Consider the following 55,350-nt stretch of genomic DNA (forward strand, 5'->3'; position numbering starts at 1 on the left):
GTTTGGAAACGGCCGCTTCCTGCTGCGACAGCTAGCGGGGGCAAGAGCGGAAATGGCCCTGGCGGTGAACGCCTACAACCTCAAAAGAGCGATCAATGTGCTGGGTGTACGCCGAATGATGGAGTTGATGGGCTGAAAAGCCTTTTTTTCTGTTACCTGCACAAAAGCAAACGCCCCGAACAAGTCGGGGCGTTTGCTTAGGCCGCCTTCAGCGTGTTTTCACACAGTCTGCGTAGCGGGTTTTCTGTTGAAGCGGGCTGCGGTCAGTCGTCGCGGCTCATGATGCCGAAGATCTGCAACAAGCTGATGAACAGGTTGTAGATCGATACATACAGGCTGATGGTCGCCATGATGTAGTTACGCTCGCCGCCGTGAATGATGGCACTGGTCTGGAACAGGATGCAGACAGACGAGAACAGTACGAAACCTGCGCTGATCGCCAGTTGCAGGCCGCTGATCTGGAAGAAGAAACTGGCCAGCGTTGCGCCCAGCAACACGAAGAACCCAGCGGTGATGAAACCACCGAGGAAGCTCATGTCCTTGCGGGTGATAAGCACGTAAGCCGACAGACCACCGAACACCAGTGCAGTCATCGCGAACGCCGAGCTGACCACTTCAGCGCCGCCCTGCATACCCAAGTAACGGTTGAGGATCGGGCCGAGCAGGAAACCCATGAAACCGGTGAGCGCAAACGCGGACACCAGGCCCCAAGCGGAATCACGGAGTTTGTTGGTGAGGAAGAACAGCCCGTAGAAGCCGATCAGCACCACGAAAATGTTCGGGTAGCCAACGCGCATCTGCTGGGCAACGAAAGCCATCACACCGCTGAATGCGAGGGTGAGAGCCAGTAGGCCATAAGTGTTGCGCAGGACGCGGCTAACCTCTAGCTGCTCAGCCTGCACGCTGTTATTAACTGCGTAATCCTGTTCGCGCATGGCGACACTCCTGTTGGTTTGAAACGTTCAGTCGCAAAGATCATAACAGACGCTCTGTAACAAGCCATGCAGAGAGTTTGACAGTGTGTTTCATTCAGGTATTATGGCGCCCGCAACGCAACGGAGGTGTGGCCGAGTGGTTTAAGGCAACGGTCTTGAAAACCGTCGACTGTAACAGGTCCATGAGTTCGAATCCCATCGCCTCCGCCATCTTATGTACGACAAAGCCCTGATTATTCAGGGCTTTGTCGTTTCTGGGGTTTGAGACTTCTGCTTCGACCTACCCGGATCGTTTCCGCATCGTTTCTGCCATTTGCGCAACCCTGCCTTTCGGACTCCACTGGCCCAGTCATTCCAACGGGTCGTACCTGAGTAATGTCTTGGGCTCCAGATACGCGCTCATCCCCCACCTGCCCATTTCGCGCCCAAGCCCTGATTGCTTGAATCCACCGAAGGGGGCACGCGGTTCGTGGGCCAAGGTGTTGATGAGCACGCGTCCCGAATCGATCTGACGGGCGACGTTCATACAACGTTCGGAGCTTTTTCCCAGCACCAGGGCACTCAGCCCATAGTTCGAATCGTTGGCGATGCTGATCGCATCAGCGTCATCCTCGTAGGGAATGATCGTCAGCACGGGGCCGAAGATTTCCTCACGTGCGATGCACATCCGATTGTTGGCATCAGTGAAGATCGTGGGCTTCACGAACCATCCGGCATGCAAGCCTTCCGGGCGACCTTCGCCACCTGCCAACAACCTCGCGCCTTCTTCCTGGCCAGTGCGGATATAGCGCTGCACCCGCTCCCATTGTTTCAGGCTCACCATCGGGCCTATGTCGGTGTTGGCGTTTCGCGGATCAGCCGATTGAATCTGTGAGACACCCTCCTTCGCAATCCGCTCGAACTCTGCCAACCGGCTGCGTGGCACGAGGATGCGAGTGCCCGCGATACAAGCCTGGCCGCTGTTGAGAAATCCGGCCTGCATTACTAACGGCATCACTGCGTGGAAATCCGCATCGTCAAGCACCACGGTGGGCGACTTGCCGCCAAGTTCGAGCGTCACACGCTTCATGGTGTCAGCACCGGTTTTTACCAGATGTCGCCCGATAGCGGACGACCCCGTGAACGAGATCTTGGCAACATCGGGATGACGGGCGATTTCCTCACCTACTACATCGCCTCGCCCGTTGACGATATTGAATACACCCGGTGGCAGCCCCGCTTCGTGCAACGCACTGACCACGACCTGCGTCTGTAACGCGCTCATCTCGCTTGGCTTGATGACGGCAGTGCAGCCTGCTGCCAGCGCGGTGGCCAGCTTGTTGCAGATGAAACCCGCATTGCTGTTCCAGGGCGTGATCAGACCGGCAACGCCCACGGGCGTCAGAATGACCCTGGCCATGCCGACCTGCTCCTCAAAATCGAACGCCTCCAGTGCATCGATTGCTTGCGCGATCACATCGGCCGGGTAAGTCGCCATCGAGCGCGCGCGATTCGCAGGTGCGCCGTATTCCACGAGGATGGCTTCCAGCAGTTCTTCCTCCTTTGCCGCCACGGCCTGGTGCATGCGTTGCAATACCGAAATGCGTACTTCCCGGCTTGTACGAGCCCACGCCGGGAACGCCGCCTTGGCTGCTGCGATGGCACGCTGTGCGTCCAATGCATCGCCCAACCGAACCTGACCAATGACTTCCTCGGTGCTCGGGTTATGAAGGTCGAACCATTCCTGGCCGTGTGGCGTAACGAACTCGCCGTTGATGTAGATGTGTTCAATGCGCTGCATGATGACTCCTCGCTCAAAATGACTCGCCTGAATCGAGCCATTGTGATGAAGTCTATGAAGGGTTCATTAATCCGATAAGCCATCCTTTGGCATATGAACCATCCTTATATTCAGGACAATCCATGCACAGATCAGGAATGACCGAGCTGGAAGTCGTACTGGCCGTTTCGCGCCGCAGCAGTTTTCGCGGCGCTGCACAGGAATTGGGCATGTCCACTACCGCCGTGAGCAGCGCGGTGGCTGGTCTGGAAGCACGCCTGAAGGTACGTCTGTTCAATCGCTCGACGCGCAGTGTTGCCCTCACGGACATCGGCCAACGCTATGTGGCACGCATCGCACCTGCGTTGGCACAGATCAAAAGTGCCGGCGAAGAGGCCAGCGTCGGCCCCGATGAACCCAGCGGCACATTGCGCATCAATGCACCGCATGGCGCGGCCTACTTGTTGCTGGAGCCGTTATTGAAGCAGTACGCGCAGCGCTATCCCGAAGTACGCATCGACATCGTCAGCGAATCAAGCATGGTCGACATCATCGCCGGTGGCTTCGACGCCGGGATTCGCCTGGCAGAGTCTGTGCCGCAAGACATGATTGCCGTGGCACTGTCGGGTGACGTCCGGATGCTCGTGGTAGCAACGCCCGAGTACCTCGAACGCCACGGCGTGCCCGAGCATCCGCGAGATCTACTCACCCACCGGAGTATCGGTATGCGCATGGCCCATGGTGGCCTCTACCAGTGGGAGTTGGAGCGCGATGGCCAGAAAGTACAGATGGATCTGCCAGTGTGCTTCGCCTCCAACGAAATGCTGGCAATCAAACAGGCCGTGTTATTGAGCCTTGGCATTGGTTTCATTTCCGAGTGGTTCATCCAGGACGAACTGGCAAGCGACGCCCTGGTGCCGGTATTGATCCCGTGGTGCCCGTCGTTTGGTGGGTTTAGGCTCTACTACTCGGGCCATCGCTTCGTGCCGGCGCGACTGCGCGCGTTAATTGAACTCGCGCAGGAGTTGCGGCCCACTCTGAATTCGCGAGTATTTTGAGCCGATGACCACAGGTCTAATTGATGCCAACCTTCAGGATGTACTTGTGGTTTTTGAAGAAGTACCCAACGTAGATTTAAGCGTCATGTGTGAACAACTACAGACCGCTAGACGCGAGCTATTGAATCAACTGGCTATCTTCGTGGCTCGACTGTTTGTTGCTGCCAGGTGGTTCCTGGAAGTCGGCGCTACGCGATTTTCGCCAGTCGTCGCCGGACAACTGTGCAATCCGCTCACGGGTCAGGCTTGCGGTCAGTAGGCCAGATTGTAAAGTCAAGTAGGCAATCACTCCAACCTGCGCCGTTGCACAATAGGCAGGATTTGATCCTCGATATCGCGCATCAAGGCTGAATACGGCGGTTGAAGGGAGGCGATACCCACGCATCAATGTGGAACTGGTGACTGACGATGGGTTGAGCGACATCATCGACAAAGGGTTCGATGCAGGCGTGCACTTCGGCGAAATCCTCGCTGGTGACATGGTCGCTGTCCCGGTGGGCTCACCCCAGGCGATTTGTCACAGTTGCTGCCTCCGGTTATCTCGTGGGGCGCGGGACACCGGAAACGCCACAGAGGCTGCTTGAACACGCTTGCATTGGCAGACGCTTTCCCAGCGGCAAACTGTACAAATGGGAATGTCTTGCCGAAGGCCTGCCCATGCGCCTGGCCGTGACGGGGCCGTTGATACTGGAAGATGACACCATGATGATCCAGGCCGCGAAGGACGGTACCGGGATCGCGTACGTGTATGACGAGATGGCAAGGGAGTACATAGCGCAGGGGCAACGGGTGGAAATTCTTGAAGACTGGAAAGCCCTGCCAAGCAGGTTTTTTATCCAGTATTCCAACCGGCATCACGTACCGCCGGCGCTACAGGCGCTCATCGAGTTTGTACGTGAAACGCAGCATCAATGACAAACTGAAGGCGGTACACTTGCTCGCCGTCTAAAAGCGTAGGGTTGTGAAGACGGCGTTCTGATCAAGCGTTATCGACAGGCCGTTTTTGGCCGTTTGCTGCCTATCATAAGGCGCAGCAACCGACCCGAAGCAGCCTTGATGTCTGTTTATTGTCGCCATTCGTTATTGGCATTCATGGAGGATTCTGACTGATGGCACGTGTGGGTTTGATACTGACACCCGGTTTTGCGGACTGGGAATATGCTTTCATTGCTGGAACTGCGTCACCGTTTTACGGGATCGACGTCAGGTTTTTCGCTCCTGCTACGGGGCAGTTCCGCTCGCAGGGCGGATTGGCTGTAACGGTTGATAGCAGTTTGCAGCAATGTCTGGACTGGAAACCGGACGTTGTTGTCATCGTTGGAGGAACGATCTGGGAGCGTGCAGAAGCACCGGATATTCGAGACTTTCTTCATGCCAGTCGCTCAAGTGGGGCGACAATTGCAGGTATCTGTGGGGGAACACTGGCACTTGCCAGGGCCGGGCTTCTCGACACGGTTCCTCATACCTCGAACAGCGCTGACTTCTTACAACAGAATGCCGTAGGTTATGAAGGGCGCACGCTTTATCGAAACAGTCCGGTCGCTGTGGTTGCAGACCGCATCATAACTGCTCCAGGCCCTGCACCCATTAGCTTCACCTGCGCAGTGTTCGAAGGGGCCGGGCTATCTTCAGAGATCATTTCTCAGTTCAGGTCAATGTTGGCAGCGGAACATGCGTGATCGCGTCGCCCCGGCGCTGACTGGACGCCGCTCAAGTTAGCTTCACTAGGCCGACCCGGTCTAATCCTTGTTCCGCCGACGGGTCACCAATGGGATTACGAGCGATATGAAGGCGATAACTGGAACGGATTGCAAGTGTTCGGTAACCTTCCGGCGAGCGCACCCAAGCAGTTAGTAATCAACCAGATCTAGTGTCACTAGACTTCCCTAATTCATTTCTCTGGCAGGCTTCATCAACACGGCGCCCTCATGGTTCGTCGTCCCAATAATTAAGCGTAGTCCCGGGCCGCTGCACAGCGGTGAACGCGCGCGCCCCATTGATTGTGACCATCGCCTGATATTTGCCGGAGTCCGGGTATTGGCAGACTTCGGGGGTTTCTCGGGTGCCAATGGACAGGTACTTCAGCGGCGCATCCGAGGTGTTGATGATCTGATGCGGATACTCGGGGCCAGCCGGAATGAAGATGACGTCGCCGCTTCGGATCGGCAACATTTCACCCGCCACGCGCAGGGTGCCAAACCCTTCCAGGATGACGAACATCTCTTCCTGAGCATAATGAAAGTGGTAGGGGCAAGAACGCTTGCCTGGCGCGACGATGTCCACCGACGCACCGAGTTTCTGCGCGACGGTGTCAGTGCCGAGGCGCGCGCCATGGCTCTCGTAAAGAGGGTCGCGGCGCTCGTATTGCAGCGGCACATCATTGAAATTGCGAATCATGCGCGCAGTTAAAGCACAGGCGTCATTGCTCATTACTCACTCCCGAAAGTATCTGTCCGGGCATCCAGCCTCGCGTAGCTAACCGAGTTGCCATTTATGCGGCAGCAGCTCTTCAATTTCACATGCCCGATGCGTAAGCGTACACCGAAGTCACGATGCATGACTCAGGTCGATATCTGAAAGACGTTCTCACGCGTCTGCCGACGCAGCGGGCGAGTGATATTTCCGACCTGTTGCCGCCCGGGTTGATGCCCATCTGGCTGTGCAACCTCTGACTGGTCACCGTATCAAGATTCGCCTAGTCGCCCAAACTAACGGTATTACTGTTGGCGCGGACATAATAATTATCAAATTCACCGCTTTCGACAAATACGAAACCATGGCGAATATAAAAGCGATTTGAAGCGCTTTCTTTGAGAGCGCCAACCTTAATAGGGCGTCCGATCTCATCCGCCTCTCTGAAAATCTGAGTGAGAACTTCGGTGCCTATCCCTGCTCCTTGGGCGCTGGGTATCACATACAAATGGTCAAGCAGAAGCTCGCTCTGATGGTCTTTGAGAACAACAAAACCGACCATATCACCTGATACTTCTATGCGGCGCGTGCTGCTAGCGTCGAAACCACTATGAAACCGTTCGCGCGCGCGATCAGGATCAAATCGCCCAAGCCGCTCTAGGCTTTCGCGCATGGCCTCAATCCGAATGGCTACCAGATCTTCTAGATCGCAGTTTGAAGCACGGCGTAAAACGACAGCAAATTTTTGATCAGGGGAAGTTGACATAACAAGCGCTCTAGGCATGGCCGGTGACTCATTATAGAGAGCGTGAGTCGCATAACCAGTCCTGCAAAACAGAAACAAATATCTTCTAAGCCACTGAAAGATAAGGATTAATCTTCGAACTTGAAAACCGTCGACGGTAACAGTTCCATGCGTTCGAACCCCTTCGCCTCAGCCATCTTTATACGACAAAGCCCTGATTATTCAGGGTTTTGCCGTTTCTGGGATTCGCAACTGTCACGCCGGTCTTTCTTGATCGTTTGCGCACCTATTCAGTCATTTCCGCAGCCCTGCACTCCAACACCACCTCGTCCCGCTCAAATAAAATAGCTCCAGACAAAATAGTGACTCGCGCATAGAGCCGGTCAAGCGTTGGATATGGACGGGGCGTCAGGATTGAGGATTTCCACGAGAAAGTCGATAAACACATTGATGCGGCTCGATCCACGATGATTGGGCAAATACAACGCGTTGATGCAACTGCTGGCACTGCCTGGATTGACCTCGTAATGCTCCAGCAATCGTGTCAGCCGACCGGCGGCCACGTCGTCGCGCACCAGCCAGTCAGCCAGCAGCGTCACCCCGCCTGCGCCAATGGCGGCTTCGCGCAGGATGTCGGCGTTGTTGCTCTGCAGACGCCCGTGGACGCTGAGTTGAATGGCTTCGTCATCCCCCAGAAACGTCCAGTGATGATGCGTACCGCCGTAATCAAATCGCAGGCATTGGTGCACGAGCAAATCGCGCGGATGACTCAGCGCTGCGCTACGCCTCAGGTAATCCGGACTGGCCACCACCCAACGCTGAAACTGCCCCACGCGCTTGCTGACAATGTCGTCACTGACCACCGATGAGCCCAAGCGCACCGACACGTCAATCTGCTCGCTCAGCAGATCGCTGACTTTGTCACTCAGCGACAGACTGATTTCCAGCCCCGGATGCCGCTCGAGCAAGCGGTTCAGGTGCGGCGCGATGAGGCGTCGGCCGAACTCCACCGGCACGCTGATTCGCAGTCGTCCTTGCACTTCGCTGCCACGGTCAGCGACCACCGCGTCGGCCTCTTCGATAGCATCGAGAATCGCCACGGCTTTTTCGAAATAGGTTTGGCCGGCGATGGTCACGCTGGTGTTGCGCGTGGTGCGATTGAGCAGGCTTGCGCCTAGCTCGTTTTCCAGCCCCGCCACCTGCCGTGTCACTGAAGACGTCGACACTCCGAGTTTGCGTGCTGCCGAGGAGTAGCCTCCACAGCGCACCGTTTCAACAAACATCTTCAGTGCCAGCAACTTGTCCATAAGCGGGGTCCGGTCGAGAAGGAACGGCGATGATTGTGCATCACCGTTCGCCAATCGTCTTGTATCACCGTGCTTCTGGGCACCCGTCGCCTGTTCAGCCATTGCCCTTTCGACCCAGGAACAGCGCCAGCGCCAATGCCGGAAGAATCGCCATTGCGACGGCCGACAGGTTCCAGCCGAAATGCTCATAGAGTGGGCTGGCAACCAGTGATCCCAAAGCCCCGCCGACAAAAATGCTGGTCATGTACACCGCATTCAGGCGTGCGCGACTGTGCGGATCGATGGCATAGACTTCGCGCTGACCCAGCACCATGTTCAGTTGCACGGCAAAATCCAGTAGCACCGCACACACGACCAACCAGACATACCCACTACCAGGCAGCGCGGCGATCAGCAGCGAAACCGGTGCCAGCAGCAGCGCCACCAATGTTGCGCGACGGCCATGTCCGGCATCGGCCAGGCGTCCGGCAATTGGCGCCGCCACTGCCCCGACCGCCCCGACCAGAGCAAAAATCGCCACATGCACTTGCGTGAAGCCGTGATGACGCATCAACTCAATCGGCGCCAGCGTCCAGAACAGGCTAAAACTGGCGAACAGCAAGCCTTGATACAACGAGCGTTGACGCAGCACCGGATGACGCCGAGCCAGCGCGAACACCGAACCGATCAACGCGACATAAGTCGCTTTGTGGGTGGGTACGCGACGTGGCAAGGCAACGGCGGTAATAAGGGCGATGATCGCCATCAGTGTCGCCGCGCTGTAAAACACCCCACGCCAGCCACACACTTCAACCAACAGGCTCGACAGTGGTCGCGACAACAGAATCCCCAGCAGCAGGCCGCTCATGATGTTGCCGACCACACGGCCCCGCGTGGCCTCAGGCGCCAGGTGCGCCGCCAGTGGCACGAGGATTTGCACGGCGACCGAGGTGAGACCGATCAGCAAGGAAAACACCAAGAACATCGAGGGCGAATGGGTCAGCCCGGCGCACAACAACGTGACACTCGCCGCCAGTGTGAAGCCCACCACCAGACGCCGGTTTTCCATCAAGTCGGCCAGCGGCACCAGCAACAACAGGCCCAAGGCATAACCAAATTGCGTAAGCGAAACGATCAGACTGGCATTGGCGTTGGACAGGCCGATTTGCGGCGCGATCAATTCGACGATGGGCTGCGCGTAATAAAGGTTGGCCACGACCGCGCCACAGCAGAACGCCAGGAACGCGACCATCAGGCCGGAAAGTGAAGCTGGCTGCTCGGCCTTGGCGGCTGCGGCGGGATTGCCCGTGAGCATGATGACACCTCGTTGAGTTGGGGAAAGTTGAGCCAAGGCTACGGTCACGCTGACACTCTGAGAATCCGCCTTGCGGGCAACGCAGTGATGCGTCGTGCGCAACGGCGCGGGTGTTGCTCTTGGCGCAACATGCTGATGTGGCGCCCGGCGATTGCCCCGATTGAACACCCCAAAACGTTCGATGCCGCGCAGTTGCAGCGCGGTGCGCGAGTCGTCGAGGCCGGCGACTATGCGATCTGCCATACCCGCCCGTACGGTGAATACCTGGCCGGTTGGCTGCCGTTGGTGACGCCATTTGGTACCTTGTTCAGCACCAACATCACCCCGGATGCGCAGACAGGCATCGGTCAATGGCCATTGCCGGCATTCGAACGGGCGATGCGTGAGGGCATTGCCCGCGATGGTCACTTTCTGTATCCGGCGTTCCCTTACGTGCATTACCGGCGCATGAGCGATGCCGTCGCAAGCGAAACCGGCCGGCGCTGGCTGAATCTGCTGCTGAGCCGTTCGGCACAACCTTCATGAGTCTCTCCAGCGGGCATCCACGATTGACGAGGGGGCTGTTGCGTTGCACGCAAAACAGCGTAGCGCCCGACACGGATTATCACCCCCGGCGTGCCCGGTTAAGTTAGCTCCACTGCGTGCGGAACCTCGCGTCTGCCGCACTTATATCCAATGAATGAAGCTGGAGCCTCCCATGACCCGCCACTTGTTCCAACCCGTCGCACTGGGCCCCTATACGCTTGCGCATCGTGTAGCGATGGCACCGTTGACGCGTTCGCGCGCCGGCCAGCCGGGCGATGCCCCGACCGCCATGAATGCCGAGTATTACCGTCAACGCGCGAGCGCCGCGCTCATCATCACTGAAGCCACGCAGATCTCGCGGCAAGGTCAGGGTTATGCCTGGACACCGGGCATCTACACCCATGATCAAGTCCGGGCCTGGCGCGAAGTCAGCACGGCGGTGCATGACGCCAGCGGCTTGATCTTCATGCAACTGTGGCACGTCGGGCGGGTTTCGCACCCAAGCTTCCAACCCGACGCCGGTCTGCCGGTCGCGCCCAGCGCCTTACCAGTGCCCGGCAAAACTTTTATCGTCGATCAAAAGGGTAACGGTATCTGGAGCGACGTGCCTCTGCCGCGCGCCCTGGAAACCTCGGAAATCGCCGGCATCATCACCGACTATCGCCGGGCGGCGCGCAACGCGCTGGATGCCGGCATGGACGGCGTGGAAATCCATGCCGGAAATGGTTATCTGCTCGATCAATTCCTTAACAGCAACAGTAACCAGCGCGAAGACGATTACGGCGGCAGCGTTGAAAATCGCGCACGCTTTCTGCTGGAGGTGGTAGCGGCGGTCGCTGAAGAAGTAGGTGCTGAACGGGTCGGTGTGCGTCTGACGCCGATGGGACGATTCATGGGCATGGGCGATGACACACCCGAGACTACGTTCGGTCATCTCGTCGAGATGCTCAACCAATGGAATCTGGCCTACCTGCATCTGGTGGAGCCTGCGATGGTCGGGACGGTCAAGGACGAAAACTTCGACCCGCGCTGGGACGCGATCATCGCCCAGCTTCGCCAAGCCTGGAAAGGCGTTCTGATTCTGGCCGGCGGGTATGACGCCGAGTCCGCCGAGCGAGCACTGATCTCAGGTCGCGCCGACATCATCGCGTTCGGTAGACCTTTTCTGGCCAACCCTGACCTGCCGCGACGGATTCACGACGGCTTACCGCTCAACACCCCGGACCCGAGCAGCTTTTTTGGTGGTGATCAGCGCGGCTACATCGACTATCCGTTTTACGCCTGAGATGAAGACGCCGGCCGGTACGCGCGGCGACTCGAGCAGATTGGCGCCCTCCTCGCTTGCTTGCACTTGCAACGTAACGCCCTTCGCCTTGCTGTAGCTCTGTTCAGGCGTCCGAGTGGGAGGAATTTGCCCGTTCAGTCGACACGCCAATGCCTGCCATGGACTCTCGAGGCTTGAGAGACCATGCCGAAATTATCTTGCATGGCGTCGCGTTTGATGTGCGCACCTCCCAAACGGCTCAGCAACAGCTTGAGAACCCCCTGTTGCAGCGCAAGAATCGGCAGCGAAGCGCCACGCATTGACGCGCCTGATGGTCGGGTCAACTGTTTAGGTTCGTTTAGAGCACTGGTCAGTCTGAAGCCACAGCATTCAATTCGCCGCCCTTTCACGCGGCCACGCTCTCATTTCATGAGCAAGGCTGAGCTCTGCGCGAACTTCATCGATGAGTGCAGTTATTGCCTGGTTTCCTGTCAGACACGTGATGGAAATGCCTGTGACCATCAACTCTATCCGCCCCGATAGAGGGTCATAGATCTGCGCCTGAAGATAACCCTGCGGCTCAATCTGACATTTGCATGAAAGCGGCAAAAAAGCCGATTCGATGATGTGGCGCAGTTCAAGGTTTGACAGCATGTCGACCCCTTTGAGCAGGAGCCAGCCAAGGCACTCGCGCTTTACTGGATTGATTGTGGTGCCATCACCCATAACACCTGGCGCAGCAATGACATGATCAGCGTACGCCTTCGTGCTCGACACGTTATACCCTTTAGCAATCGAACCCTTTTATCTCGCTTCCATAGCACGCACTTGCCGAGGATGCCGCAATGCCGAAGAAACAGCCGGTCGTTCAAGAGGCCGCAACAGCCGCAGACATCGAGCGCGCCATCCAGGCGTTGAACAAAATGGCCGAACGCCTCTGGGGGGACAGTCGAGAAGCGGAGGCCAAAGCCCTTCTCGACGCGCTTGATGCGTTAAACAGGGCACTCGACAGAATCAGGATTGGAGAAAGTCGCAGGGTGGTCACACTCCATTGAACCGCTCACGCTATTGTCCAGCGACGCCAGTAGCCATGTCCTGAGGGCCACTATTTTCTCCGAATCAGCCGTTTCATGAGGCGCCACCAGATAGAACCCCAGATCATCTTTCAAGCGCAGAGCAAATGGCGACACCAGTCGCCCTGCTCGCAGATCATCGGCGACATAGGTCGAACGACCCATGCATACGCCTTGCCCGTCCACAGCGGCCTGCACCGCCATCATCGCCAGATCAAACGTCAACCTTGGCCCTTCTGCCAGTTGCGCTGGCTGACCGGCGGCACTGAGCCAGGTGTTCCAGTCTCCGGCGGTCATGCCACTGACTTGCAGCATCGTGTGGTTCGCAAGATCGGCGGGTGTGCTCAAGGCCTTCGCCCCGCGAGGCAATGCGGGACTGCATACCGGGAATATTTCATCAGACATCAAGAAGTCGGCGCGCAAACCCTTCCAGTCGCCCCGACCATAACGAATCGCTGCGTCAATGCCGCCCTTGCGAAAATCTACCAGATCGGTGGAGGCACTGACCCGCACATCAATATGGGGATACGCCTGCTGAAACGACGGCAGACGTGGCAATAACCACTTCGACGCCACCGATACCAAGGTACTGATGGTCAACACACTGTTGTTGCGCGATGCCAGTAATTGTTCGGTCGAATAGCGCAGCCCTTGGAATGCCGAGCGGATACCGGGCAAATAAGCCTGGCCATGCTCAGTGAGTGCCAAACCGTCTTTGAGGCGCAGAAACAAAGACACACCCAACGCCTCCTCGAGCCGGCGAATCTGATGACTGATGGCGGTTTGCGTGACGTTAAGCTCTTCGGCTGCCTTAGTGAAACTCATGTGTCTAGCGGCGGATTCGAAGGTTTTCAAGCCGTTGAGAGAGGGAAGCCTGGCAAACATATGAAGCTCAATGACCATGAGATTTTGTCATACGCTAACACTCGAAATGACCTTTGCGAAGCCTGAGACGAGGAGTGATCCTGACGCCTTCTTTCAGCCAGGAAGCGCCATGAAACTGTATTTCGCGCCCATGACCTGCTCTCTCTCCCCGCACATTGTGCTGCGGGAATTGGGCTTGCCGTTCGAACTGATTCGCGTCAATAACCAGAGCAAATGCACCGGCGACGGGCGCGACTTTCGCAAGATCAACCCCAAGGGGTACGTTGCAGCGCTGGAACTGGATAACGGCGAGGTACTAACGGAGGGGCCGGCAATTCTTCAATATCTGGCGGATCAGGCGCCGGACCACGCAATGGCTGCGGCCAACGGCACCTGGGAGCGCTCGCGGTTGCAGGAACATCTGAACTTCATCAGCGCCGAAATCCATGGTGGCAGCGCCCCGCTGTTCAGTGCTGAGTTCCCGGAAGCGATCAAAACCGTTTTCAAGCAAAAGCTCGTCAAACGTCTGGATTACCTGAGCCGCAGCCTTTCGGAACAGGACTATCTGATGGGCACGTTCACGGTTGCCGATGCCTATCTGTTCACCGTGCTCACATGGCTACCAACCTTCAATATCGACATAGAAAACTGGCCGGCCCTCGCCAGTTATAGTCGCCGTGTCGCTGCACGACCCAGTGTCCTGTCAGCCATCGCGGCAGAGGCGGCGACGCTGCCTGTGTGATCCGGATTGTCAGTTCGTTTTCTCTGAAGGGGCCATGTCCGGAGGGAATCTGTAAACTGCCGCGATATTCACTCGCTCAGACAAGGACCCCCATGGCCAACCAAAACATCACCTTCACTCCCGATCCGGACGCCGACTCCATTTCCTCCGACGTCGCGACGTTCGGTGGGATCATGGTCTCCACCCAAATTCCGACCCGCGCCGATGGCAGCCTGGAACTGGGTGGCATTACCGAGCAAAGCGAATGCACACTGCAAGCGCTGAAAGTTGCCCTGGAACGTGCCGGCAGTTCAATGGATCGGGTCATGCACCTGACCATCTACCTCACCGACATGGCTGATCGCGCTGCGTTCAACCAGGTTTACCAGCGCTTTTTCGCCAAGCCGTGGCCAGTGCGTGCCGCAGTCGGCGTCGCCTCGCTGGCGGTTGAGGGCATGCGCGTAGAAGTGACTGCCATGGCGGCCCAGGCTTGAGCTCCGCTCCTTTCAGGTCATCAGCCGCCGACTCATAGAAGCTTAAAATCCGAGCCAAGCCTCTGAAGGCTGGCTCGCGTCTTTTTCAGGATCGTTTCCGGGCTTCGAGTGGTCCTGTTGCGACAAGCGATAACTTTCCTTCCTTCACGCTGTATTTTTTTACTTGGCCGTCGACCTCAAGCTCAAAGTCGAAGTGGAAACTGGCGGTTATCGAACTGTTCGCGTCATTTCTCTGAAAGTTAATTTTTCCCGCCTTGGCATAGATGATATGCGGGGTGATCGTGATGAGCCCTTGAACACTACTACCCCGCCCCCCTATGTCGTGTTCTCCATCCGGCAACTCGTTATCAATAACGAACGACATTATTTCGAAAATATTGCTTTCTTCTTTTCGATGGTGCGCGATCAGACTAAAGGTCTCGGCGGAACCGAAGTACAAAGCTCTGCCTTCTTCGGTCGCCTGAAATATCGGCCCGTCAAGTTGCGGATGGACGGGAACAATCACTGCTTTGTAGTAGGTTTCTGGCGCGCGGGTCTTTCGGTTCAAATTATTTTTGTTGATGCCTAAATAACGAAAATAATCTTTATCGCTCATGACAACATGTCCTTTTCGTAATGAATGTTTGGCGAATGACTTCATTACTATTTCGAACTTCCTTCTGCACAACAACTGACAACTCTGACAGTTGCGCGAATCCGCGAAACGTGGCTAGCGCGATTTGCAGACCATCGGTACATAGGTGCCGACATGTCGTTTCACGGGTAGAATGCGCGCCTAACCGTGACAGCCTGACTAAAAAAACTATGTCCTTGCCAAAGCATCATCTGGAATTGCTCAGCCCTGCCCGCGATGTGGCCATCGCCCGTGAGGCGATCCTGCACGGCGCCGACGCCGTGTACATCGGCGGCCCGAGCTTCGGCGCGCGCCACAACGCCTGCAACGAAGTCAGCGAGATCGCCGAACTGGTGGAATTCGCCCGCAAATATCACGCGCGCATCTTCACCACCATCAACACGATCCTGCACGACAATGAACTGGAACCAGCACGCAAGCTGATCCATCAGCTATACGACGCCGGCGTCGATGCGCTGATCGTTCAGGATCTGGGCGTGATGGAGCTGGACATTCCGCCGATCGAACTGCACGCCTCGACCCAAACCGACATCCGCACGCTGGAACGGGCAAAGTTCCTCGATCAGGCCGGCTTCTCGCAACTGGTACTGGCCCGCGAGCTGAACCTGCAAGAAATCCGCGCAATCGCCGACGAAACCGACGCTGCGATCGAGTTCTTCATTCATGGTGCGCTGTGCGTGGCGTTCTCCGGCCAATGCAACATTTCCCACGCGCAGACAGGCCGCAGCGCCAACCGTGGCGACTGCTCCCAGGCCTGCCGCTTGCCGTACACCCTCAAAGATGAAAAGGGTGGCGTGATTGCCTACGAAAAACACCTGCTGTCGATGAAAGACAACAACCAGAGCGCCAACATCCGCGCCCTGGTCGAAGCCGGTGTGCGTTCGTTCAAGATCGAAGGTCGTTACAAAGACATGGGCTACGTGAAGAACATCACCGCCTATTACCGCCAGCGCCTCGACGACGTACTCGAAGATCGCCCGGACCTGGCCCGTGCCTCCAGCGGCCGCACCGCGCACTTTTTCCTGCCTGACCCGGAAAAAACCTTCCACCGTGGCAGCACCGACTACTTCGTCACCGATCGCAAGATCGACATCGGCGCTTTCGACTCGCCGACCTTCACCGGTCTGCCGGTGGGCATCGTCGAAAAAGTTGCCAAGCGTGACATGCAGGTCGTGACTCACGAGCCGCTGTCCAACGGTGATGGCTTGAACGTACTGGTGAAGCGCGAAGTAGTCGGTTTCCGCGCCAACATCGCCGAAGCCAAAGGCGAGTTCGAAGAAGACGGCGAGAAGCGCTACCGCTACCGCGTCGAGCCGAACGAAATGCCCGAAGGGCTGTTCAAGCTGCGCCCGAACCACCCGTTGAATCGCAACCTCGATCACAACTGGCAACAGGCGCTGCAGAAGACTTCTTCGGAGCGTCGCGTGGCCCTGAGCTGGCTCGCACGCCTGCGTGAAGAGCAGCTGGAAGTGACCGCCACCAGTGAAGAAGGCATCAGCGCCAGCGTCACGCTTAACGGCCCGTTCGGCGCTGCCAACAAGCCTGAGCAAGCGCTGGAGCAATTGCGCGATCTGCTCGGCCAGCTCGGCACCACGCAGTACCACGCCACCGACATCAAGCTGGATGCGCCACAAGCGTTCTTCATCCCGAACTCGCAGCTCAAGTCCCTGCGTCGTGAAGTGATCGAAGCGCTGACCGCCGCCCGTGTCGCCGCGCACCCGCGTGGCAGCCGCAAGGCCGAAACCAGCCCGCCGCCGGTGTACCCGGACTCGCACCTGACCTTCCTCGCCAACGTCTACAACCAGAAAGCGCGTGACTTCTACCACCGTCACGGCGTGAAGCTGATTGACGCCGCGTACGAGGCTCACGAAGAGCCAGGCGAAGTGCCGGTGATGATCACCAAGCACTGCCTGCGTTTCTCCTTCAACCTGTGCCCGAAACAGGCCAAAGGCGTGACCGGCGTGCGCACCAAAGTCGCGCCGATGCAGTTGATCCACGGCGATGAAGTGTTGACGCTGAAGTTCGATTGCAAACCGTGCGAGATGCACATCATCGGCAAGATGAAGGGCCACATCCTCAACCTGCCACAACCGGGCAGTGTGGTCGGCCACATCAGCCCCGAAGACCTGATGAAAACCATCCCGCGCGCACCGCACTGAGTGGCTGAGTGCGCGGTGCTTCGGCGCCGCGCACGCCTGCCCCGCTCTACCGGGACAAATCGCAGGCATAAAAAAACGCCAACTTCTTGCGAAGTTGGCGTTATTTCGAATATGGCAGGGGCGGCTGGATTCGAACCAACGCATGGCAGGATCAAAACCTGCTGCCTTACCGCTTGGCGACGCCCCTACAGCTCTTGTCAGCGGCTCCGTGAGGATCACTGCGAGAACGGGGCGCAATTTACCAACATTCCTTTCGTTTGTGAAGTACGAAATGAATTATTTTTTGTTTTAAAACAGCGACTTATTATTTTGGCCACAATCGTGGCCCTGTCACGTCCATTTGGCGGTCAATTATCAGACTGTGGACGCACCACCAAGCGCTATTTGACCAGCCGCTTTTCCTTCGACGGGCGATAACCGAAATACGCGCTGTAGCACTTGCTGAAATGGCTCGGCGAGACGAAGCCACAGGCCACCAGCACTTCTACCTGCGACAGTTCAGTGTGTTGCAGCAAGCGCCGCGCTTCGGTGATGCGCAGCTCCAGGTAATAGCGCTGCGGTGTGGTGCCGAGTTGTTCTTTGAACAGACGCTCTAACTGACGACGGGATCGACCGGCGTAAACCGCCAGTTGCTCCAGCTCCAGCGGCTCTTCGAGGTTGGCATCCATCAGCTTCACCACTTCGCGCAACGGCGCGCTGACGCAGATATTCTCGTCCGGTTTGATCCGCCGATAACGCGACTCCTCGAACGCCAGAATATCCTCGATGCCCTCGACCAACGCCTTACCGTGCAAACCCTTGATCCAGTCCAGCGCCATATGAAAAGCCCCGGACGGGCTCGACGCTGTGAGCCGGTCGCGATCGATCACGTAGGGCTCGCTGCTGACTTGGGTGGACTTGGCAATTTCGGTGAGTGCCGGACGATGCTCCGGGTGGATCGCGCAGCGGTAACCGTCGAGCAATCCGGCGCGGCCAAGAAACCACGCGCCATTCCACAACCCGGCCAGACTGATACCCCGCTCCGCTGCTGCACGCAACAGACTGATCAACTCATCGACCGCCTTCAGCTCGGTGCGATAACCACCGCACACCACCAGCAGATCAAGCTCTTGAAGAGCCGCCAGATCAATCCGCGCATCCGGGCGAATGACCAGGCCCAAGTCACTGATCACCTCACCTTCACCCAAGCCAAACGTACGAGAAGCAAACAGCTCCGCCCGCAACAGATTGGCGGTGATGATCGTGTCCAACGCCTGAGTGAAGGCCGGCAGCGAAAAGTGTTCGAGCAGCAGAAAACCGGTGCGCGTGATGCGAGTTTCAGCAGATTGCTCATTAAGATAGCGGAGGTTTTTCCCTTTCATTCCCCCGCTGAATTGGCGTCGTTCGATCAAGGTCGGGTCCATCGGTGATGTTGTTATCCGCCGATAGTTGGCCTGATCCGCGCCAGAGTCAATCACCCCTGCGGCGATACAACGAACTGCCAGCACTGGCCTTTGGATCGTCGAATGCGTATAACCTCGCCGTTTCGTCTAACCTGACTTTGCGCCCAGTTGCAGGCGCACCGACATTGACGCTTACGAAACGGAGATTCCCATGCTCAAGCGAACCCTGGCATTGACGGCCGGTCTGGCCCTGTCCTTTTCCGCTCTGGTGGCGCACGCCGCCGATGTGCTGAAGGTCAGCGCCATTCCCGATGAAGCCCCGACCGAGCTGCTGCGCAAATTCGAGCCACTGGGCGCTTATCTGGAACAACAACTGGGCATGAAGGTGCAGTTCGTGCCGGTGGCCGATTACCCGGCGGTAGTAGAAGCACTCGCCACCGACCGTCTCGACATGGCCTGGCTGGGCGGCTTCACCTTTGTTCAGGCGCGCTTGAAGACCGACGCCACCACTCCGGTGATTCCATTGGTGCAGCGCGAACAGGATGCGCAGTTCACCAGCAAATTCATCACGGCTGACCCGAACGTCAAGAGCCTGGCCGACCTGAAAGGCAAGACCTTCGCCTTCGGTTCCGTGTCGTCCACTTCCGGCAGCCTGATGCCGCGTTACTTCATGCTGAAAAATGACGGCATCAAGCCGGAAGCGTATTTCAGCCGCGTCGCCTACTCCGGCGCCCACGACGCCACCGTTGCCTGGGTGCAGGCCGGCAAGGTCGACGCGGGTGTGTTGAACGCCAGTGTCTGGCAGAAACTGGTGGATGCCGGCAAGGTCGACACCACAAAAGTGAAAGTCTTCGCCACCACCCCGCCCTACTTCGATTACAACTGGACCGTGCGCGGCACGCTCGACCCGGCACTGGCGGCGAAGATCAAAAAAGCTTTCCTTGATCTGGACCCGGCCAACCCTGAGCAGAAGAAGATTCTTGATCTGCAGGCGGCCAGCCGCTTCATCGATACCAAGCCTGAGAACTACAAGGGCATCGAGGAAGCCGCCCGCGCTGCCGATCTGCTGAAATGACCTTACGCCTCACCCAAGGTAGCCTGCGTCACGCCAATGGAGTTGACGCGCTTCGCAGCATCGACTTGCAGATTGGCGTCGGCGAACAGGTCGCCATCATCGGCCCGTCCGGCGCTGGGAAATCGAGTTTGCTCAACCTGCTGGCCACCGCTCTGCGGCCCAGCAGCGGTGAGATCCAAGTGCTAGGCGAGCGCGCCTGGCATTTGTCTGCGCACCAAAGGCAGCGCCTGCGCGCGCGTATCGGTCTGGTGCACCAGGCACCGCCCCTGCCGCCGCGTCAACGGGTGGTCACGGCGGTGCTGGCCGGCAAACTCGGGCAGTGGAGTCTGGGCAAAAGTTTGTTGAATCTACTCCATCCGCTGGACGTGCCCGGCGCCCGCGCGGCGTTGGCGCGTCTGGATCTGGGCGACAAGCTGTTCACCCATTGCCAGCAATTGTCGGGGGGCCAATTGCAGCGCGTCGGCATCGCTCGGGTGCTGTATCAGGCGCCGGAGATTTTGTTGGCCGACGAGCCGGTTTCGGCGATGGACCCGGTCATGGCCGGGCACACGCTGTCGATCCTGTCTCGGCATGCCCGCGAGCACAACGTTACGCTGGTGGCGAGCCTGCACGCGGTGGATCTGGCGCTCTCGCACTTTCCACGCGTCATCGGTTTGCGAGAAGGGCAGATTCTGTTCGACAGTCCTTGCGATCAAGTCAGCCCCGAGATGCTCGAAGCACTGTACGCCAACGAAAAAATGCAATCGCCAACGGCTGCGGTGGCGCCTTTGACTGTGCAGATTCCACGATGCTGAGCGCTGATTCACGGGATCCCGCGGCATGGCCACGGCTGCTGTTGACCGTGTTGGCGATTGCCTTGTTGTGGCCGGGGATCCAGCTCAGTGAACTGAATCTGGGCGTGCTGCTACCCGACAGCCAGAATGAAATGGGCCGGTTTGTCGCGCAATTCTGGCCACCGGCGCACGACGAAGCGTTTGTGCAGATACTGCTCAAAGCCACCTTGCAAACTCTGGCCATCGCCACAGCCGGCATGGCGCTGGCGCTGGTATTGGCGATACCGGCCAGCCTGATCGCCAGTCGCGCCCTATCGCTGTCCGCGGCCTCGAGGGGCGGTGTTCCAAGTCGGCTGGGGCGTTTGCTGCGCTGGCCGATTCGCGGCTTGCTGATCTTTTTGCGCAGCGTGCCAGAAATCGTCTGGGCGCTGCTGTTCGTGCGCGCCGTCGGGTTAGGACCGGCGGCGGGTGTGCTGGCAATCGCCATCACCTACAGCGGCATGCTCGGCAAGGTTTACGCGGAGATTTTCGAGTCCACCAGTCAGCGGCCGGCACACGCGTTGTTGCAGGCTGGCAGTGGCCGACTGGCTGCTTTTGCCTACGGTATTCTGCCCAATGTGGCGGCGGAATTATTGTCGTACACGGTGTATCGATGGGAGTGCGCGATCCGCGCTTCGGTGGTGATGGGCTTTGTCGGTGCCGGAGGGCTCGGCCAGCAAATCGACCTGTCGATCCGCATGTTCGCTGGCGGTGAGGTCGCCAGTATTCTGCTGACCTTCCTGCTGCTGGTGCTCGCGGCCGATCAACTTAGCCGCTTGCTGCGCTGGAGACTGGCATGAATCGCCTGATCAATCTGTTGCTGATCGCGGGTATCGGTGTGGCCGTCATCGCTTCTTTCACTTACCTGAGCCTCGACATCAGCGAACTGGGCAGCGCCACCAGCCTGAAACAAATGGCGGCGTATGTGCAGCGCTTTTTCAGCCCGGATCTGAGTGCGAATTACCTGAAAGCCATTTTCAAAGGCTCGATGGAAACGTTGGCCATGTCAGCTATTGGAACCCTGCTCGCGGCGTTGTTCGGCATCCTCCTCGCCCTGCCCGCTGCCGGGCGTTTCGGCTGGCCGCTGCAAAGTGTTTCGCGCCTGTTGCTCAACGGCCTGCGGGCGATCCCCGAGCTGGTCTGGGCCGCGCTGATGGTGCTCGCCGCCGGCCTGGGCCCAAACGCTGGCACCCTCGCCCTTGCCCTGCACACCACTGGCGTGCTCGGCCGATTGTTCGCCGAAGCCCTGGAAAACACCCCGCCGCAACCCGCCGAAGCGATCCGTTTGCAGGGCGGCAACCCAATCCTCGCCTTCTGCTACGGCACCTTGCCCAACCTCGCGCCGCAACTGCTCGCCTACTGCCTGTATCGCTGGGAGAACAACATCCGCATGGCCAGCGTGCTGGGTTTTGTCGGCGCTGGCGGGCTCGGGCAGATGCTGTATGTAAGCCTGAGCCTGTTTCAGGAAGCGCAGGCCAGTACGGTGATTCTGGCGATGCTGGTGCTGGTGTTTGCGGTGGACTGGTTGAGTGCGTGGAGCCGCCAGCGCTGGGTTAAAGCGTAGGCGGCCCGGCCGGTTCAATTCAGCGAAAGGTTGTGTTGGGTGGCCGCGTCGACGTTGATATGACTGAAACGCCCATGGTGATCGAACAGCAAGAAATCGGGCCCGAAACAGCGTAATTGCGCACCGTGCAAAGGCCATTGCAACGTGGCGCAGAGTTGGTCGCTGCCGCGATGAATGAAATGCCACCGCATCTGGTGATCGTTGATCAGGTAACGAGTCAGCATCCATTGGCCATGCAGATGCAGATACACATCCAGCCCATCGCTTTCTTGCGCATCCAGCCCCGGTAACCGGTAGCCTTTGCGCCCGCCGATCCACTCAACCACCAGAACAGGATCTTCATTGTCAGCCAGTTTGAGTGTTGCGCCGAGTACCCGACCATCGGTGTCGAGCAACCGGAAACTGCCCACTGGCAAGGCCGGCATCAAATCCCGACTGATCAGCCGACGCTCGGGCAAGCGGTAGTGCCACAGATACAAGCCCTGGTCCGGGTGAGTCAGCCACAGCAGTTCGTTTTGCGCATCATCTTTCATGCCGCAGACCTGACCCGGCAAATCGCTGACATGCCACAGGGTTTCGAATCCATGATCGACATCGACTACCCGTACCTGCCGATCCCGTCCGACGGTCCAGGTCAAACCGTCGAATGACCGGGCGAACACGTCAAACCGCTGCACGCCCAGATCTGTCGCACTGCGCGTGACCAGATCGAGCTTGCTGATACGCCAGACATCATCGCGTCGGGCCAGCACCAGTACGACCTGCCGGTCATGGGCCAGCACTATGTCGTGTGCCGGCACCGGGAAATGGCACAGGCTCTGACCTTGCGCATCGATTACCATCGCCCCCGCCTCGCCCAACGCGAGCAAATAACGCCCCTGCTCCAGCGGCACCGCATCGAGAATCTTGCGGTTGCCCATGAACGGGGCTGTCCATTCAAGTGGCTCACCCACTTGCGACAACGAGACCCTCGCGGCGAGGGTCGGTAACGCCCCCGGCAGGTCGGCCTGCAACAGTTTGTCCTTGCTCATGCTGACCAGTGCCTGCAATTGCAGATGCGTCAAGCGACAATGGCCGTCGATCTGGTCGGCCAGCACCGCGTGCACGATGGCACCGGCCAGCCAGGCCAGCGCACTCACGTGCGTCTTGTGCTGCAACAAAATCTCGGCCAATGCCGCGCGCTCGGCGTGACGCGCCGGATCATCGCGCAGTTGCTCGACCCACTCGGCGTAAGCCTGCAAGGTATCGGGCAACAGCACCGCCCGTTTCACCAATGCGCCCAACGCTAGCTTCCCCCCCGCCGCTTCAGCATCCAGCAGCCACTGGGCAGCACGTTGGCGCTCTGCGGTCAGCGGCCAGATCACCTCGACGGCTTGCAGCCAGAGGCCCTTGCGGGTCAGCGATTCGGCCCATTCCAGACGCAAACGGTCGGCGCTGTCCGGCCACTTGCCTTGCAGCAATGTCACGGCGGCTGCAAACGCGTCGTCACGCCGGGCGACCAGCAAGGCGCGCTGCCAGTTATCGGCCAGACATAGCAGGCGCACGATCATCGCAGACGGCATATCCCAGGCCAGCGCGAGGTCGGCGGCTTGTTGCAGCCGTCCGTGCTTCTCCAGATAGTCGAGCGACTCCTGACGCACCTTGAGCAGCTCGGCGAGCACGAACACCGCTTCCTCAATGCGGCCCTCGCGATCCAGACGCTCAAAGGTCTGCCGGTAGATCTGCCGCAGATGCGCTTCCATGTCGTGTTCGAACCTGATCGAGCGCGTGGGTCCACGGCCGTGGTCGATCATCAGATCCTCACGGCGCTGCGGCGTACCGAACGATTGCTCGCCGCTGCTCTGCTCGCTGCCCAATGGAATAGCGTGACGCAGCGCCTCTTCGAAATCGCCGTCCTCGAACATATCGAGCATGCGCCGCATGTAGGCGGCCTGACGTTTGCCATACAGAGCCGACAGACGCGAATTTTCAGTCAGGCGCGTCACCCAGCGCCGCCAGCGCGACGGCTTGGCTTTGACCGGTGTGGCGCGGGCGTCGATGCCGGGCTCGGCGACACGGGGAGCCGAAGGCAGCACTGGCGCCGGTCGGCGCAACAGGTGGCGCAGCCCGGCCAATATCAGAGTCAGGGCAATCCCGCCGATCAACGTCCCGACCACGATGGCGCTGATTTGCACCGAGACCGGCGACGCTGTTTTCGCCGGCAAGCCTTGCAGTCCGGGATTTTGTCCCTGCGACCCCATCCATAAAACCGCTATCAGAATCGCCAGGGTCACAACGAGCTTCAGCCACGGCAAAGGCGTGTCAGCCGATTGCGTCCACCCCGTTTCTTTCGCCGTGACGGCTTGATAGGCCGGCTCCTTCGCCGCGATTTGCTGACGTTCCAGCAACGCTTTCATGACCTGTGCCTGCTCGGGGCTGACCGGACGCAACGCGTCGCCAAGAATTTCCCGAACGTCGGTGACCACGGTCACGGGCTCAAGCACTGGCTCCGGCAGCACGTTGCGACAGTCATAGGTGTCGAGCAAGGTGAGGCCACTAATGTCAAGCCAGTCACCCGGTGCCAGGGCCACGGCATCGCGCAAATGCAGGGCACTGACGTGACTGCCGCGCACCAGCCAAAGGTCGGCAGCCGGCAGGTTGCGCATTTCCTGCGGATCGAGCAGCGCCGAACACAGTGCGGTGCCTTGACGAGTCAGCGGCCAACCGGTCAACGCCTCGCATTGCACGGCGATGGGCTGGCGAAAGCGCAACAGATCACCGTCGGCGAAACGGTAGGCCCGGGCCTCGGTTTGCCAGTGTTCGAGGAGCAGTCGGGCGCGTTCGCTTTCGTCGAAACGATCGGCGGAAAACCACAGGCCCTCGATGTGTTGGTGCCCGGTCAAGAGCGGACGGCGGATCAATGCCGCGTCATGTCCAGTCATCGGTGCCTTCCTTCTTGTACGGCTGATCGTTGCAGAACGTTTGCAGGCGCATCAGGCGCTGCGGCACCGAATACACCAGCAACTCGCGGGTGCTGGTCAGCACGGCGAGCACGCCACTCATGGGGCAAAAACTTGATTTGGCGATGGTATCGGTAGTGGTGAATAACACGCGTTGCTCGCCTTCGTAATGAATGGCTACGGCCTGCCGACCGAGCAACAGCAGGGAATAGGGCTCATTGTCCTGTTTCAGCAGGCCTATACCTTTCCAGCCGTGGGCGAGGTCAATTCTTTGCGTTTCGAAAGCAGAGCCGTCGGCCGACACCACGCGCCAGCTCTCACACTCGTCGTTTTTCAATGTCAGCAACGCACAGCTATCGAGATACCTGCGCCGCCCGCCGACAAACAGCACCTGACTGATGTGCTCGGCCAAACCCACGTCAACTGCAGCCGAGACCTCGCCGTCAGGGTCAACCGTGTGTGCGTGCAAGCGATTACCTTCGCGGCGCACAAAAGTCGCCGTGCTGCCGAACGTCTTGGCCAGACCCAAGACATTATTCGTCAGGTGATGAGTATGCCGGGGCAAGGGCTTGGCCGGTGAGCGCCCGGTCTCCAGCACCCAGAACGCCAGATGCCCCTGGGTATCGAGCAAGAACAATCGGCCGCTCGAGTGATTGCGCAATCCGGCCACCGGCAGGAATGTGGCAGTGCCGGGCGGCAGTTTCAGTTCTTCGGGGCATGGCTTGTCGACCGATTTAAGGCCCGGCATGTTCCAGAACGACAATTTCCATGCGTCACTCAGAACGGCACCCAAAGCTCTGCCAAAGAACGTCGGAGCCAACGGTGTTTTTCCGACAGCCCACAGATTGCGGCGTATCTCGATCGGCTTCTTCTGGTTCTGTGCCGGCAACTTGATCACCACCATGCCCGGTTCATCGAGCATCTTCATGGCGACATGGGTACCCGCGCTGGAAATCACTGGCGGCAAGGTCAGCGACACACGCGGAACGCACCCCTTGGCGGCAGGCGCAGTCGCGACCACTTCGCCTTCGAACTGGCCTTTGAGCAACTGCAAGGCCAGGCGCTCATCGGGAACCGGCAAAGTCACGCGCCGGGAGCCCGCCGCTTGCAGCGCCACCGACAGACTGCGTCCGTCGAGGCTGCGCGATACCTGGACGCGATGGGTGCAGGACAAGCCCTCGGTCGCGGACAAGCGCTGGCCCACCAGCCAGCACTCGCCGACGGGCTCCGGTTGCGCATTCAATCCGTCACGCCAGGCCTGCCAGTGCCCGGTGTCAACGGTTTTGAAGGTACGGGCGCTGAGCAAGCATTTGAGCTGTGCTGCACTGTCGAGCGCATGCAGTTCCGGTGCCTGCTGCAAAATGCCCCAGCGCAGCTCGGCGCCAGCGTCTTTGGCACGACGTGCAAGCAGGATCAGCAAGGCCATGTGAACCAGACGCGCGGCGCCCAGTTGCAGCGGCCCGGCATCGAACAGCACAACCATCAAGCGGCTGGCCTGATGCGAGCGATATTGCGGCGCGAGAAACAGATGCTCACCCACCACGGCCCGGCGCAGAAACTCGTCGGGCACTTCATCGGCCAGCAACCATTCACTCGACAACAACCGCTCATAAGGGCCACGACGTTGCAGATCGGCCAAGCCGTCGGGCTCGGGCACCCCGCCCTGCTGTTGGCCGCGCAGCGGACCCAGCACCGGATCCAGACGCCCGAACAGGTCAGCAAACAGGGGTAGTTGTTCTGGGGCAAACCATTGCAGCCAGTCGCGCCAGGGGTGCAGCGATTCCGGTAATTGCATCAGCGGCCCGCCCAATAAGCATCAATGCGCTGCAAATGCTGCGCAGTCACTGGCAACAAACGATCCAGCGGCACCACGGCGGCTGGCTCGCGCCAGAGCAGCAGCGGCGCCCGCGCGAATCTATTGGACAGCGCAAGCCCCAGCAGGTCTGTCGGCCGGTCGGGCTCCCAACTGGTTGGCAGCCACAGCCCCGGTGCACGGTCGTCCATCGCCGCATATGCCACGCCGTCGACCCACGGCAGATCCGTTGCGACACCGGTCACCACCAACACGTCACGATTGGCCGTGGCTTGCAGGCGCCCGGCCTGTTCCTCGGGGATCGACAGCAACCGTGCGTGCAAGCGCCGCGCGACGTCGCCCCACGCCACGGCGGCCTGGGGTCTGACCGGCGTGCACCGTGACTGCCAGGCCCAACTCATCGGTTTGATCGTCATGCCGCAGACGTCAGCAGACGCGCCACCTGACCGCGCACATCCTGCAACGACGACGGAATGGTCTGTTCGTTGAAATTGGCGTCGATTTCGCGCAGCAGGCCTTCGAGCAAGGCACTCGCCGGTGGCTCGTTGCGCGCCAGATAATCCTCGCCGGTTTCCAGCAAGCGACTGAGCCGCGACATCGGCTGCAAGGTGGCTTCTTCCACAGCGCTAAACAAATGACTGTTATTGGACTGGGCGAAGATCTCGCGCAGTACTTCGCGACCATGCTGCTGGGTTTCCTTGGTCGGCAGCACATACAGCAACGGCCACAGATCCGCTTCGCTGGCCTCAAGTCGCCCACCGAGCAATGCCGCGGCGGCGATCAGGCGCTGGGATTTGACGATGCGTCGATCCGACAACTGAATACCGGCCTCGCGCAGTCGGCGAATGGCCTGGGCCAGTGCCGGACGAACAGCCGTCATGACGACGTTTTTCAAAGCCTGGCCGAGCGTGTCCAGTTGGCTCAGGCCCAGCAGTTGCTGAACCGGCCGCTGCTCGGATTGCCAACCGCCGGCGAGCATCGCTTCAAGCTGATTGTCCGGCACCGACTCGACAAACAGGTGCAGCAGGAATCGGTCACCAAAGGCTGCCAGCGCTTCATCATCCGGCAGACCATTGGAGGCGCCGACACACACTCGCAACGGGCACTGAATCTGCGTGTGACCTCGACGAAAACGGCGTTCGTTGAGCACGCCAAGCAAGGTATTGAGGATCGCCGTCGAGCCGAGGAAAACCTCGTCGAGAAAGACGATATCGGCTTCCGGGAGCATACCGCTGACATCCGTTTCTACCGTGCCTTCACGGAGCTTTTTCAGGTCGACCGCGCCAAACAGCTCCGACGGCTCGGTGAAGCGCCCCAGCAGGTATTCGAAATAACGCCCACCCATCGATTGCGCCACCCGCCACCCGCCGCACCACCGCGCTTTTCGCGGTGCCCGGTGGGCCGATGACCAGAATATGCTCCTGCGCCACAGCGGCCAGAACAATCAGCTCCGCCAACTGTTCACGCCCTACAAGGCCTTCGGTGGCGACCCGAACGGCCTGACGGATTTGCGCGGCAGCGCTCTGCAATGAAGCATTCATGGGCGTCGTCCCTGAAAAATGGATTCTTGAATCGATGGCGATCGGCAGCTATCGGCCGCCAACAAGCGATCTTTAATCGAATCCACAGACCAGAGTGCGACAAGCAGTCCACCCCACAGCGGCGACATCACCAAGGAGGAGCGCAAGGCCGTCTTCGCGTCCTCCCTCGACACGGTGTTCGAGTGCTACGACTTTTACCTCTACGGCGCCGGCGTTCAAGAAGATGAAGGCCGAAGGCAAGGCGCCGAAACCGCCGCTGCCCGAATCGTTCACGCGCTGGAGCAACCCAAAGTGTGATCAAGGCGTTGCTCGGCGGTACAGCACGATTGCGGCGTGGCTGGTCGAACTGTTCCCGACCCGCATCCGCTACACCTCGATGTCGCTGCCCTATCACATCGGCAACGCTTGGTTCAGCGGCTGCCTGCCAACGGTGGCGTTCGCCATGGTCGCGGCCACGGGCGATATCTATTGCGGGTTGTGGTATCCGAGCGTGATTGCGGTCAGGACCGCAATACTTGGCACATTCTTTCTGCCGCAACCCAAGGATCGCGACAGACTTAAAGACTGAGCCTGGCGCTCCGCCCTCCTGAACGGAGGGTGGGGCACAGGCCTCAGCGCAGCAACCAGCGTGACAACAGCCGAGCACTTAACGGCAACATCCAGTAAACCATGTTGAAAGAGATCAACCCGGCCACCGCGACTTTGAACAGCCACCCTGGCCAATGTAAATCCGCCAGTTCCAGCAACGTCGCCAAGCCCCAGGGCATGCTCACCGTTAGCGGCAATACCACCAGCCATGACAACACCCATTGTTTCCAGCGAGCGCCCGAATGGCTGCTCATGGTCGCTGGCGCCTGAGTACCGCCCGCTGATAAACCCGATCGCGCGCCAGCGTCATCGGATCACTACTGAGGTTGATACCGTCTGGCAAACGCGCCGGACTGAACGCCAGACGTTGCTGAGCGAGTTGCTGTGTCTCGGCTGGTTCCAGTGCAGCAAGACTGAAAATCCCCAGTTCAACTTCCTTATTCTGACGCGACCACGGGATTGAGCCATCTTCGACTGCGTCTCTCGACGCTGCCAGTTGCAGCACCAATCGCATCTTCAACGAGCCCTCGCTCAGTCGCGCGCTGATTTCCTCCTGCAAGTAATCAGCGGACATCGTGGCCGCCTGGGTGTCATTCAGCAATGGCTGCTTGAGTAGGGGTTCGATGCGGTAACGGCCAATTAGCTCATCGCCCTGACGATTGCTGAACACCAGTGCGTTGACACCGAAGTATTCGAGCCCCACATAGCTGCGCGGTGGCAGTTTGGGCGTTTCCAGAAAATGCTGCGCCCGTGGATGGTTCGCCAAAAAGGTTTGAAGTGGCTGGGGATCCGGCGGTGTTGCGACATTGGCGGCAATGCCTTGCAGAAATCTCAGGAAGTCTTCTGGCGTGGCGACCGGGAAGCCGTCGAACGAGTGCGTCACGATATCGGTGGCCTCGCCGCTCGGTAGGGTAAAACGCACTGCCAACCCTCTCGGGCTGGCCATCGGATCCCCGTCAGCGGTAGCCGGTACACCACTGAAGTTGGAGAACCTAAGCACCACTGGCACCGTTTGCCCTTGCAGGTGGGCAGCTCGACTGATTGAGCCGGCGACGCGCGAAGCCTTGAATGTGCCATTGAGCAATAGGCCTTTGGCATGGGTGGCCCTGAATCCGGGGTGACGGCCGAACGTAGCATTGAGCGCATCGAGCAAAGCGTCGTACAACCGCTCTTGGGGCATAGCGTTATCCCTTGTTTCATTGGCGAACAGGGCCGAGGACGTTGTCAGCGTCCCGGCCAACACTGCCCCAACCAGTAAGTGTTGCAATCGTATGGCGCTCATCCCTGACGCAGACCGGGATTGAGTGCGATGTGTTTGTACTCAATGAAATCATCCATGGCCGCCACACCATTGAGACGACCCTGCCCCGACTGTTTGAAACCGCCCTCCTCGAACTCATCGAACACCATGGCCCAATCGTTGACCCAGACAGTGCCGACCTCCAATTCGCGTGCTACTCGCAGCGAGCGATCGACATCGCGGGTCCAAACGCTGGCGGCCAGGCCGAACTCGCTGTTGTTGGCCATTTCGACCGCCTCGACCTCACTGTCAAAAACCTGCAAGGTCAGCACCGGTCCAAACGTTTCACGCTGGACGATGGCCATTTCGGGATCGCTGACACGCAACAGCGTCGGTCGATAAAATGCACCCTTGGCGAGCGGCCCATCGGTGATCGGGCCGCCGCGCACGATCACTTGCGCACCGGCGTCAATCGCCTCCTCGACCACTTGGTTGACGCGTTGCACGTTAGGCTTGTCGATCAACGGCCCCATTTCGCTGGTCGGATCCGCCGCAGGCCCCACACGCACCGCCTTAAGGCGTGCAGCCAGACGTTCAATCAGCTCGGCGGCGATATCACGCTGGACCAATAACCGCGAACCCGTCATACAGAACTGCCCGGCGAACACCGTCAGGGCTTTGAGCAACACCGGTACGGCCACATCGAGATCGGCATCGTTAAACACCAACATCGGCGTCTTGCCACCCAACTCCAGACCGAAGCGTTTGAGGTGTTGCGCACCCGCTGCCGAGATCGCACGGCCCGTGCTGGTACTGCCGGTAAAACTGATCACCGGTACCTTGGGTGATTCAACCAGATGGATCGAACCCGCCGCGCCCAGTTCGCTGAACAAATTGATGACACCGCGAGGCAATGACCGCGCCTCACTCATGATCCGCGCGAGCAGCGCGTTGGTTTGAGCGGTCTGCCCCGGCATCTTGATTACCGTGGTGCAACCTGCGGCCAGCGCCGGGGCCAACGATCGAATCATCAATACCACCGGCGAATTCCACGGCACGATGATGCCCGCGACACCCACGGCCTGACGCAGCACCAGGGAAATCCTGCCGGGCTTCGGCTCCGCTGAACGTCCGTACTCAGCACGCACCATTGCAGCGTAATAGCGCAATTTAGACGGCACCATGCGCACTTCGAATTCGGCTTCTGGACGAATCTTGCCGTTTTCCAGCGTCAACGTGTCTATCAGCTCTTCGGCATTGCGTTCAAAACCATCCGCCAGCTCCAACAGTACCGTGGCGCGCAGAGTGCGATCATCTTTCCAAGATGTTTGTGCAAACGAACGCAACGCTGCCTCAATGCCCTGCTGTGCCTCATAGGCACCGCCCTCGGCATATCGCCCGATACGCTCATAGGTCGCGGGGTTAATGGAATCTTTGTAAACGCCTGAATCGAGCCACAGGCCATCAATCCAGTTCAAAACAGGTGTGTTGTTCATGGAAGTCGAGTCCTGAAAATTAGGCGTAAAGCGCGGCGATTTTTTCCGCAACGGCGATCACGGTGATGTTGGTCGCAACTGATGGAACATCGGGAAAGATCGATGCGTCGACCACGCGAAGCCCTTGCAAGCCAATGACCTGCGCCTGCAAATCGACCACCGCATGTGTATCACCGGGCCTGCCCATCGGCGCGGTTGAGGTCGGGTGGTGATAGGTGTCCAGGCTCGCCCGGGCACTCGCCAACAGCGCTTCGTCCGACTCAGTGCTCGGCCCCGGATTAAGCTCCGAGTGAATAAACGCGTTCAACGGTGCAGTGGCGCCAATCTTGCGGGCCAAGCGAATACCCTCAAGCAGGCGTTGGCGATCCTCAGGGTCGGCGAGAAAATTCAGGTCGATGCTAGGCGCCACGAGCGGATCACGGCTCGCCAGCGTTACGCTGCCTCGCGATTGCGGGCGGGTCAGTGCGACGGCGAGCACAAAGCCCACATGGGTCGGACTCTGATCGTGAGGAAATAGGTGCGTGGCGGTGATGTGCAGATCGAGTTCATCCTTTTCGGCTCGGCGGCTGCTGGTCCAGAGCTTGGCGCCGATGACCGGTGATTGTCGACCGATCAAATCCGCACGGGCTGCATAGGCGTTGTAATAGAAAGGGTGATCTATCAAACGCTGACCCACCGGAAGATCCGCTACCAGCGGAATCTGCAACGCGGCCAGATCGGCGGCAGGACCAACACCGGAGCGCAGCAGAATCGCCGCACTGCCATAACTACCCGCGCAAAGGATCACTTCACTGGCCAACAGTTGCGCGCCATCGCTCATTTGTACACCTATGGCACGTCGGCCCTCAAACAGTACTTTATCGACCAGACTGTCCGCCTGGATCTGCAGGTTACTGCGGGCTCGCACCTGTTCAGTGAGGTAGGCCATGCCGGTATTGATACGCACGCCGTCGACGATATTCATCGGGTACGGGCCGACGCCGTTCGCATCCGCGCCGTCAAAGTCATCGATGATCTTGTAGCCATAGGCGAACGTCGCCTGAATGAACGCTCGCTGCATTGGCGTGACGTCCAGATTGCTCAGTTGTTTAACCGGCAGCGGCCCCTCATGACCATGCAAAGCGCTGCCTCCACGACTGTGGCTCTCGAGTTTTTTGAATGCGGGCAACATGTCGTCATAACTCCACCCAGGTAGATCCCAGCGCGCGAAATCACTGGGGCGAGCACGAATCGCTACCGCGCCATTGATGGCAGAGCAGCCCCCCAAGACCTTGCCACGCAAAGCGCCGATGGGATGATCGATGTAACCGGGCTGGGTTTTGTAGCCCCATTCGAGCTCCGAACTGCTACTGGCCCCAACAATGTCGCTGCTGGTAACAACGTCGGGATAGTCGTTCGGCACAAAGCTTTTCCCGGCCTCAAGCAACAACACCTGACGCTGATTGCTCTCGCTCAATCGGCGAGCCAGCACTGCACCGGCCGAGCCCCCACCGACGATAATTACGTTCTTCATGCGTTTCTTCCCTGTCAGGCGCTAGAGATTGCGTCTGTTGGGGAAAGCATATGTAAGCCTTCAAAAGCTCATAAGCAGGCAAAAAGTGAATCCACGTTTCGTCAATTGCGAACGATTCAATCAGACTGACTTGCATGGGCTGCCAGCATTTGCTCCCACGCTGGCGGGTTGCCGATCTGCTCGCAGAGAAAGCCAGCCAGCGCCAGCAGCTTGGGCGATGCGCGCAATGAACGTCGGTACACCATGGAGATATTTCCTGCGCGTGGTGCATAGGTCGCCAGCACCTCTTGCAACTCGCCGGCCACAATCGCTTGAGCAGCCAGAAACGTCGGCAGGATCGCTAGCCCCATGCCTGCCTTGGCGGCTTCCATTAACTGATGTGCATTGTTGGTGCGCATGCGACAGCGCACGCGAAATGACTCCAGCGTGTTATTCACCGGCAACATCCACATGCCGTGGGGCTCACGGTTCACATAGAGCATGGCGAAATGACGGGACAGCTCCTGTGGGGTTTGTGGAATGCCATGCGTGGCTAGGTAGTCTGAGCTTGCGCAGATGATATGGCGGTTTGGCGTGATGGTTTTCGCCACCAGCGAAGAGTCCGGCAACTCGCCAATGCGGATAGCGGCATCGTAGCGTTCTTCGTGCAAATTGACGTGACGATCATCGAACTCGACGTCCAGCTGCAAATCGGGGTAGCGCACCGCGAAAGCAGACAGAATCGGCGTCAGATAACGAATGCTGAATGCCATCGGAGCGGCCAGTCGCAAACTGCCACGCAGGCTCGACTGCGAGGACAATACCGCGCCCTCCGCGTCGTCGACATCGGCCAGAATGCGCACGCAATAACGATAAAACACATCGCCAGTTTCGGTCAGTCGCGCGCGTCGTCCGCGCTCAAGCAGAATACTGCCCAAACGCCTTTCCAGTTGCTGAAGGCGTTGGCTGACCATCGACTTGGCAATGCCCAAGCGTCGCGCGGCTTCGGAAATACTGCCGGTGTCGACCACCGTGACAAAAGAATGCATCTCACAGAGTTTGTTCAAGTTCAGATCCAGAGAAAACCGCAGCGCGGGCGAGCTGTTGACGTCGTCGATACCACTTGCCGACCTTACACATGCGGTCATCGAGCGGCTGCAATCTAATGTCCGCGCAGCTCGCGGCACCAGATACAAAAAACTGACTGGTGTTTCCCATACAAGGGACGATCAGACTTGTATAGTTGGTGCCTTCTGTCTCAATGGATGTCGACCGTGCTGGATCTCAATGACCTTCAGTACTTCGTTATGGTGGTGGATCACCGAGGCTTCGCGCCCACCGCACGTGCGCTGGGTATTCCGAAATCCAACCTAAGCCGACGGATCGCTCTACTTGAAGAACGGCTCGGCGTGCGCTTGATCATTCGTAACACCCGCCATTTTTCGGTCACCGAGCTGGGGCAAATCTACTATGCTCATTGCCGAGCAATGCTCAAGGAAGCTGAATCGGCGGAAGCTGCGATAGCGATGACCCACGCAGAGCCTGGCGGGGTCCTGCGGGTCACCTGCCCCACGGTGCTACTAGAGGAATGTGTCGGCGCAATCATCTCGCGCTTCATGGTCAAGCACCCGCGTGTGGAGGTGCATCTGGAAGCCAGTGATCGTCAGGTCGATGTGGTTGCCGAAGGCGTCGATCTGGCGTTGAGGGTCCGTCCCCTGCCCTTTCAAGATTCCAATCTGGTCAGCCGCGTCATGTCCCAACGCCCCCAATGTCTGGTAGCCAGCCCGAAGCTTTTGAGCCGCTTGGGTACACCCGACCGGCCAGAAGATCTGGCGCGTTTGCCCAGTGTTCATCACGGCAGTCCACAACGCGATTACAGCTGGACGCTGTTCCATGCTGACGGCTCGGAGTTCACCCACGCGCACCGACCGCTGCTCATTACCAAAGGCCTGCTGATGTTGCGTTGCGCGGCTATCGACAGTGTTGGTGTCGCGCAGATGCCAATGTCACTGGTACACGATTACATCGAGCGCGGGGATCTGGTCGTGGTTTTGCAGGATTGGGCACCCAGAACAGAAATGATTCATGCCGTATTTGCTTCAAGACAAGGCATGCTGCCGTCAACACGGCTACTGCTCGATTTCATACTTGAGCAATTTCGTCTACTGGATGACCCGATGCGAGGCATGAAAAAGATACCGCTTGCTTAATGGCTGGCTTCTGCTGCAAAACCTCGAGTGCAGACAAGCCGAGCAACGTTGCAAACAAGGTGTTTGGGCGCATGATGATATTCATCCCGACAGGGTCTGGTTAAAACAGATTTAGCCGTTGGAAAGGTGCAAAGTTTCTGCAACGTCGATTCAGCGATTTAAAGAAATATCGAACGCTAGCCTCAAACCGCCCCTCTAACGATTACACCCATGGAGGTCTGCGATATGAACAGCAATGACGACAAAACCATGAATGCCCAGCCCACCGACGCTTCCGGGAAACCGGTGAATGTGGTCGAACGTGATCTTGAAGACAAGGACGGTGACACCAGAGCCGTGGATGAGGTGATCACACCGACTTCGACCCGGGTCAAAGAGCAGGACGCGGAGACGTTAAAGCGCAAAACCGATGAGATTGAACGCAAGGTAGCGGACGGGAATTGATTTTTTCGCCGTATCAGGTGGATCTACCTCACCATCCTGGCCCCTCTCCGAGCATGAGCGCAGGGATCTGTGCGCTCATGCTCGCCCTTCTGCATCGCGGGTCTTCGACCTGTTGAGTTGAGTGATTACCGTGATTAAACCACGCTATGCCAAAGGCTCCGGCCAAGCGCCAGCGCACCTGGCATCGATCAACGCTGCAGACTCACAAACCGGCGACCTGGTTTTTGCCGGCGCTGTTGCCGGCCAGCGCCACGTTTCCTTCGCTTCGCATGCAGAGTTGCTGGCCATACTCAACGCCCTCATCCTCGAGCGGGTCCCTTTTGCGGTCGGCGGCATGTGCCCGGGGCCGGCGGATGAAGTCGGCTTGCTGATCGCCAAAAAAGAACTGGCCGGCCCTTACCTCGAGCTGTCCTGGACTGGCCCGCAGCAATGGCTTGTGCGCCAGATCGGATACGCCTCAAGCGAGTGGCGGCAAGTACCTGACGCGTGTGAAATCGCCAATATTTCATTTAGTGAAGAAACACTCATCAGAAACATACTGGCCCGCCATTCGGGAACGGACACCCGTTGAACATTTCGAGAAAAGCAGCTCGGCACCACTATGGCCCAAAGCGTTACACCGCCCCATTCGCGCGAGGTCTCGACACTGTCCCCTTATTGTTGGGCCCGCGAGCCCGACTCCAGTGTTGAAACTGATACCCCCGATACAGCCGCAAAGCATCAGTGTCATAGCGGTATTGAGTTCAGATGCCCGGCAGAAGCGGTCTTTCACGCAGGCATCAGCTCAAGAAATGCGGAATTTTTTTGTGGCGTAAGCGACAAACACGCTACGGTGTCCCTCTGTTCTCAGCCAACAATCGACGAGGCCAATGTCATGAGCAAAACGCCCTACGTTCCGCCCCAGGTCTGGAAAAACGAAGCGCCATCCGGCGGCCAGTTCGCCAGCATCAACCGCCCGATTGCCGGGCCGACGCATGAGAAGACGTTGCCCGTGGGCAAACATCCGTTGCAGCTCTACTCGCTTGCCACGCCCAACGGCGTGAAGGTAACGATTCTGCTAGAGGAGTTACTGGCGCTGGGGCATACCGCTGCCGAATACGATGCGTGGCTGATCCGCATTGGCGAAGGCGATCAGTTCTCCAGCGGTTTTGTCGAGATCAATCCGAACTCGAAAATTCCTGCCCTACTGGATCGCAGTGTCGAGCCGCCGATTCGGGTGTTCGAGTCGGGCGCGATCCTGCTCTACCTCGCAGAAAAATTCGGCGCCTTCCTGCCCAAAGACCCGGCAGGACGCACCGAGACGCTCAACTGGCTGTTCTGGCAGATGGGCGCAGCGCCTTATCTGGGTGGCGGATTCGGGCATTTCTACGCCTATGCGCCGGAGAAAATGGAGTACCCGATCAACCGCTTTACCATGGAAGCCAAGCGTCAACTGGATGTACTGGATCGGCGTCTTGCGCAAAGCCCTTACCTGGCCGGCGACAGCTACACCATCGCCGATATCGCGGTCTGGCCGTGGTACGGGCAACTGGTGCGCAACAATGTCTACTCGGCGGCGGAATTTCTGGCCGCTCACGAATACACTCATTTGCAGCGCTGGGCAGAGGATATCGCCAAGCGGCCAGCGGTCATTCGTGGGCAGCGCGTCAATCGGACGTGGGGCGATGAAGCGAGCCAGGTGCCCGAGCGGCATCAGGCTGGCGATTTGAATTAAGCCACCGGCGCAACACTGCTCTCGTTAATGGCGGCCGATCAAAAACTCATTTGATCGGCCGCCCAAGCAAACATTTATTCGCATCTTTCATGAGTGGCATTTGCGGGTGCCTATATGGCATCACGCTGAACGCAGAAGGTGCTAGTGTCCAACCCCCAACCGGTGCGCCTGGGAGACATCAAACCCATGCTGGACATCATCGCAATATTTCTCTGCATCACCGCGACCCTCGCCTACCTCAATCGTCGTTATGTGGGGCTGCCCCCGGCTATCGGCGTGATGGGCATTGCTTTGGGCCTCTCGCTATTGAACATGGCCTCTGATGCGCTGGGCTTTCACACGTTGCACACCATCGAACAATCATTGATCGAGTCCATCGACTTTTCCGAGTTGCTGATGCAAGGCATGTTGTCCTTGCTGTTATTTGCAGGTGCATTGCATGTCAACTTGTCGGAGCTGCGCTCCTACAAATGGCAAATTGCATGCCTGGCCGTCGTTGGTACAACCCTATCGACGCTGATCATCGGTTTTGGGCTCTGGGAACTGCTGTCCCTGACCAACCTTGAGTTACCTCTTGCATACTGCCTGGTGTTCGGCGCGCTGATTTCGCCAACCGACCCGATTGCGGTCATGGGCATCCTGGAATCAGCAGGTGCCCCCCGCAGTGTTGAGGTGGTGATTTCGGGTGAGTCGCTATTTAACGACGGCGTCAGCGTTGTGCTGTTTTCGCTGATACTGGCAATGATTGCGAGCGGTGAAACGCCCTCTGTCAGCGGTGCATCGCTGGTTTTGCTGAGGGAAGCGGGCGGCGGCGCGCTTTTAGGGGCGACGGTCGGGTACGTCACATACCGGATGCTCAAGAGTATCGACAGCTATCAGGAAGAGGTTCTCATCACACTGGCCGCTGTGCTCGGCGGCTATGCCCTCGCCACGTCTTGGCATGTTTCGGGGCCATTGGCGATGGTGGTGATGGGATTGATTGTGGGGAACCAGGGACGCACCTACGCGATGTCTGAAAAAACCGAAAAAAACGTGGATATGTTCTGGGAGCTGATTGATGAAATTCTGAACGCGGTGCTGTTTGTACTCATTGGTCTGGAAGTCGTTCTGATCCAGTTCTCCAATCCTCTGATTGCCACGGGACTGATGGTGATCGTGCTGACTTTATTATCGCGGCTAATGACGGTTGGGGTTCCGATTGCAGTTCTGGGCGAACGTTTTCGGCTACCAAAGGGCTCATGGAGCGTGATGACGTGGGGCGGCCTGCGCGGCGGCATTTCGGTGGCGTTGGCTTTGACACTGCCGCCGGGAGAGGCTCGTGATGTCGTGGTATCGCTGACCTATTCGGTCGTGGTGTTTTCGATCCTGGTCCAGGGCATGTCCATAGGCAAACTGGTCAAACGCGTGATTCCATGCACCGACCGATGAAGTTCGCTCCAGCCTTGGGCCATGGCAAACAGGCCCATCCACCGCCATATGAAGCGAAGGCACTGAGCTGAATTGCAAAAACCTCACACTCAGTCGGCCAACGCGCCCATTCGCCATGAGCAGCAATAAAAGATAGTCTTTGGCCCACATCCTTGAAGCGTCACCCCATGACCAATCCCGAGTTTTCACCCGACATTGAAGCCATCCGCAGCATTGACGCGGTGCCCGTGATCCTCCGCATGGTCAAACACCTGACCGGCATGCGCTTCGCGGCAGTTGCTCGCGTGACTGAAAGTCATTGGGTGGCGTGCGCTGTCGACGATTCGATTGATTTCGGTCTGCAGCCTGGCGGCGAACTGGTACTCGAATCGACCATCTGCCATGAAATCCGACAACACAAGCAGCCGGTCATCTTCGGCAAGGCCAGTGAGCACCCGGTGTTTTCGCTGCATCACACACCGAAAACCTATGGACTGGAGAGCTACATTTCCATTCCGATCGTTAAGAGCAATGGCGATTTTTTCGGGACGCTGTGTGCCATCGACTCACTTGCGGCCAATGTCGAGGAACCGGCCATTGCCCAGACGCTCACGCTGTTCGCCCAGTTGATTGCCATGAACCTCGACAGCCAACGTCACCTTCAAGCCACCAAAACCGCCTTGGACACTGCCAATGAGCTGGGCAGGTTGCGTGAGCAGTTCATCGCCGTATTGGGGCACGACCTGCGAACACCGCTGAGCGCCATTCGCATGAGTGCCGATCTGCTGGAAACCAAAACCGAAGACAAGCGCTCACTGAAATTGCTTTCGGCGATCCGCAAAAGCTCTCTTCGCATGGGCGTACTGATCGAAAACATCCTCGATTTCGCCCGGGGGCGGCTGGGTGGCGGGATTCCCGTCCAGCGACAAGTGGTAGATGACTTGCAGCAGACACTGCTGCTGACGCTAGAAGAGGTCCAGGCGTCCCATCCGCACGCAACGCTCATTCATGCGCTGGACGTGCCGACAGGGGTTTATTGCGACGCGTTGCGCGTCAGTCAATTGCTCTCCAATCTGCTCGGCAATGCAGTCACTCATGGCTCAACCACTGCACCGATCATCCTCAACGCCTATTCAGAGAACAACGACTTTGTCATTGCGCTGACCAATCAGGGCACGCCGATTCCCGATGAGTTGATGCCGCTGTTGTTCGAGCCCTTTTCACGATCCGAAGCCGGGCAGCGCTACGAAGGTTTGGGTCTAGGGCTCTATATCGCATCGCAGATTGCGTCGGCGCACAACGGCACCTTGAGCGTTACCTCGGATCTTGAATCGGGAACACGTTTTGTGGCGAGATTCCCGGCTCAGTTCAAATGGGCTTGACCAGGCGCCAGGCGCTTACGCCGTCTGCCGGCGCATCGTCAGGATCGCAGCCCCCTGATCGATAAACAGCGGCAACAGCGCCGCCGCCGAGCGATCTGGCGCTCGAATCAGTCAATGGCTATACCTTCTGTGCTGCTACGTCCTGCCGAGGAAACCATGACTGACTGCGAACAACTCCATCGCGATGGCTATGCCCTGCTCCGACAAGCCATCCCCACCGAATGGCTGAATGAGCTTCGCAGCGTGTTCGATGCGAACGTGATGCCCTCAGATCAGTGGCCAACCCCGCGAGGCGCTCAGTGGCGCCATTCACTTTTAGACCTTGATGCAACGATTCAGGCTGTGTGTCGCTTGCCGCCGTTGCTGGCCGTGGCAGGCGAGCTGATCGCAGAGCGATTTTTCCTCGCGCAAGTGGAAGGTCGCGAACCGCTTGGGGGTAGCGGGTATCAACCCTTGCATCGCGACTTGTCGGCGCAACGGCCGGGCGACATGGTCAACGCCCTGGCTTTTTTCGACGACTACGGCCCCGAAAATGGCGCGACGCGTATCGTCCCCGGCAGCCACCGACCTGAGTCGGGGCCGTCGCCCTTCGACTTCAATGATGAATCGCGCTCTGTGCAACTTTCAGGCTACGCCGGTGACATTCTGGTGTTTGATGCGGATCTGGTGCACGCAGGCAGCCTGAACCTCAGCGGGGCACGCCGGCGTAGCGTCCTGATCAGCTTCCGTTCGGAGTCGTTGTATGCGTCGCATCTGCAAACCTTGAGCCTGCGAGCCGTCCGGATGGACACCCGCGAGCGCTTCAAACCTTGCGGTTTGTATTCATCCTCAGCGGGCGCCTGATCGACAGCACAAAACGCAAACAAAAAAAGCCCCGCGACCGAATGAAGGTGCGGGGCAAAGAATTGGTTGGTTGCGGCCAACCAAAGGAGCTCTTTTACATACGGCTACCGGGCGAAATCAGATGCAGTCCTGAGCGGCCCGTTCAAAAGTCGATGGCATGAAGTTCGAGGCCAGCAAGTGGCGCTCATAAAGAAACACCTTGCCGCCACTGCCGGCCTTGTAGGCTTCCAGTACGTTATCGGCCGCCACCTTGCTCGGCACCACGATCCGGTAGCTGCGCTGGGTCTGCGAGACGGTCGGGTTCAACGCACCGCCCTTCAGTTTCGGTAGGACGCAATCGGCGTACTGTGCGGGCGTCTTGCTGGTCTGCAAGGTCAGGGTCGGGTCGTTCGGCGCGCTGACGCAACCACCGAGCAGCAAGGAGGCGAAGGCCATGGCTGGCACGAATAAAGAACGCATCGGTGTCATCCTGAAAATAAAAGTTCGGTTCAACCGGCAACGGTCCCGCTTGACGGCGTCGCCGTTGCCAATGATGTTTTAGGTGCTCAGCTCGCGGACACCAAGGCCTTGAGCGAGTTGTCGAACTGCTTCAACGCGCTGAGTTGCAAGTCACGTTGTTTCTCGATCTGCGCGGCAATTTGCGGCGGCGCCTGGTTGTGTACCCAGGCTGAGGGCAGCTGTTTTTCCACAGCGCCTTCAGCTTTGGCGATGTATTGCAGGTCGGCATCGTAGAAACGTGCAGTGAAACGCGCTTCGACCAGACTGTTGCGTTGGGTCAACAAGCGGTTGAACGTGTCGAGTTTGACCACGACATCCGGACGGGCCTGTACCAAGGCATCGAGGCTGTCGTAAACGGTTACCGACAGAAACTGTTGTTGCAACGAGCTCATCAACCAGTCGATGGCCAGTTCCGGATCAGAGCTTTCGACGAAAGCTTCGCGAATCCGCGAGTCGAGCGCATCTTTCGCGCCGTTGACCGCCATGGCGTGGTAACGCTCAAGGTATTGCAGGTTGTCCCGAGTGTTTTCGCTGTACAACACACCGACGGTTTGCGAGCGCTGCAACGTGGCACTGCTGCCGGTAATCGATTGAAAGTGACACGACCGGGCATCGTCTGCGTAGGTCGGTGCAGCGGCAGCGCTCATCAGCAGGGCGGCCAGTACCAGTCGGGTCAACGTGTTCATCGCGCAAATTCCTTGAGCTGCGTGTTCGATGGAGGCGATTTTCCGCGCATTGCCGACAAAGCAGAACTTGCGTTTCTTGATGGTCACTATTACTTCTAGCAATAGTTGCGCACCTTGCAGACTGATACACACTCAATACAAATAGAAAAACATGAATGAGGAGTCCTCCTTGAGAACGTTTGACCTGATCCGCGACGCCGTTCTACACGACTTTCGCGAGCGAGTGGCCGAATACCTGGTCCAGTACGAAACCGTATTGCTGGATAGAACCATCTCCGATCAGCAGTACATCCGCGATACCGCCCATCAGTTGCGCGGTTACCTGCGCGGCCTGAACACCACACGGGTATTGGGCATGGCGGATTGGGAAGAACTGGATCGACGGATTGTCGATACGTGGCTCGCTCCCGAGCAATGACCTCCGGTGCCGATGCGCTGCACATCAATACGCGTTCGGCGAAAACGGCCCTAACGCTTACAATCGCCCATCTGACAGGCCTTGCAAGAAATGCCTGCGTCTGACCGGACTCACCACGCCAGGATGACCAACCCCATGTCCAGCCTCGACACCTCCCTGCAAGACAGCGCCGCGCCTGAAGGCGTTTGCTACGGCTGCGGCGGCCGCAATCCGCACGGGTTGCACATCAAAAGCCACTGGCATGAAGACGGCGTGCATGTCCTCGCCGAGCATGTACCGGACGCCAAATACTGTGGTTGGCCGGACCTGGTCTACGGCGGTTTGATCGCGATGCTGGTCGACTGCCATTCCAACTGGACGGCAATGGCCTATCACTACCGTGCGGAAAACCGCGAGCCCGGCACCCTGCCCCGCATTGACTGCGTGACCGGCAATCTCAGCATCAAGTTCATCAAACCGACGCCGATGGGCATCGCGCTGACCTTACGGGCAAAAGTCGAAGGTGAAGTCGGGCGCAAGACCCGGGTGATCTGCGAGGTGTTTGCGGGGGAGGTGCTGACAGCGGTGGGTGACTCGGTGTTTGTGCGGGTTGATACGGGGCAACTGGCCGACGCTGCACATGGTCGCTAAGTATTGGCGGCTGAAAGAAGTACCGATGCGTATGAAAGCGCAAGTGAACCTTTTCCTGCGCGCAATCGGCGGTGGCGACCTTGAATTGAAGTGACCCGATTCGACCTGATCAGACCGTCAACCTGTGGCAAGGAAGCTTGCTCCCTCGCCACAGGTCATCACAGCCAAGATTTACAGGATCAACCCTTCACATTTGCCCGCGCCGAATGCAGCTTCCTGTAGCTCTCGATCAGGCGCAAATGCCGATCCAGGCCTTCCAGTTTCATACTGGTTGGCGTCAGACCATAAAAGCGCACGCTGCCGTTTACCGAACCAATCGCCGCGTCCATCCGCTCGTTACCGAACATACGGCGGAAGTTGGCTTCGTAATCGGCCAGTTCCAGGTCTTCGTCGAGTTCCATTTCCAGCACCACGTTCACGGCTTGATAAAACAGGCCGCGCTCAACGGTGTTGTCGTTGTATTGCAGGAAGGCTTCGACCAGATCTTTGGCCTGATCAAACTTCTGCAAGGCGAGGTAGATCAGCAGGCGCAGTTCAAGAATCGTCAGCTTGCCCCACGGCGTGTTGTCGTCGAACTCGATGCCGATCAGCGTGGTGATATCGGTGTAGTCGTCCAGCTCGCTTTTTTCCAGGCCCGTCGCCAGGTTTCGCAGGCCGACTTTGCTCAGGTTGTGCAAGTTGAGGATATCGGCGCGAAATTGCAGCGCTTTGTTGGTGTTATCCCAGATCAGGTCTTCGACCGGATAGATTTCCGAGTAGCCCGGCACCAGGATGCGGCAGGCCTTGGCGCCAATGTGCTCGTAGACCGCCATGTAGGCTTCTTTGCCCATGTCTTGGAGGATGCCGAACAGTGTGGCGGCTTCTTCGCCATTGGAGTCTTCACCTTGGCCGCAGAAGTCCCACTCGACGAATTCGAAGTCCGGTTTGGCGCTGAAAAACCGCCACGACACCACACCGCTTGAGTCAATGAAATGCTCGACGAAGTTGTTCGGCTCCGTCACGGCCTGACCCGAGAAGGTCGGCTGCGGCAGGTCGTTCAGGCCTTCGAAGCTGCGCCCTTGCAGCAATTCGGTCAGGCTGCGCTCCAGCGCGATTTCAAGGCTCGGGTGCGCGCCAAACGAAGCGAACACGCCGCCGGTGCGCGGGTTCATCAGGGTGACGCACATCACCGGGAATTCACCGCCCAGCGACGCATCCTTGACCAGCACCGGGAAACCCTGCTCTTCCAGTGCCTTGATACCGGCCAGAATGCTTGGGTATTTCTCCAGCACGTCCTGCGGTACATCCGGCAGCGCCATTTCGCCTTCGAGGATTTCGCGCTTGACGGCGCGCTCAAAGATTTCCGACAGGCACTGCACTTGCGCTTCAGCCAAGGTGTTGCCGGCGCTCATGCCGTTGCTGAGGAACAGGTTTTCAATCAGGTTGGACGGGAAGTACACCACTTCATTGTCCGACTGGCGTACAAACGGCAGCGAGCAGATGCCGCGCTGAGTGTTGCCGGAGTTTGTGTCGATCAGGTTCGAACCACGCAACTCGCCATCGCGGTTGTAGATCTCGAGGCAGTAGGGGTCGAGGATTTCACTCGGCAGTTCGTCTTTCGGGCCAGGCTTGAACCAGCGTTCGTCCGGGTAATGCACAAATGGCGCATTGGCGATTTCTTCGCCCCAGAACTGATCGTTGTAGAAGAAGTTGCAGTTCAGGCGTTCGATGAACTCGCCCAGTGCCGAGGCCAGTGCGCCTTCTTTGGTCGCGCCCTTGCCATTGGTGAAACACATCGGTGACTGTGCATCGCGAATGTGCAGCGACCAGACGTTGGGAACGATGTTGCGCCACGAAGCGATTTCAATCTTCATGCCCAGGTCGGCAAGGATCCCCGACATGTTGGCGATGGTCTGTTCCAGCGGCAGGTCCTTGCCCGCAATGTAAGTGCCCGCCTGCGAATCCGACATCGGCATCAGCAATGCCTGAGCATCGGCATCGAGGCTTTCGACCTCTTCGATGATGAACTCGGGACCGGTCTGTACGACTTTCTTCACCGTGCAACGGTCGATCGAGCGCAGGATGCCCTGGCGATCCTTGTCGGAGATGTCCGCCGGCAATTCAACCTGGATCTTGAAGATCTGGTTGTAGCGGTTTTCCGGGTCGACGATGTTGTTCTGCGACAGGCGAATGTTATCGGTAGGAATGTTGCGGGTGTCGCAGTACAACTTCACAAAGTAAGCCGCGCACAAGGCCGACGACGCGAGGAAGTAGTCAAACGGCCCCGGTGCCGAGCCATCGCCCTTGTAGCGAATGGGCTGATCGGCGATCACCGTGAAGTCGTCGAACTTGGCTTCAAGTCGAAGGTTGTCGAGAAAGTTGACCTTGATTTCCATGCGGGATTACCAGAATACGGCTAAACGAATGGCGGCCATTATCCGGTTTTTGAGCGGGAAGTCTTGTGCTTTCGGGAGTGGCCGCTGGGTGGTGCCACCCAGTCTATTGGCCTTGTGCCCGGCCTATGCCCTTGGTGAATACGCTGCCCGCATCCCGTACCAACTGCCGCCACTCGGTGCTGCTGATCAGTCCTTGTGCCTCCATCTTATCGGCGGCCTTGAGCAGCTCGTCGTACTGCTGCTCCGGGTCCATCTGCGAGTTCGCCTGAGTCGCCAGTTCGCGCCACGCTGACAGTAATTCTTTCTTTCGCTGCTCGAACATTGGGTGATCTCGTCTAGGACTTCCTAGATAGAAACAAGGGACATCCGCCGGTTCAGCGCAGTCGACGGGCGGCGTCCTGGGCAAAAACCGAATCGCCATGTGTTTCCTTCGTTCTTTCTTGCGTCGCACTGTTCATTGCCCGTTTCTCTTTGCTGGAGTCCTCTCGATGCCCTCGCCTAAATCCCTGCCCACTGCCCTGCTGAGCTTGGCCCTCGCCTGCCCGGCCATGGCCGAGACTCAAGGCATCGAGTTGGGACAGGTACTGATTTCGGCAGAGGATCGCAGCGCTACGCACGCTTCTGTTGAAGACGCCAAGGCCCGCTTGGAGCAGGTGCCCGGCGGCACCAACGTGGTCGACATGCGTCAACCGTTGCAAGGTCGTGTGGCGAGCAATCAGGATGTGCTGGCTTATCAGCCGGGGGTTTACGCGCAGTCGGCGGGCAATGAAGGCGTGAAAATTTCCATCCGTGGCTCGGGCATCAACCGCGCACCGGGCGCCCATGCGTCGGGGCTGTACACGATGCTCGACGGCCTGCCACTCACCGGCCCCGGCGGCACACCGTACGAATTGCTCGAACCGTTGTGGGTCGACCATGTGCAAGTGCTGCGCGGGGCCAACGGTTTTGATCGTGGTTCGCTGGCGCTGGGCGGTGCCATCGATTACGTCAGCCACACCGGCTACGACGCGCCGACACTGCAAGTGCGTTACGCCACCGGTAGCCATGGCTATCAGCAGCGTCAGGTCAGTTCCGGACAAGTGCTGGGCGACTTCGATTACTACCTGTCGCTGACCGACTCGAACGCCGACGGCTATCAGGATCACACCGCCAGCGAGAGCAAAGGTGTGATCGCCAACGTCGGTTATCGCTTCAACCCGAACCTGGAAACGCGGTTCTACATCCGCTACCGCGAGACCGACAACGACCTCGCCGGGCGCGTGACCAAGCACGCCATCGAACACGATCCACGCTCGGCCAACCCGGCTTACGTGTCCCGCGACGACAGCCGCAAGCAGCCGGGCAGCACCTTCATCGGCAACAAAACCACGTTCTACATCGACGACGATTCGAGCATCCAGACCGGTCTCGTCTACCACGATTACCCGATGGACCTGCGCGAAGGCCCCAACCGCCTGAAGGTCGCCTACACCGACGTCAGCGGCACCTTCGACTACAAGCGCCGCGACACCCTGTTTGGCATGGAAAGCCGCAGCAACGTTGGCCTGCGCGTGACCAAACACCTGCCCAACGACGGCGCCAGTGAATTTGTACGAATCCCCACCGGTAATACGGCCCACTACGCGCCCGGCACGCGCATGCGCAACTTCACTTATCAGGGTTCGGATACCGTTCTGCATGTTGGCAACGACCTGGAAATCGCCGACCACCTGTGGCTGACCACCGGCCTCGCCGCCATCTACACCCGTCGCGAAAGTGCCGTCACCTACCCCGAAGGGGGTGGCAAAACCAGCATGAACGACTGGGACTACGCCCCGCGCCTCGGGCTGCGTTACCAGATCACGCCTGAGGTGCAAGTGTTCGGCAACCTCAGTCGCTCAGTCGAGGCGCCGCACCCGTGGTCGCTGATCTACAGCTCCAACGTGCGCTTCCCGGCGGGTAACGGCGCCGCCACCGGCACCCAGAAAGACCCGATCAAACTGCAAAACCAGACCGCCACCACCCTGGAACTCGGCGGACGCGGCGACAGCGTCCTCGGCGAATGGAGCCTGGCTTGGTACTACGCGCAAGTGCGCCACGAATTGCTGTCGGTGCTGCCGGACGCCAACGCGGTTACGCCTTACGAACTCAATGCCAGCCCGACCATCCACCAAGGCGTCGAAGCCAGCCTTAACAGCAAACTCTGGTCAGCCGCCGATGGCCGACAGTTGAGCCTGCGTCAGGCGTACACCTTCAGCGACTTCCACTATCGCGATGATGATCGTTTTGGCGACAACCGCTTGCCGGGGCTGCCGATGCACTACTACCAAGGGGCGTTGCGTTACGACTGGCCGCTGGGGTTCTTCGCTGCTGTGAATACGCAACTGGTGTCAAAAGTAGCGGTGGATTACGCCAACAGCTACTACGCCGATCCGTATGCGCTGTTTGGCGCGACTGTGGGTTACAACGCGCCGAAGGGTGACTGGCAGACTTGGGTGGATATGCGCAATCTGACCAACAAGCGCTATGCGGCGACGGTCACGCCGGGGTTTGACGACAAAGGGCTGGATGCTGCGCGGTCGACGCCGGGTGAAGGGATGGGGGTTTATGTCGGGTTTTCGTGGAGTTTGCTCTGAAGCCAATCAGCGGACTGATGAGTGAGGTGCGGATGGAGCGCCAATCAAAACTGGACATCGAGCGCGCCGCCTATGACAACTTCCTCCGTCTTTGGGATCTCGGCGAGTTCGAGGGCCAGCGTTTTGGCCAGGCTTTCTATAACCACTTCCGCTTGCATCGAATTACCGATCAGACGCTTTTGCACCGGCTCTACAATACTGACGGCAAACAGGCGTTAAAGGTAATTGGCAGCGTATTTCAGACCCCGTAAGCCTTAGCGCATTCAGGCTTGGCATGCATAGAATGTAATACGCACTTTGCTCGAAATAAAAACTGCCCAACCAGCCGTTGTAAAAATAAGTTTTCAAGCAAAATCAAAATAATTAAACAATCAGGAAAAACTTAAGCGGGCCTTGATAAAAAAGAGCGCGTGCGAGTCATGAGAAACCACGCGCCTCCTTGTTTAGTGCAGATTAATCAATGCAAACAGTCCGACGATTACCATGAGTACCGACAGGTACTGCATGGGCACAAAAAACAACGTGTGTTTTTTGCGAAAAACCACTTCGCCACCGGTGGCTGGATCAATATAGGTTTTGCCGGGTGCATTATTCAGCTTGTGGCCAATATAAGCATTGGCAGCCGCGGCAACCAGTAAACCGATACCTACACCAAGACCATTGGGAAGCCCGGCGAAAGATATCAAGCCCACCAAAGGAAAAAGAATAGAAAGGATGCCCCAGCCTTGCCAGATAAGAAACATAACGTGTCCCTGTTAATTTTTAAGGCGCGCAATCTAACAACAATCAGCCGCCTCAGCAACATCTAGCAATATATTATGCAGATCACAGCGATCATTGCTTTCCGAGAACCGCCAAAGACACTAAAGCGTCCCGTCTTTACGCACTGTTCCTCGCTCTTCGGCTTTGGCAGAGCGTAATTTACTCCCTGGGTATCGTGATATTCGACTCGATCTTCTTCCCCATACTGATGCGCGGTTCGGTTGAGTAGCCCAGAGACTCGTAGAAGCTTTTGACGCGTTCATTTGTGCTGACGATCTGTAGATTGATTTTCATACAGCCACGCAGGATCAAGGCGTTCTCAGCATGATGTACAAGTTTTGCGCCCAAGCCTTTTCTACGATGGACCGGATGCACCGCAACCGCATACAACCACCCACGATGGCCGTCGTACCCCGCAAGAACGGTACCGACAACCTCATCCCCTGCCAACGCCACAAAAAAGAGCCCATCCGTAACGGCGAGTTTTTTGTCTATGGCAAGGCTGGGGGTGTTATGCGCGGTTTCGTAGCCGAAAACAGCTTCCCATAGCGCCATGACGCAGAGGCGATGGTGTTCGTTTGAGTAGTTGGCAATACCATCCATGGCGCAGCCCCTGAGTCGAATGGGACGACGCTATCTCTCTGTGAAGCTCTTGTCCATTGGACTCGTTGGGTCGAAAGCGGCTCAATGCCGACAGAGTGCTCTGTGTCATTGCATGGATTTGACCACACTTTTGCACTCGACTTGATCTGTTGCTTGCGTCGTATTTGACCTGCACGATTCGTGGCCTTGACCGGCAGAGGTCGGCCAAAAGCAGACCATGGACACGCTGCTAATGCGCCAGTAATGTGTGCCCAAATCATGTCGCGTTACCTCACATCTGTTGCGTTTCTGGCGCGACACTCAAGCCGAACAAGGGTTACACATGGACAAGGAACGTTATCAGACGCAAACAGCGGAAAATATTATGCCACTTGTGTCGTCTACTTATAGTCAGGCATAGCCATGAATACCTTCGAAACGAATGAAAAGTTAATTGCCGAAGGCTGCAGCACTCAAAACTTCGCAATCAACAGCATTGGAAGTGACGTGTATTGCCTATGCAATACAAATGGTTTTTGGTCAGTTTTTTATACGGAGCGCGGGATAGATCACCCTCCAATATTCAGCTCGATATCCGAAGAAGAAGCTTGTAAATTTTTCTATGACCACGTTATGAAAATGGAGCATTGGCACCTCGTAGGCTTTTACAAGGACAACAACTTGGTAGAAGCCATGGAATCTAAGCTTTCTAACCTTGGAATCCGATTTGTGCGCAATGACATACCTGCATACCAAGCACAAAACGACCCAAGATTTCGGATATTTATAGTGGGTAAAGATATTTTCAGATTCAAGGATGTATTCGGTGAGCCGTATATCAGCTATGCCTAACAAGGCGCTGAAATCGCTCATTTCATTCGCTGGGACGGCGCGCCGCCCCCCCCTTAGTTTACTCGTTGGTCAGCGTCCGCTATGGGTCCAGGCTGTGTGAAAACGTTTTAGAGCTAGTTTGAACGTCAGAACCGCAACGAAAATCGCGTTCCTACACAAATTTCAGGTCTGCTGACCAACCAAACGTTGGCAGATTTTACGTAGCAACGCAGACTTCACAACGGTGCATGCGTTTTCACACAGCCTGGGTCGATGTCTGCCCTTCGCGACGGGCAGACATCGGCCAGAAGCCGTCAGTAAAGAAAAGCTGCTTTCGATACGAAGCGGACGTTCGGCAAGCACATCTGGCAGTATGTTTTTCTGACAAACCCGTCCTGAATCCATGGCAAAACTGAATTGGCGAATATTTATACCCCATGAACAGAGTTTTGAGTGATGACAACCTTGATTACGTACTTACGGTCATTGAAAAGGCCCCAAACACGGAATTAAGTGTGATGTGTGAGCACCTGCAGATCGACAGTCGCGACCTTTTGAATCAATTGGCGATCTCAGTAGCAAGACTGTTTCTCACGGGCACCCGCGATTTTCATTACTGTGATGAGGTGATGAATATTGTCATCAGCGATATCGTCGATTTGTCCATGCACGCGGAAATGCCCCAGCCGGCATTTTCTATCTACCAGGCATTTGATGCAGGCGAGTATTGGCACAGCGACGATGACCGGGATGTATGTCCTTGGGAGAAGTGGACGCGGCCTGACCTGAAGAGAATTTTGCGTGAGGTCGACGACGGCGAAAGCGGGCTTTCGAAGTAGGTTCGACTTGAGCCTCGAAAGACCGCTTCTGGCCGGTCGCTGCCTATCATGAAGGGCAGCAACCGGCCATTAGCAGCCATTACTGGAGTACGATCGCAGGCTTAGCAACATCTTGCTCTGAAAACTCTGATGCCATTAAGTAGAGGAACTGCATCGGTTGACCAGTAATAAAGTCTTGGATTAGCGGGCCATAAGCGCCTTGGGATATTTTTGGTAATTGATGAGGTCTGTACCGGGTAATTGACCCCAAATAATAGGATATGGCGTAAATGCTGAGTAGCTGGGGTAAAACGTGTGGCTGCTCCGCGAGTGGGCATGCATACAGATAGTATTTTCGATAGGGTGGCACTGTAGAAACCACCGACCAAATACGATCCTTAATAAGCTTTGATAGCTCCTGAACCTTGTCGCTTGCATAGCCACTAATCGGAATCGGTACCTTCATCTCGAGGGTGGTCAGAACTTTATCTGTGATGGGGTCTTGGCTGACCATTTTAAAATCAATGTTTAAGCCGGTTCGTTTCAAAAGTTGGGAGCGCGTCATGCCGTGTCTATTAAGGTTTTCGGTTTTCAAAATCATCCTAAGCCATGCAGTTTTACCCTGGTAATCCTTCCAGTACTGAATGCTTTCTATTGGAAACATTCGCTCATCAGCGTTCTCAGCTGAACACCACAATCTGTGCCCGCTTACCGTCTGGGGCAATAGTTTTTTTAATTCGTAATCGAAGCTGGCGGGTAGTGACTTTCCTGTCACAGCTCGCAAGAATTCATCAAAGTTTTGAAGTATTTGTTTTTTGCTCGGGCTGGGGAATGCGGCGAGGTACGCATCAACTAATTCAACATTTGGGGCGCGAAGCTGCTCGGATAGCCCATGCTGCGCTTTATCAAATGTTGGTTGTTGTCCGCGAGTCAGGCAAAAAGCTTTAACTAAATTCATGTAGCTGTAGTAGAGAGAGAGCGGTCGTGACTCTAAAGTCTGTGCCTGGTTGGCAGCTTGGAAAAAATCTCGCGCTTGACGCAGGCATGCTTGGGCCTCCTCTTTAGCGGCCGCCGGGCATTTTTGACTTATACTTCCCTCGATAATTGACCATGGATCCAAAGCGAACAGCGTGTGTTGGACCTTATATCTGTTCTTGTGAGCGAGAGTGGCCGGCCAGAACGAGAAGTCCACAACCCGTTGCCTTGATTCAACTCTTTTCCCTGGTCGCGCTGGAGGCAGTCTCATCGAACGTTATTCCGTTGTCGAGTGAATTAGAAGGGCACATACTTTCGTCTTTCATGCCTGCCGTCAAATCAGCGTCAGGACTCCTCAACCATGGACCATCGTAATGATTGTCCAGTTGGCATGTCCCATTGTTTTGCAACCGTCCTTTGCTGCCCGGCCGTCTGGCCTCGTCTGGCGCTAAGCTTCAAAGATGGAAGCTGCGGCGGGATTTTGAGGTTTTAGGTAGAAATTCTTGACCATGGCTCAATGTTAATCACCGTTAACATCGAGGTGCCTGACTTCATGATCATAGGGGTCTGATAGCGGTATAACATCCGGCGTAATTATCTCCTCAATGTATATTGAGTGATCTATTCTATCGGAATACCCTATTACCAATTCAGCAGAGAATTTAACTTGGAATGATTTTGAATGAATACTTTCAAGAACAAAAAAATACCTATCATCCTCTCGATCAAATGGGCTTCTATCGTAGTCCTTGGTTATTTCAACTGTATCAATAGAAACTGAAAACAATAGACTATAGGCACAGTATTCTTTATCGACGGAAATTAAATTACTATCAATCAGATTAAGGTCTCTAAATTTTACATCTTCAAGCGAGGCCTCATCGTAATTTCCATAGTCAATTATATCGATAGTGATATCATTCAAAGAATCATTTATTCGCTTTATAGCTTCGTCACGGACTTTCAAGAAGGCGGTAGCGGCAAATTCAGAAGGCTCTATGGAAATGATTTTATTTATCGAATCCATTAGCACATCTATGGATTCACTACATATTAGATTCGAGTGCGCCTCCGAAAACCTGAACATATCTTTGTCTTTTGTTATTACGTGAATTGGCCATCCTCGCGTTCTTGAAAGTGCATCCAGCGCTAAAAGAACGTAGGCGTCAGGGAATTCTTTTCTCTTTTCGCCATTTGCGAAAGGCGCCCTCAGATTGAAGTACATATCAAAAACTTGCGATGCGCTCACATTTTCAATCGTAACATGCTCAACATTGTCCCCATATAAAAACTCGTCGAAGTTTCTGCATAGCCTGTCTTCTACCGCGTCGACAGTTAATTCCTCAAATATTCCATGCACAGGGAAATCAGGAGTGTTACGCAGCAACATCGCAGAGCGCCTTACTTTTTTTATTTCGTTAACCGCCTCCTCAGATTTAGCTCTAATATGCTGCTTAACCTCTTGAATTGTCGGATCGGTTATGAGAAGCCTAATCTCCTCATCATCAACAAGTTTCTTAAAAGCCTTTAGGCTGTGATTATCAAACTGAAAATTTTTACTCTCAAAGATATTGGTATCTAGAAAGACTAGTCGTGACTTGATTTCCATATCCCAGCTCCCCGAAGCATTTAATGTTTAATGTTTATTGTTTTTGCCGATTATGAGCATCGGTTCTTTGGTACAAAAATACCACTCGCTGTTTTGTTTTGCATACTAGTTTATAGACCCCATGTCTGAAATTACGATGCGTACGCCTCCTATGCTTGGGTCGCGTTGGAAGCTTTTAGCTACCAGCCACATTGCCGCGGGCGATGCCGATGAATGCTCGATCGAGGGTGCATGAAAAAGGGGCATATTATCTTTGATCTTTGAGATGCAGCTATTGGCCGTTTTCTGCCCGTCACGAGAGGCAGAAAACGACCCAAAAAAGGGACATTCGGCGACACCTATAAGGCTATGAGTGATCCATCCACACACGAGTGCTGGCTGACATCAACTTCAACGAGGATGTCGCGGCTAAGAAAGTACAAATGGTGCGCTTGGGCGTTTCCTTCGAGTCAGTCCACGCAAAGCTAGCTCTTTTGTGCCAATATTGAGCACTACAGTGGTATCTAAGAAAAGTGGGGGCGTTATGGAAGATTATTTTTTAGACTTGGAGGTTGTTGCTCCGGGTTGCTTTATGAATATTATGAAAGGAGGCCTCCTTCCAAACAATGGCATGGTTTGGGAGCTTACAAATGAAATGAAGCCCGTAGATCTATATTGTTATTTTTATGCAAAGTATGGAAGCCCGAACGGACTGCTGACCTTACTCAAAAAAGATACTTCTGATAATTTAATACATTGGGATTGGAACTTTGCCACCAGCGACGGATTAATATCTGTTATGGGAATGAACTTTCGTACAGAAATAGCTTTCAAAGGCGATTTTAAAGACAAGGGTCTTACGAAAGACATGTTTATCAGCCAAATTAAGACTGATATGGGGAAGTACGGGAAGAAAATTACAGAGTTTCGAAAGGAAATCGAAACATGGACGCAGTTCACAAATCCCTATCATCGAATTAAAAGAGCAGTAGATCAAAATTTTAAGCAATTGGATTCATTAGATGTGGATCCAGAACGTGATAGATTAAAACATCCCCGAAATAGCGTTGACGCCCATGAATTAGAAGGGGCATGGCGTACCCTGAGCACCAAGTACAGTGCCGCGATAGGTCTCGTATTTGGGTTGCGAGCGATGCTGCCTGTGCTAGCAGAGTCTTTTGTGAATTTGGTATTTTTTGTGCTAGCCCGACCAGAGATAAAATCGAACGATAGGTTGTTTAAAAGTTTGATTCGGCAAAATATCGACATAAGGGTTCAGACACTTCACTTGCACTGCGTGGGGTTTAAGAGTTCAGTTGATTATTCTTCTAGTGAGTGCAAGGCGTTCCACTCATTAATGAATGAAAGAAATGATCTTCTTCACGG

The 55,350-nt window shown here is 57.1% G+C and carries 54 protein-coding genes, 2 tRNA genes and 4 pseudogenes (1 of these 60 only partly in view); 30 read left to right on the top strand and 30 right to left on the bottom strand.

Features of this window, described 5'->3' with window-relative positions; genetic code table 11:
* Positions 1-263 precede the first annotated feature (263 nt).
* Positions 264-935, bottom strand: a complete 672-nt coding sequence (locus tag ACIOU6_RS13850; RefSeq protein WP_008081508.1) for a Bax inhibitor-1/YccA family protein — start codon at positions 933-935, stop codon at positions 264-266.
* 122 nt (positions 936-1,057) lie between these two features.
* Between ACIOU6_RS13850 and ACIOU6_RS13855 the strand changes: the two genes are divergently transcribed.
* Positions 1,058-1,145: transfer RNA gene (locus ACIOU6_RS13855), tRNA-Ser, on the top strand.
* Between the two features lie 139 nt (positions 1,146-1,284).
* Here the strand turns inward: ACIOU6_RS13855 and ACIOU6_RS13860 are convergent.
* Positions 1,285-2,715: an aldehyde dehydrogenase family protein gene (locus ACIOU6_RS13860; RefSeq protein WP_401137053.1), complete on the bottom strand. Its 1,431-nt coding sequence runs from the start codon at positions 2,713-2,715 to the stop codon at positions 1,285-1,287.
* Between the two features lie 122 nt (positions 2,716-2,837).
* On the opposite strand from ACIOU6_RS13860, the gene ACIOU6_RS13865 reads away from it, so the two are divergent.
* Entirely contained in the window at positions 2,838-3,752 is a 915-nt protein-coding gene (locus tag ACIOU6_RS13865; protein WP_401137056.1) for a LysR family transcriptional regulator, read from the top strand.
* Positions 3,753-3,921: 169 nt separating this feature from the next.
* Here the strand turns inward: ACIOU6_RS13865 and ACIOU6_RS13870 are convergent.
* A pseudogene (locus tag ACIOU6_RS13870) lies at positions 3,922-4,127 on the bottom strand (aldo/keto reductase); the annotation flags it as partial.
* On the opposite strand from ACIOU6_RS13870, the pseudogene ACIOU6_RS13875 reads away from it, so the two are divergent.
* Together ACIOU6_RS13875 and ACIOU6_RS13880 are read left to right on the top strand one after the other, a co-directional pair.
* Positions 4,124-4,667: pseudogene (locus tag ACIOU6_RS13875) on the top strand (LysR substrate-binding domain-containing protein); the annotation flags it as partial. The pseudogenes ACIOU6_RS13870 and ACIOU6_RS13875 overlap by 4 nt on opposite strands.
* A 194-nt stretch (positions 4,668-4,861) precedes the next feature.
* Complete coding sequence (locus ACIOU6_RS13880) at positions 4,862-5,431, top strand: DJ-1/PfpI family protein (protein ID WP_401137059.1); 570 nt, start codon at positions 4,862-4,864, stop codon at positions 5,429-5,431.
* A 247-nt stretch (positions 5,432-5,678) separates the two neighbouring features.
* Here ACIOU6_RS13880 and ACIOU6_RS13885 read toward each other — a convergent pair whose 3' ends face one another.
* Positions 5,679-6,182: a cupin domain-containing protein gene (locus tag ACIOU6_RS13885; protein ID WP_401137062.1), complete on the bottom strand. Its 504-nt coding sequence runs from the start codon at positions 6,180-6,182 to the stop codon at positions 5,679-5,681.
* Positions 6,183-6,307: 125 nt separating this feature from the next.
* Between ACIOU6_RS13885 and ACIOU6_RS13890 the strand changes: the two are divergent.
* A pseudogene (locus ACIOU6_RS13890) lies at positions 6,308-6,424 on the top strand (transposase domain-containing protein); the annotation flags it as partial.
* 23 nt (positions 6,425-6,447) lie between these two features.
* On the opposite strand, the gene ACIOU6_RS13895 reads toward ACIOU6_RS13890, so the two are convergent.
* The 3 genes from ACIOU6_RS13895 to ACIOU6_RS13905 form a co-directional block, all read right to left on the bottom strand.
* Positions 6,448-6,930 (bottom strand): GNAT family N-acetyltransferase, encoded by a 483-nt coding sequence (locus ACIOU6_RS13895; RefSeq protein ID WP_401137065.1) that lies wholly within the window; start codon positions 6,928-6,930, stop codon positions 6,448-6,450.
* Positions 6,931-7,292: 362 nt separating this feature from the next.
* Positions 7,293-8,216: a LysR family transcriptional regulator gene (locus ACIOU6_RS13900; protein WP_401137068.1), complete on the bottom strand. Its 924-nt coding sequence runs from the start codon at positions 8,214-8,216 to the stop codon at positions 7,293-7,295.
* Between the two features lie 94 nt (positions 8,217-8,310).
* Complete coding sequence (locus ACIOU6_RS13905) at positions 8,311-9,510, bottom strand: MFS transporter (protein ID WP_401137071.1); 1,200 nt, start codon at positions 9,508-9,510, stop codon at positions 8,311-8,313.
* A 129-nt stretch (positions 9,511-9,639) separates the two neighbouring features.
* Between ACIOU6_RS13905 and ACIOU6_RS13910 the strand changes: the two genes are divergently transcribed.
* Positions 9,640-10,035 carry a hypothetical protein gene (locus tag ACIOU6_RS13910; protein ID WP_401137074.1) on the top strand — a complete coding sequence of 132 codons (396 nt, stop codon included), beginning with the start codon at positions 9,640-9,642 and terminating at the stop codon, positions 10,033-10,035.
* A 172-nt stretch (positions 10,036-10,207) separates the two neighbouring features.
* Positions 10,208-11,320 (top strand): alkene reductase, encoded by a 1,113-nt coding sequence (locus ACIOU6_RS13915; protein WP_401137077.1) that lies wholly within the window; start codon positions 10,208-10,210, stop codon positions 11,318-11,320.
* Positions 11,321-11,689: 369 nt separating this feature from the next.
* Here ACIOU6_RS13915 and ACIOU6_RS13920 read toward each other — a convergent pair whose 3' ends face one another.
* Complete coding sequence (locus tag ACIOU6_RS13920) at positions 11,690-12,076, bottom strand: DUF1652 domain-containing protein (protein ID WP_311775968.1); 387 nt, start codon at positions 12,074-12,076, stop codon at positions 11,690-11,692.
* A 68-nt stretch (positions 12,077-12,144) separates the two neighbouring features.
* On the opposite strand from ACIOU6_RS13920, the gene ACIOU6_RS13925 reads away from it, so the two are divergent.
* Positions 12,145-12,354 (top strand): hypothetical protein, encoded by a 210-nt coding sequence (locus ACIOU6_RS13925; protein WP_260455921.1) that lies wholly within the window; start codon positions 12,145-12,147, stop codon positions 12,352-12,354.
* Here ACIOU6_RS13925 and ACIOU6_RS13930 read toward each other — a convergent pair.
* Complete coding sequence (locus tag ACIOU6_RS13930; protein ID WP_401137081.1) at positions 12,292-13,257, bottom strand: transcriptional regulator GcvA; 966 nt, start codon at positions 13,255-13,257, stop codon at positions 12,292-12,294. The two genes, ACIOU6_RS13925 and ACIOU6_RS13930, sit on opposite strands and share 63 nt — an antisense overlap.
* A 109-nt stretch (positions 13,258-13,366) precedes the next feature.
* Here ACIOU6_RS13930 and gstA point away from each other — a divergent pair, with 109 nt between their 5' ends.
* Positions 13,367-13,978: a glutathione transferase GstA gene (gene gstA / locus ACIOU6_RS13935; protein ID WP_401137084.1), complete on the top strand. Its 612-nt coding sequence runs from the start codon at positions 13,367-13,369 to the stop codon at positions 13,976-13,978.
* 92 nt (positions 13,979-14,070) lie between these two features.
* A complete protein-coding gene (locus ACIOU6_RS13940; protein ID WP_401137087.1) occupies positions 14,071-14,451 on the top strand; it encodes a RidA family protein in 381 nt (126 codons plus the stop codon).
* Positions 14,452-14,536: 85 nt separating this feature from the next.
* Here the strand turns inward: ACIOU6_RS13940 and ACIOU6_RS13945 are convergent, their stop codons facing one another.
* A complete protein-coding gene (locus ACIOU6_RS13945) occupies positions 14,537-15,046 on the bottom strand; it encodes a hypothetical protein (protein ID WP_221732559.1) in 510 nt (169 codons plus the stop codon).
* A gap of 209 nt (positions 15,047-15,255) precedes the next feature.
* Here ACIOU6_RS13945 and ACIOU6_RS13950 point away from each other — a divergent pair, with 209 nt between their 5' ends.
* The gene (locus ACIOU6_RS13950; RefSeq protein WP_401137091.1) at positions 15,256-17,244 is read left to right on the top strand and encodes a U32 family peptidase; all 1,989 of its coding nucleotides are present in this window, start codon (positions 15,256-15,258) and stop codon (positions 17,242-17,244) included.
* Between the two features lie 112 nt (positions 17,245-17,356).
* Here the strand turns inward: ACIOU6_RS13950 and ACIOU6_RS13955 are convergent.
* Positions 17,357-17,431 (bottom strand) — tRNA-Gln (locus ACIOU6_RS13955).
* 193 nt (positions 17,432-17,624) lie between these two features.
* Positions 17,625-18,647, bottom strand: coding sequence for a GlxA family transcriptional regulator (locus ACIOU6_RS13960; RefSeq protein ID WP_401137240.1), 1,023 nt, complete (start codon positions 18,645-18,647; stop codon positions 17,625-17,627).
* Between the two features lie 190 nt (positions 18,648-18,837).
* Here ACIOU6_RS13960 and ACIOU6_RS13965 point away from each other — a divergent pair, with 190 nt between their 5' ends.
* From ACIOU6_RS13965 to phnE, 4 genes are read left to right on the top strand one after another with little or no spacing between them, the layout of a single operon-like run.
* The gene (locus tag ACIOU6_RS13965) at positions 18,838-19,701 is read left to right on the top strand and encodes a putative selenate ABC transporter substrate-binding protein (protein WP_221732561.1); all 864 of its coding nucleotides are present in this window, start codon (positions 18,838-18,840) and stop codon (positions 19,699-19,701) included.
* Positions 19,698-20,495, top strand: a complete 798-nt coding sequence (locus tag ACIOU6_RS13970) for a phosphonate ABC transporter ATP-binding protein (protein ID WP_401137094.1) — start codon at positions 19,698-19,700, stop codon at positions 20,493-20,495. The genes ACIOU6_RS13965 and ACIOU6_RS13970 overlap by 4 nt, the downstream gene beginning before the upstream one ends.
* A complete protein-coding gene (locus ACIOU6_RS13975; protein ID WP_401137097.1) occupies positions 20,489-21,313 on the top strand; it encodes a PhnE/PtxC family ABC transporter permease in 825 nt (274 codons plus the stop codon). The genes ACIOU6_RS13970 and ACIOU6_RS13975 overlap by 7 nt, the downstream gene beginning before the upstream one ends.
* Positions 21,310-22,077: a phosphonate ABC transporter, permease protein PhnE gene (gene phnE / locus ACIOU6_RS13980; RefSeq protein WP_401137100.1), complete on the top strand. Its 768-nt coding sequence runs from the start codon at positions 21,310-21,312 to the stop codon at positions 22,075-22,077. The genes ACIOU6_RS13975 and phnE overlap by 4 nt, the downstream gene beginning before the upstream one ends.
* 14 nt (positions 22,078-22,091) lie before the next feature.
* Here the strand turns inward: phnE and ACIOU6_RS13985 are convergent, their stop codons facing one another.
* From ACIOU6_RS13985 to ACIOU6_RS14005, 5 genes are read right to left on the bottom strand one after another with little or no spacing between them, the layout of a single operon-like run.
* Positions 22,092-24,998: a bpX6 domain-containing protein gene (locus tag ACIOU6_RS13985; protein WP_401137103.1), complete on the bottom strand. Its 2,907-nt coding sequence runs from the start codon at positions 24,996-24,998 to the stop codon at positions 22,092-22,094.
* Positions 24,985-26,811, bottom strand: a complete 1,827-nt coding sequence (locus ACIOU6_RS13990) for a hypothetical protein (protein WP_401137106.1) — start codon at positions 26,809-26,811, stop codon at positions 24,985-24,987. Before ACIOU6_RS13990 ends, ACIOU6_RS13985 begins: the two co-directional genes overlap by 14 nt.
* Positions 26,811-27,245 (bottom strand): hypothetical protein, encoded by a 435-nt coding sequence (locus tag ACIOU6_RS13995; protein ID WP_401137109.1) that lies wholly within the window; start codon positions 27,243-27,245, stop codon positions 26,811-26,813. Before ACIOU6_RS13995 ends, ACIOU6_RS13990 begins: the two co-directional genes overlap by 1 nt.
* Entirely contained in the window at positions 27,242-28,174 is a 933-nt protein-coding gene (locus ACIOU6_RS14000; RefSeq protein WP_401137112.1) for an AAA family ATPase, read from the bottom strand. Before ACIOU6_RS14000 ends, ACIOU6_RS13995 begins: the two co-directional genes overlap by 4 nt.
* Positions 28,086-28,286: a hypothetical protein gene (locus ACIOU6_RS14005; RefSeq protein ID WP_401137243.1), complete on the bottom strand. Its 201-nt coding sequence runs from the start codon at positions 28,284-28,286 to the stop codon at positions 28,086-28,088. The genes ACIOU6_RS14000 and ACIOU6_RS14005 overlap by 89 nt, the downstream gene beginning before the upstream one ends.
* Positions 28,287-28,686: 400 nt before the next feature.
* On the opposite strand from ACIOU6_RS14005, the pseudogene ACIOU6_RS14010 reads away from it, so the two are divergent.
* Positions 28,687-28,938: pseudogene (locus ACIOU6_RS14010) on the top strand (MFS transporter); the annotation flags it as partial.
* A 43-nt stretch (positions 28,939-28,981) separates the two neighbouring features.
* On the opposite strand, the gene ACIOU6_RS14015 reads toward ACIOU6_RS14010, so the two are convergent.
* From ACIOU6_RS14015 to ACIOU6_RS14035, 5 genes are all read right to left on the bottom strand, one after another.
* Positions 28,982-29,212, bottom strand: a complete 231-nt coding sequence (locus tag ACIOU6_RS14015) for a hypothetical protein (protein ID WP_339433020.1) — start codon at positions 29,210-29,212, stop codon at positions 28,982-28,984.
* Positions 29,209-30,138, bottom strand: a complete 930-nt coding sequence (locus ACIOU6_RS14020) for a catalase family peroxidase (protein WP_339433019.1) — start codon at positions 30,136-30,138, stop codon at positions 29,209-29,211. The genes ACIOU6_RS14015 and ACIOU6_RS14020 overlap by 4 nt, the downstream gene beginning before the upstream one ends.
* Positions 30,139-30,236: 98 nt before the next feature.
* The gene (locus ACIOU6_RS14025) at positions 30,237-31,694 is read right to left on the bottom strand and encodes an aldehyde dehydrogenase family protein (protein WP_401137116.1); all 1,458 of its coding nucleotides are present in this window, start codon (positions 31,692-31,694) and stop codon (positions 30,237-30,239) included.
* 19 nt (positions 31,695-31,713) lie between these two features.
* Entirely contained in the window at positions 31,714-33,207 is a 1,494-nt protein-coding gene (locus ACIOU6_RS14030) for a GMC family oxidoreductase (protein WP_401137119.1), read from the bottom strand.
* 116 nt (positions 33,208-33,323) lie between these two features.
* The gene (locus tag ACIOU6_RS14035; protein WP_339433016.1) at positions 33,324-34,253 is read right to left on the bottom strand and encodes a LysR substrate-binding domain-containing protein; all 930 of its coding nucleotides are present in this window, start codon (positions 34,251-34,253) and stop codon (positions 33,324-33,326) included.
* Between the two features lie 198 nt (positions 34,254-34,451).
* Here ACIOU6_RS14035 and ACIOU6_RS14040 point away from each other — a divergent pair, with 198 nt between their 5' ends.
* The 7 genes from ACIOU6_RS14040 (at position 34,452) to ACIOU6_RS14070 (ending at position 41,186) form a co-directional block, all read left to right on the top strand.
* On the top strand, positions 34,452-35,396 hold the full coding sequence (locus tag ACIOU6_RS14040; RefSeq protein WP_401137122.1) for a LysR substrate-binding domain-containing protein: 945 nt from the start codon (positions 34,452-34,454) through the stop codon (positions 35,394-35,396).
* A 225-nt stretch (positions 35,397-35,621) separates the two neighbouring features.
* Positions 35,622-35,840, top strand: a complete 219-nt coding sequence (locus ACIOU6_RS14045) for a hypothetical protein (protein WP_339433014.1) — start codon at positions 35,622-35,624, stop codon at positions 35,838-35,840.
* Positions 35,841-35,970: 130 nt separating this feature from the next.
* Positions 35,971-36,411: a hypothetical protein gene (locus tag ACIOU6_RS14050; RefSeq protein WP_401137125.1), complete on the top strand. Its 441-nt coding sequence runs from the start codon at positions 35,971-35,973 to the stop codon at positions 36,409-36,411.
* Positions 36,412-36,714: 303 nt separating this feature from the next.
* A complete protein-coding gene (yghU, locus tag ACIOU6_RS14055) occupies positions 36,715-37,554 on the top strand; it encodes a glutathione-dependent disulfide-bond oxidoreductase (RefSeq protein ID WP_221732566.1) in 840 nt (279 codons plus the stop codon).
* A 186-nt stretch (positions 37,555-37,740) separates the two neighbouring features.
* Positions 37,741-38,982, top strand: a complete 1,242-nt coding sequence (locus tag ACIOU6_RS14060; protein WP_401137130.1) for a cation:proton antiporter — start codon at positions 37,741-37,743, stop codon at positions 38,980-38,982.
* A 167-nt stretch (positions 38,983-39,149) separates the two neighbouring features.
* Positions 39,150-40,343: an ATP-binding protein gene (locus ACIOU6_RS14065; protein ID WP_401137133.1), complete on the top strand. Its 1,194-nt coding sequence runs from the start codon at positions 39,150-39,152 to the stop codon at positions 40,341-40,343.
* Positions 40,344-40,499: 156 nt separating this feature from the next.
* The gene (locus tag ACIOU6_RS14070; RefSeq protein WP_401137246.1) at positions 40,500-41,186 is read left to right on the top strand and encodes a phytanoyl-CoA dioxygenase family protein; all 687 of its coding nucleotides are present in this window, start codon (positions 40,500-40,502) and stop codon (positions 41,184-41,186) included.
* Between the two features lie 117 nt (positions 41,187-41,303).
* Here the strand turns inward: ACIOU6_RS14070 and ACIOU6_RS14075 are convergent, their stop codons facing one another.
* Entirely contained in the window at positions 41,304-41,645 is a 342-nt protein-coding gene (locus ACIOU6_RS14075; RefSeq protein ID WP_401137136.1) for a hypothetical protein, read from the bottom strand.
* An 86-nt stretch (positions 41,646-41,731) separates the two neighbouring features.
* Complete coding sequence (locus tag ACIOU6_RS14080) at positions 41,732-42,370, bottom strand: ATPase (RefSeq protein WP_401137139.1); 639 nt, start codon at positions 42,368-42,370, stop codon at positions 41,732-41,734.
* 169 nt (positions 42,371-42,539) lie between these two features.
* Between ACIOU6_RS14080 and ACIOU6_RS14085 the strand changes: the two genes are divergently transcribed.
* The gene (locus ACIOU6_RS14085) at positions 42,540-42,788 is read left to right on the top strand and encodes a hypothetical protein (RefSeq protein WP_221732571.1); all 249 of its coding nucleotides are present in this window, start codon (positions 42,540-42,542) and stop codon (positions 42,786-42,788) included.
* A gap of 135 nt (positions 42,789-42,923) precedes the next feature.
* Complete coding sequence (locus ACIOU6_RS14090) at positions 42,924-43,418, top strand: PaaI family thioesterase (RefSeq protein WP_401137142.1); 495 nt, start codon at positions 42,924-42,926, stop codon at positions 43,416-43,418.
* Positions 43,419-43,597: 179 nt separating this feature from the next.
* Here ACIOU6_RS14090 and ACIOU6_RS14095 read toward each other — a convergent pair whose 3' ends face one another.
* Positions 43,598-45,793: an OsmC domain/YcaO domain-containing protein gene (locus tag ACIOU6_RS14095; RefSeq protein WP_221732573.1), complete on the bottom strand. Its 2,196-nt coding sequence runs from the start codon at positions 45,791-45,793 to the stop codon at positions 43,598-43,600.
* A gap of 103 nt (positions 45,794-45,896) precedes the next feature.
* Positions 45,897-46,115 carry a hypothetical protein gene (locus ACIOU6_RS14100; protein ID WP_221732574.1) on the bottom strand — a complete coding sequence of 73 codons (219 nt, stop codon included), beginning with the start codon at positions 46,113-46,115 and terminating at the stop codon, positions 45,897-45,899.
* Positions 46,116-46,281: 166 nt separating this feature from the next.
* On the opposite strand from ACIOU6_RS14100, the gene ACIOU6_RS14105 reads away from it, so the two are divergent.
* Complete coding sequence (locus ACIOU6_RS14105) at positions 46,282-48,408, top strand: TonB-dependent receptor family protein (RefSeq protein WP_401137146.1); 2,127 nt, start codon at positions 46,282-46,284, stop codon at positions 48,406-48,408.
* A 17-nt stretch (positions 48,409-48,425) separates the two neighbouring features.
* Positions 48,426-48,659 carry a hypothetical protein gene (locus ACIOU6_RS14110; protein WP_401137149.1) on the top strand — a complete coding sequence of 78 codons (234 nt, stop codon included), beginning with the start codon at positions 48,426-48,428 and terminating at the stop codon, positions 48,657-48,659.
* Between the two features lie 192 nt (positions 48,660-48,851).
* On the opposite strand, the gene ACIOU6_RS14115 is transcribed toward ACIOU6_RS14110, so the two are convergent.
* A complete protein-coding gene (locus ACIOU6_RS14115) occupies positions 48,852-49,151 on the bottom strand; it encodes a hypothetical protein (protein WP_401137152.1) in 300 nt (99 codons plus the stop codon).
* A 178-nt stretch (positions 49,152-49,329) separates the two neighbouring features.
* The gene (locus ACIOU6_RS14120) at positions 49,330-49,773 is read right to left on the bottom strand and encodes a GNAT family acetyltransferase (RefSeq protein ID WP_401137155.1); all 444 of its coding nucleotides are present in this window, start codon (positions 49,771-49,773) and stop codon (positions 49,330-49,332) included.
* Positions 49,774-50,175: 402 nt separating this feature from the next.
* On the opposite strand from ACIOU6_RS14120, the gene ACIOU6_RS14125 reads away from it, so the two are divergent.
* Together ACIOU6_RS14125 and ACIOU6_RS14130 are read left to right on the top strand one after the other, a co-directional pair.
* Positions 50,176-50,604 (top strand): SPOR domain-containing protein, encoded by a 429-nt coding sequence (locus tag ACIOU6_RS14125; RefSeq protein WP_221732578.1) that lies wholly within the window; start codon positions 50,176-50,178, stop codon positions 50,602-50,604.
* Positions 50,605-51,032: 428 nt separating this feature from the next.
* Positions 51,033-51,422 carry a hypothetical protein gene (locus ACIOU6_RS14130; RefSeq protein ID WP_339496024.1) on the top strand — a complete coding sequence of 130 codons (390 nt, stop codon included), beginning with the start codon at positions 51,033-51,035 and terminating at the stop codon, positions 51,420-51,422.
* Between the two features lie 79 nt (positions 51,423-51,501).
* Here ACIOU6_RS14130 and ACIOU6_RS14135 read toward each other — a convergent pair whose 3' ends face one another.
* Both ACIOU6_RS14135 and ACIOU6_RS14140 read right to left on the bottom strand, forming a co-directional pair.
* Positions 51,502-52,593, bottom strand: a complete 1,092-nt coding sequence (locus ACIOU6_RS14135) for a YaaC family protein (protein WP_401137159.1) — start codon at positions 52,591-52,593, stop codon at positions 51,502-51,504.
* A gap of 303 nt (positions 52,594-52,896) precedes the next feature.
* Positions 52,897-53,985, bottom strand: a complete 1,089-nt coding sequence (locus ACIOU6_RS14140) for a PIN domain-containing protein (RefSeq protein ID WP_401137162.1) — start codon at positions 53,983-53,985, stop codon at positions 52,897-52,899.
* Between the two features lie 523 nt (positions 53,986-54,508).
* On the opposite strand from ACIOU6_RS14140, the gene ACIOU6_RS14145 reads away from it, so the two are divergent.
* A protein-coding gene (locus ACIOU6_RS14145; RefSeq protein ID WP_401137165.1) for a hypothetical protein crosses the window boundary here: on the top strand, positions 54,509-55,350 show its 5' portion. 400 nt of this gene lie beyond the right edge of the window; only the first 842 of its 1,242 coding nucleotides appear in the window; its start codon is at positions 54,509-54,511; its stop codon lies off the right edge, out of view.

The sequence above is a fragment of the Pseudomonas sp. NPDC087615 genome (assembly GCF_044743445.1).
Taxonomy (GTDB): Bacteria; Pseudomonadota; Gammaproteobacteria; order Pseudomonadales; family Pseudomonadaceae; genus Aquipseudomonas; species Aquipseudomonas baetica_A.

Excerpts from the sequence above, each read along its gene's own strand:
- ACIOU6_RS14040 (WP_401137122.1), top strand. The coding sequence starts at position 34,452 with ATGTCGACCGTGCTGGATCTCAATGACCTTCAGTACTTCGTTATGGTG.
- ACIOU6_RS13905 (WP_401137071.1), bottom strand. The coding sequence starts at position 9,510 with ATGCTCACGGGCAATCCCGCCGCAGCCGCCAAGGCCGAGCAGCCAGCT.
- ACIOU6_RS14015 (WP_339433020.1), bottom strand. The coding sequence starts at position 29,212 with ATGAGCAGCCATTCGGGCGCTCGCTGGAAACAATGGGTGTTGTCATGG.
- ACIOU6_RS14090 (WP_401137142.1), top strand. The coding sequence starts at position 42,924 with ATGTCCAGCCTCGACACCTCCCTGCAAGACAGCGCCGCGCCTGAAGGC.
- ACIOU6_RS13930 (WP_401137081.1), bottom strand. The coding sequence starts at position 13,257 with ATGTTTGCCAGGCTTCCCTCTCTCAACGGCTTGAAAACCTTCGAATCC.
- ACIOU6_RS14060 (WP_401137130.1), top strand. The coding sequence starts at position 37,741 with ATGCTGGACATCATCGCAATATTTCTCTGCATCACCGCGACCCTCGCC.
- ACIOU6_RS13865 (WP_401137056.1), top strand. The coding sequence starts at position 2,838 with ATGCACAGATCAGGAATGACCGAGCTGGAAGTCGTACTGGCCGTTTCG.
- ACIOU6_RS14125 (WP_221732578.1), top strand. The coding sequence starts at position 50,176 with ATGAATACCTTCGAAACGAATGAAAAGTTAATTGCCGAAGGCTGCAGC.
- ACIOU6_RS13910 (WP_401137074.1), top strand. The coding sequence starts at position 9,640 with ATGCTGATGTGGCGCCCGGCGATTGCCCCGATTGAACACCCCAAAACG.
- ACIOU6_RS14120 (WP_401137155.1), bottom strand. The coding sequence starts at position 49,773 with ATGGATGGTATTGCCAACTACTCAAACGAACACCATCGCCTCTGCGTC.
- ACIOU6_RS14025 (WP_401137116.1), bottom strand. The coding sequence starts at position 31,694 with ATGAACAACACACCTGTTTTGAACTGGATTGATGGCCTGTGGCTCGAT.
- ACIOU6_RS14065 (WP_401137133.1), top strand. The coding sequence starts at position 39,150 with ATGACCAATCCCGAGTTTTCACCCGACATTGAAGCCATCCGCAGCATT.
- ACIOU6_RS13880 (WP_401137059.1), top strand. The coding sequence starts at position 4,862 with ATGGCACGTGTGGGTTTGATACTGACACCCGGTTTTGCGGACTGGGAA.
- ACIOU6_RS13850 (WP_008081508.1), bottom strand. The coding sequence starts at position 935 with ATGCGCGAACAGGATTACGCAGTTAATAACAGCGTGCAGGCTGAGCAG.
- ACIOU6_RS14075 (WP_401137136.1), bottom strand. The coding sequence starts at position 41,645 with ATGCGTTCTTTATTCGTGCCAGCCATGGCCTTCGCCTCCTTGCTGCTC.
- ACIOU6_RS13940 (WP_401137087.1), top strand. The coding sequence starts at position 14,071 with ATGGCCAACCAAAACATCACCTTCACTCCCGATCCGGACGCCGACTCC.
- yghU (WP_221732566.1), top strand. The coding sequence starts at position 36,715 with ATGAGCAAAACGCCCTACGTTCCGCCCCAGGTCTGGAAAAACGAAGCG.
- ACIOU6_RS13885 (WP_401137062.1), bottom strand. The coding sequence starts at position 6,182 with ATGAGCAATGACGCCTGTGCTTTAACTGCGCGCATGATTCGCAATTTC.
- ACIOU6_RS13950 (WP_401137091.1), top strand. The coding sequence starts at position 15,256 with ATGTCCTTGCCAAAGCATCATCTGGAATTGCTCAGCCCTGCCCGCGAT.
- ACIOU6_RS13965 (WP_221732561.1), top strand. The coding sequence starts at position 18,838 with ATGCTCAAGCGAACCCTGGCATTGACGGCCGGTCTGGCCCTGTCCTTT.
- ACIOU6_RS14110 (WP_401137149.1), top strand. The coding sequence starts at position 48,426 with ATGAGTGAGGTGCGGATGGAGCGCCAATCAAAACTGGACATCGAGCGC.
- ACIOU6_RS14095 (WP_221732573.1), bottom strand. The coding sequence starts at position 45,793 with ATGGAAATCAAGGTCAACTTTCTCGACAACCTTCGACTTGAAGCCAAG.
- ACIOU6_RS14100 (WP_221732574.1), bottom strand. The coding sequence starts at position 46,115 with ATGTTCGAGCAGCGAAAGAAAGAATTACTGTCAGCGTGGCGCGAACTG.
- ACIOU6_RS14115 (WP_401137152.1), bottom strand. The coding sequence starts at position 49,151 with ATGTTTCTTATCTGGCAAGGCTGGGGCATCCTTTCTATTCTTTTTCCT.
- ACIOU6_RS13975 (WP_401137097.1), top strand. The coding sequence starts at position 20,489 with ATGCTGAGCGCTGATTCACGGGATCCCGCGGCATGGCCACGGCTGCTG.
- ACIOU6_RS13900 (WP_401137068.1), bottom strand. The coding sequence starts at position 8,216 with ATGGACAAGTTGCTGGCACTGAAGATGTTTGTTGAAACGGTGCGCTGT.
- ACIOU6_RS14105 (WP_401137146.1), top strand. The coding sequence starts at position 46,282 with ATGCCCTCGCCTAAATCCCTGCCCACTGCCCTGCTGAGCTTGGCCCTC.
- ACIOU6_RS13925 (WP_260455921.1), top strand. The coding sequence starts at position 12,145 with ATGCCGAAGAAACAGCCGGTCGTTCAAGAGGCCGCAACAGCCGCAGAC.
- ACIOU6_RS13970 (WP_401137094.1), top strand. The coding sequence starts at position 19,698 with ATGACCTTACGCCTCACCCAAGGTAGCCTGCGTCACGCCAATGGAGTT.
- phnE (WP_401137100.1), top strand. The coding sequence starts at position 21,310 with ATGAATCGCCTGATCAATCTGTTGCTGATCGCGGGTATCGGTGTGGCC.
- ACIOU6_RS13895 (WP_401137065.1), bottom strand. The coding sequence starts at position 6,930 with ATGTCAACTTCCCCTGATCAAAAATTTGCTGTCGTTTTACGCCGTGCT.
- ACIOU6_RS14070 (WP_401137246.1), top strand. The coding sequence starts at position 40,500 with ATGACTGACTGCGAACAACTCCATCGCGATGGCTATGCCCTGCTCCGA.
- ACIOU6_RS13860 (WP_401137053.1), bottom strand. The coding sequence starts at position 2,715 with ATGCAGCGCATTGAACACATCTACATCAACGGCGAGTTCGTTACGCCA.
- ACIOU6_RS14000 (WP_401137112.1), bottom strand. The coding sequence starts at position 28,174 with ATGGGTGGGCGTTATTTCGAATACCTGCTGGGGCGCTTCACCGAGCCG.
- ACIOU6_RS14080 (WP_401137139.1), bottom strand. The coding sequence starts at position 42,370 with ATGAACACGTTGACCCGACTGGTACTGGCCGCCCTGCTGATGAGCGCT.
- ACIOU6_RS14030 (WP_401137119.1), bottom strand. The coding sequence starts at position 33,207 with ATGAAGAACGTAATTATCGTCGGTGGGGGCTCGGCCGGTGCAGTGCTG.
- ACIOU6_RS14140 (WP_401137162.1), bottom strand. The coding sequence starts at position 53,985 with ATGGAAATCAAGTCACGACTAGTCTTTCTAGATACCAATATCTTTGAG.
- ACIOU6_RS14045 (WP_339433014.1), top strand. The coding sequence starts at position 35,622 with ATGAACAGCAATGACGACAAAACCATGAATGCCCAGCCCACCGACGCT.
- ACIOU6_RS13960 (WP_401137240.1), bottom strand. The coding sequence starts at position 18,647 with ATGGACCCGACCTTGATCGAACGACGCCAATTCAGCGGGGGAATGAAA.
- ACIOU6_RS13990 (WP_401137106.1), bottom strand. The coding sequence starts at position 26,811 with ATGCAATTACCGGAATCGCTGCACCCCTGGCGCGACTGGCTGCAATGG.
- ACIOU6_RS13915 (WP_401137077.1), top strand. The coding sequence starts at position 10,208 with ATGACCCGCCACTTGTTCCAACCCGTCGCACTGGGCCCCTATACGCTT.
- ACIOU6_RS14020 (WP_339433019.1), bottom strand. The coding sequence starts at position 30,138 with ATGCCCCAAGAGCGGTTGTACGACGCTTTGCTCGATGCGCTCAATGCT.
- ACIOU6_RS13995 (WP_401137109.1), bottom strand. The coding sequence starts at position 27,245 with ATGACGATCAAACCGATGAGTTGGGCCTGGCAGTCACGGTGCACGCCG.
- ACIOU6_RS13945 (WP_221732559.1), bottom strand. The coding sequence starts at position 15,046 with ATGAGCGATAAAGATTATTTTCGTTATTTAGGCATCAACAAAAATAAT.
- gstA (WP_401137084.1), top strand. The coding sequence starts at position 13,367 with ATGAAACTGTATTTCGCGCCCATGACCTGCTCTCTCTCCCCGCACATT.
- ACIOU6_RS13985 (WP_401137103.1), bottom strand. The coding sequence starts at position 24,998 with ATGACTGGACATGACGCGGCATTGATCCGCCGTCCGCTCTTGACCGGG.